Below are 49,971 nucleotides of genomic sequence, written 5' to 3' on the forward strand. Positions count from 1 at the left end.
CGCCGGCGACAGCACACCAGGCTCGATCGTCGAGTTGCGCAAATTCGACGACGCGCAAGGCCGGCGTCGCGTCGCCATTGCGGTGCGTTCCGACCTCGCCATCGAGGACCAGGTGACGGCGAGCGGCGCAACCTGGCTCGATCGCCAGGCAGTCGCGCGCGATCCGGTGGCGCTCGGCCAAGCCGGCTTCGGCGCCGAGGTCCGCGAGGCGATGGATCGCCGGGCGGACCAGCTCATCGAGCAGGGCCTTGCCGACAGACAGGCGCGGGGGATCGTGTTCGCCTCCGGCCTGATCGGAACGCTTCGACGGCGGGAGGTGGAGGCGTTGGGCGAGCGGCTCGCCGCCGAAACCGGCCAGCCGTTCAACGGCGCGGCGACCGGCGAGTATGTCGCCGGGACCTATCGGCAGCGCTTCGCGCTCGCCTCCGGCCGCTTCGCCATGATCGACGACGGCTTGGGCTTCCAGCTCGTGCCCTGGACGCCCTCCCTCGAAAAGCAGCTCGGCCGCCACGTCTCCGGCGTCACCCGCGCCGATGGCGGAATCGACTGGGGCTTCGGCCGCAACCGGGGGCTCGGCCTGTGAACAATCCCTCCAATCATCGACCTCAAGAAAGGACGTCGTCTATGTCAGCGACCAAGATTCTCTGGGGCCAGGTCATCACCGTCTTCGCGATCGTCCTGCTGGCGATCTGGAGCGCGACGGAATGGACGGCCTGGCGCCTCGGCTTCCAGCCCCAGCTCGGCCACCCGTGGTTCGAGTTTCTGCATTTCCCGTTCTACCTTCCGCCGGCCTTCTTCTGGTGGTGGTACGCCTACGACGCCTATGCGCCGTCGATCTTCATCGAGGGCGCCTACATCGCGGCGTCGGGCGGATTGATCGCCGCGGCCGTCGCGATCGGTATGTCCGTCTGGCGGGCCCGCGAAGCGAAGAACGCCGAGACCTACGGCTCTGCCCGCTGGGCGCAACCGAAGGAGATCGAAGCCGCTGGACTCAGCGGACCGGACGGCGTCGTGCTGGGCCGCTACCAGCGCAGCTATTTGCGCCACAACGGGCCGGAGCATGTGTTGTGCTTCGCGCCGACACGATCGGGCAAAGGCGTCGGACTCGTCATCCCCTCGCTGCTCACCTGGCCGGGCTCGGCGATTGTCCACGACATCAAGGGGGAGAACTGGCAGCTCACCGCCGGCTTTCGGGCGCAGCACGGGCGCGTGCTGCTGTTCGATCCAACCAATGCGAAGTCGTCGGCCTACAATCCCTTGCTCGAGGTGCGCCGGGGCGAGTGGGAGGTGCGCGACGTCCAGAACATCGCCGACATCCTGGTCGATCCCGAAGGCAGCCTGGAGAAGCGCAATCACTGGGAGAAGACCAGCCACGCATTGCTGGTCGGCGCGATCCTGCATGTCCTCTATGCGGAGGCGGACAAGACGCTCGCCGGCGTCGCGTCATTCCTCTCCGATCCCAAGCGGCCAATTGAGTCTACGCTCTCGGCGATGATGCGGACGCCGCATCTCGGCGAAGCCGGCGTCCATCCCGTCGTCGCCAGCGCTGCGAGGGAGTTGTTGAACAAGTCGGGCAACGAGCGCTCCGGCGTGCTGAGCACCGCCATGTCGTTCCTCGGCCTCTATCGCGATCCGGTGGTCGCCGAGGTGACGCGGCGTTGCGACTGGCGGATCGGTGACATCGTCGCCGGCGAACATCCGACAACGCTCTACCTCGTGGTCCCGCCCTCGGACATCAACCGCACCAAGCCGCTGATCCGCCTGATCCTCAATCAGATCGGCCGACGGTTGACCGAGGACCTGCAGGCCAAGGCCGGACGCCGCCGCCTTCTCCTGATGCTCGACGAGTTCCCGGCCCTGGGGCGGCTCGACTTCTTCGAGTCGGCGCTCGCCTTCATGGCGGGCTACGGGATCAAGAGCTTCCTGATCGCTCAGTCGCTGAATCAGATCGAGAAGGCCTACGGCCCCAACAATTCGATTTTGGATAACTGCCATGTGCGCGTCAGCTTCGCCACCAACGACGAGCGAACCGCCAAGCGCGTCAGCGATGCGCTGGGCACGGCGACCGAGATGAAGGCGATGAAGAACTATGCCGGCAGCCGCCTCTCGCCGTGGCTCGGGCATTTGATGGTCTCACGATCGGAGACGGCGCGGCCGCTGCTGACGCCGGGCGAAGTCATGCAGCTCCCATCGACCGACGAGATCGTCATGGTCTCCGGCGTCCATCCGATCCGCGCAAAGAAGGCGCGCTATTACGAGGACGCGCGCTTGCAGGAGCGCATCCTGCCGCCGCCTGTGCCAACGCAGCCGAAAGTGAGTCGTTCCGACGACTGGAGTTCACGGCCATTGCCCCCGCGGCCGCCGGCGTCAGCCGCGCGTGACGGCGAGGAGGCCGACGATGAAGACCCGAAGAACTCGGACCACCGTCGCCAGCCTGAACTGAACCAGGAGACGGTCGAAAAGAAGCAGCCGATCGACAACGAATTCGCCCTCGATCCGATCGACGAGCTTGAGGAGGATGCGCCCCGCGTAGGTCGGATGAACGACCTCATGCAGGGCTTGGCGCGCCAAGCCTCCCTCGATCCCGGCGACGACCTCGGACTGTGAGGCAGGCATGCCGGCGCCAAAGAAGAAGGCTCAGGTCTCAGTTTATCTCGATCCGGACGTGATGCGTTCCCTGTCCAACTACGCGGCGCGCCGGGAGCAACCGATGTCGCTGATCGCTGAAGCCGCCATCGCCTCCTTTCTGTCGCCCGATGCGGACGAGCGTCGCGAGGCTGCGATCGCCAAGCGCCTCGACCAGCAGGATCGCCGCCTCGCGCGGCTGGAGCGCGACGTCGGCATCGCCGTCGAAACATTGGCCCTGTTCATCCGCTTCTGGCTCACGACGACACCGGCGCTTCCTGAACCGGCCGCCAAGGCGGCGCGGGCGCAGGCTGGACCGCGCTACGACAACTTCGTCGCGGCGCTTGGCCGGCGCCTCAGCCAGGGGCCAAAGCTTCGGCAAGAGATCCCCGACGATGTCCGGGAAGACCCGACTCGCTCGACGGACACAGACTAGACGCGATCCCGAATAACCCGAGCTTCACCGAAGCCGGCGAAACCAAGTCCGCACCCAGCAAGTCTTTTTTCTCTGCTTTACGCTCAGCCCCTACGCCATCTGAATACTTGTTGATCCGCCCCATTTCCTGCCTCTTCTAATCGTCCCCGTCGCTAATCGCGTGTTGCGATTGGCCAAAGACGGGGACGATCGTGGCGGTCACACCACTTCATTCCGAGGCCTTCTCCCGCGGCGCGCGCATGCTGCGCACCGCGCTTGGTCCAGCGATCGCCGGCTTCCTCGAAGACCCCTCGATCGTCGAGGTGATGCTCAACCCCGATGGCCGGCTTTGGATCGACCGGCTGTCGGGTGGTCTGGAGGATAGCGGCCGCACGATGTCCGCCGCCGATGGCGAGCGGATCGTGCGCCTCGTCGCGCACCATGTCGGCGCGGAGGTCCATGCCGACAAACCGCGTGTCTCGGCCGAGCTGCCCGAGACGGGAGAGCGGTTCGAGGGACTTCTGCCGCCGGTGGTCGCCGCGCCGGCCTTTGCGATCCGGAAGCCCGCCGTCGCGGTGTTCACCCTCGACGATTATGTCGCTGCCGGCATCATGCTGGCCGGCCAGGCCGCAGTGCTCCGCGCCGCCGTTGCAGATCGCAAGAACATCCTCGTCGCCGGCGGCACCTCGACCGGCAAGACCACGCTCACCAACGCACTGTTGGCCGAGATCGCCGGCACCACCGACCGAGTGGTGCTGATCGAGGACACCCGCGAGCTGCAGTGCCGCGCGCCCAACCTCGTGGCCCTGCGCACCAAGGACGGCGTCGCCTCACTCTCCGACCTGGTCCGCTCCTCACTGCGCCTGCGGCCCGACCGCATCCCGATCGGCGAGGTGCGCGGCGCTGAAGCGCTGGACCTGCTGAAGGCGTGGGGCACCGGACATCCTGGCGGCATCGGCACGATCCACGCCGGCACCGCGCTCGGAGCGCTGCGCCGCCTCGAACAGCTCATCCAGGAGGCTGTCGTCACCGTCCCCAAGGCGCTGATCGCCGAGACGATCGATCTCGTCGCGGTGCTGCGCGGCCGCGGCAGCGAACGCCGCCTTTCCGAACTCGCACTCATCGCCGGTCTCGATCCCGCCACCGGCGATTACCGCGTCCAGTCCGCCGGGGCGGGCGGCGACCTCTTGCCCCCCGGAGACCCATCATGATCCGTGTTCTCGCTGTCGCTCATTCTTCGCGCCGCCGCGTGGCCGAGCTCGTCACGCTCGCGACCCTGACGCTCGCCTTCGCCCCGGCGGCTTACGCCTCCGGCTCCTCCATGCCGTGGGAGACCCCGCTCAACTCCATACTGGAGTCGGTGCAAGGGCCCGTCGCGAAGATCATCTCGGTCATCATCATCACCGTGACCGGCCTGACGCTCGCCTTCGGCGACACGAGCGGCGGCTTCCGCCGGCTGATCCAGATTGTTTTCGGCCTGTCGATCGCCTTCGCCGCGTCGAGCTTCTTCCTCTCCTTCTTCTCGTTCTCCGGCGGAGCGCTGATCTGATGGCCGCGATCGTCGATCCCGACGTGCCCGGCTTCTTCGCGCCGGTCCATCGCGCGCTTACCGACCCGATTCTGATGGGCGGCGCGCCGCGGACCGTCGCGATCGCCAACGGCACGCTCGCGGCGGCGATCGCGCTTGGCCTGCGGCTCTGGATCCCCGGCGCGCTGATCTGGGCGGTGGGTCACACCGCCGCCGTCTGGGCGGCGAAGCGCGACCCGCAGTTCGTCGACGTGGTGCGCCGGCACCTTCGTTACCCAGCCCATCTTGGCGTGTGAGGCTCGGATGCTGAATCTCGCCGAATATCGCAATCGTCCCGCCGGTCTCGCCGACTTCCTACCTTGGGCGGCCTTGGTCGAAGAGGGCGTCGTCCTCAACAAGGATGGCTCTTTCCAGCGCACGGCGCGCTTTCGCGGACCGGACCTCGATAGCGCCACGCCAGCCGAGCTAGTGGGCGTGACCGCCCGGCTCAACAACGCGCTGCGCCGTCTCGGTTCCGGCTGGGCGATCTTTGTCGAGGCGCAACGGATCGCCGCTCAGATCTATCCGCACAGCAGCTTCCCCGATCCGGCGTCGGCGCTTGTCGATCTCGAGCGGCAGGACGCCTTCGAGGAGGCTGGCGCGCATTTCGAGAGCCGTTACTTCCTGACCTTCGTCTGGCTCCCGCCGGCCGAGGACGCCTCCCGCATCGAAGGGTGGCTCTATGAGGGCCGCGCGCAGACCGGCGTCAATCCGTGGGAGCTGCTGCGCGGCTTCGTCGACCGGACCAATCGCGTCCTGCAACTCGTCGAGGGCTTCATGCCCGAGGTGGCCTGGCTCGATGACGGCGACACGCTGACCTACTTGCACTCGACCATTTCGACCCGGCAGCAGCGCGTCCGCGTCCCGGAGACGCCGATGCACCTCGATGCGCTGCTTGCGGACGAGCCTCTCGCCGGCGGCCTCGAACCCCGCCTCGGCGCGCATCATTTACGCATCCTCACCGTGGTGGGTTTCCCGACCGCGACGCATCCGGGGATTCTCGACGAGCTCAATCGTCTCGCCTTCCCCTACCGCTGGTCTACGCGCGCGGTCCTGCTCGACAAGACCGAGGCTGTGAGGCTGCTAACCAAGATCAGGCGGCAGTGGTTTGCGAAAAGGAAAAGCATCGCCGCGATCGTCAAGGAGGTAATGACCAACGAGGCGTCCACGCTGGTCGACTCCGATGCCGCCAACAAGGCCATGGATGCCGACCTGGCCCTGCAAGAGCTGGGCACGGACGATGTCGGTCAGACCTACGTCACCGCGACTGTCACCGTCTGGGATCAGGATCCGGGCCTCGCCGCTGAGAAGCTTCGCCTCGTCGAGAAGGTGATCCAGGGTCGCGATTTCACCTGCATGCCGGAAGGGGTGAACGCGCTGGAAGCCTGGCTCGGGTCCATCCCCGGCCACGCCTACGCCAACGTCCGACAGCCGCCGGTCTCGACGCTGAATCTGGCGCACATGATCCCGCTCTCGGCAGTCTGGGCCGGGCCGGCAAGGGACGAGCATTTCCAGGCGCCGCCGCTGCTGTTCGGCAAGACCGAGGGGTCGACTCCGTTCCGGTTGAGCCTGCACGTCGGCGATGTCGGCCACACGCTGATCGTCGGTCCGACCGGCGCCGGCAAATCCGTGCTGCTTTCGCTAATGGCGATGCAGTTCCGACGCTATCGCGACAGCCAGATTTTCGCCTTCGATTTCGGCGGCTCGATCCGCACTGCGGCGATCGCCATGGGCGGCGACTGGCACGATCTCGGCGGCAGCCTGTCCGCCGGCTCGGAGCACTCCGTCTCGCTCCAGCCGCTGGCCCGAATCGACGATCAGGCCGAGCGCGCCTGGGCGGCGGAGTGGGTCGCCGCGATCCTTGCCAAGGAGGGCGTCACCATCGATCCGACCGCGAAGGAGCACGTCTGGTCGGCGCTGACCTCCCTGGCATCATCGCCGGCGCAGGAGCGCACGATCACCGGACTCGCGGTGCTGCTGCAATCGACAGCGTTGAAGCAAGCACTGCAACCGTACTGCATCGGCGGCGCTTCAGGCCGGCTGCTCGACGCCGAGACCGAGCAGCTCGGCTCCGCATCTGTCCAGGCCTTCGAGACCGAGGGCCTGATCGGCGCTGGCGCGGCGCCTGCCGTGCTGACCTACCTGTTCCATCGCATCGAGGGTCGCCTCGATGGCCGGCCGACGCTCCTCATCATCGACGAGGGGTGGCTGGTCCTCGACGATCCGGCCTTCGCCCAGCAGCTCCGCGAGTGGCTGAAGACGCTGCGCAAGAAGAATGCCTCCGTCGTCTTCGCCACGCAGTCGCTGTCGGATATCGACGGCAGCAACATCGCGCCCGCGATCGTCGAGAGCTGTCCGACGCGTATCTTCCTGCCGAACGAGCGCGCGATCGAGCCGCAGATCACCGCGATCTACCGCCGCTTCGGTCTCAACGATCGCCAGATCGAGATCCTCGCGCGCGCTACGCCGAAGCGCGACTACTACTGCCAGTCGCGCCGCGGCAATCGCCTGTTCGAGCTCGGCCTCGGCCCGGTCGCGCTCACCTTCTGTGCCGCTTCCTCCAAGGCCGACCACGCGGCGATCGAACGTGTCGTCGCCGAGTACGGCCGCGATGCTTTCACGCCCGCCTGGCTTGCGGACCACGAGCTCCTGTGGGCCGCCGATCTCATCCCTGACCTGACCAACCTGGAGACGTCATCATGATCAAGCTGCGCCATCTGGCGGCGGCAAGCGCCGCCGTGCTCACCCTGGCCGTCGCCGCACCGCCCGCGTCGGCGCAGTGGATCGTCTACGACCCGACCAACTTCAGCCAGAACGTGCTGACGGCCGCGCGGGAGCTCCAGCAGATCAACAATCAGATTCAGATGTTGACCAACCAAGCGACGAGTCTGGTCAACCAGGCGCGCAATCTCGCCAACCTGCCGATGTCGACGCTGACCCAGCTTCAGTCGTCGATTGCCCAGACTCAGTCGCTGCTCGGTCAGGCGCAGAACATCGCCTTCAACGTCCAGCGCATCGAACAGGCCTATTCGACGAGCTACGGTTCGGCCGCGGGCACGGGTTCGACCACCGCCATGGTCGCCAACGCGCAGGCTCGCTGGCAGAACTCGGTCGGCGCCTTCGAGGACAGTTTGAAGGTGCAGGCGGGCGTGGTCGGCAACATCCCGACCAACTCCAGTGCGATGACCTCGCTGGTCTCGGCGAGCCAGAACGCCACGGGCGCCTTGCAGGCCGCCCAGGCTGGCAACCAGCTTCTGGCGTTGCAATCCCAGCAGCTCTCCGACCTGGTGGCGGTGCTCTCCGCCAAGGGGCGGGCAGATGCGCTGGAGCAGGCGCGCAGCGCCGCCGCCGAAGCGCAGGGCCAGCAGAACTACAAGACCTTCTCGACGCGCACCGGCTACCAGCCCGGCAACGTCACCATGTTCACCGGCAACTGAGGCGCGGCGATGCTGGGACGGTCGGAGATCTTCCGCGCGGCCGCGATTGTCGTCCTGGTCGCGGTCTTCATCGCGACTCTCGTCGCGGTCAACCGGCGTCCCCCGGCGCCCGTCGTCGAGGCGTCTCCGACCATCAATCCAGCATCCGATGACCTCTCGGCCGGGCTGCGCCGTTGCAGCGCGCTCGGCCCCCAGGATGCCGAAGACCCGCATTGCGTCGCGGTCTGGGAGGAGAACCGCCAGCGATTCTTCGGCAGGCCGGCGCGGCCGCTATCGCCACAAACGCCCCCAGGCGCTGCCGCGCCGGCCACCCCTTCTAGGGGAGACGCGCGATGAACAATGTCGGCGTCATCGACACCTTCCTCAACACCTTCACCACCTACATCGATTCCGGTTTCGGCCTGATCAAGGGTGAGGTCGGCTACCTATCGTCCACGCTGATCGTCATCGACATCACACTCGCCGGCCTGTTCTGGGCCTGGGGCGCCGACGAGGACATCCTGCAGCGGCTGGTGAAGAAGACCCTCTACATCGGCTTCTTCGCTTTCATCATCAACAACTTCAACAATCTCTCGGCCATCGTCTTCAACAGCTTCGCCGGCCTCGGTCTGAAGGCGGGTGGCTCTTCGATCTCGACCGCCGACTTCCTGCGGCCGGGCAAGCTCGCGCAGGTTGGCCTTGACGCCGGTCAGCCGCTGCTCGACGCGGCCAGTCAGATGATGGGCTTCACCAGCTTCTTCGCGAACTTCGTGCAGATCGCGGTGCTGATGGTCTCGTGGGTCCTGGTGCTGATCGCCTTCTTCATCCTGGCGGTACAGCTCTTCGTCACCTTGATTGAGTTCAAGCTGACGACGCTCGCCGGCTTCATCCTCATTCCCTTCGCGCTCTTCAACAAGACCGCCTTCCTCGCAGAGAAGGTGCTCGGCAACATCGTCGCGTCCGGCATCAAGGTGATGGTGCTGGCCGTCATCGTCGGCATCGGCACCGGGCTCTTCTCGCAGTTCACGCAGACCTACGCCGGCGGCCAGCCGACGGTCGAGCAAGCGCTGTCCGTCGTGCTGGCCGCGCTCGCCATGCTGGGCCTTGGCATCTTCGGCCCTGGCATCGCCACCGGCCTGGTCTCCGGCGCGCCCCAGCTCGGCGCGGGCGCCGCCGTCGGGACTGGCCTCGCCGTCGCGGGTACGGCGATGGCCGGCGCCGGCGCGCTCGGCCTGGCCGGTAGGGGGGCGATGGCTGCGGCTTCCGGCACTGCCGCCGCCGCGCGCGGTGGAGCGGCAATGGCCGGCGGCGCGTCCTCCGCCTACAGCCTTGCTTCAGCCGGCCGGCCCGGCGCGTCGGGCGTCGCGGCCGGACTCGGCGGGGTCGGGCGAGCGGCCGCTTCAGCCGCCGCGGCTCCTGTGCGGCGCGCCGCCGCTCAAGCCGGCAGTTCGATACGGGAAAGCTTCGCCGCCGGCGCCCGGTCCAGTTTCGCCGCAACCGGCGGCTCGTCGACCGGAGGGACGGTCGGCGGCAATTCACCAAGCACGCCCGCGGCGCCCACGGGCGGATCGGAGGGTTCCGGCCCGCCGGCCTGGGCCCAGCGCATGAAGCGCAACCAGTCGATGGTCCACGGGGCGCAGACCGCCGCACAGGTCCTCAGGTCCGGCGACAGCCATGGCGGCGGCCATTCCATCGATCTCTCAGGAGGAGAATAAGACATGGCGCTGTTCCGCCGCCCCACGGTTCGTTACGGTCGGACGCCCGAGCCTGAAACCCCCTATCAGCGCGCCGCCCAGGTGTGGGACGACCGCATCGGCTCGGCCCGGGTGCAGGCCAAGAACTGGCGGCTGATGGCCTTCGGCTCGCTGGCGCTGTCCATGGGCCTCGCCGGCGGTCTCGTCTGGCAGTCGACCCACGGCAGCATTGTCCCTTGGGTCGTGCAGGTCGACAGGCTCGGCCAGGCGCAGGCTGTCGCGCCCGCCGCCGCCGACTACACGCCAAGCGACCCGCAAATCGCCTGGTATCTCGCCCACTTCATCCAGCTGGTCCGGTCGCTGCCGGCCGATCCGATCATCGTGCGTCAGAACTGGCTGCAGGCCTACGACTTCACCACCACCTCGGGCTCCCAGGCGCTCAATGACTACGCCCGCGCCAACGACCCCTTCGCCAAGCTCGGCAAGCAGCAGATCGCTATCGACGTCTCGAGCGTGATCCGCGCCTCGCCATCGAGCTTCCGGGTCGAATGGATCGAGCATCGCTACCAGGACGGCGCGCTCGCCGACAACACCCGCTGGACCGCGATCCTCACCATCGCGATCCAGACGCCGACCTCCGCCGACGTGCTCCGCAAGAACCCGCTCGGCATCTACGTCACCGCCATCAACTGGTCGAAGGAGCTAGGACAATGACCTCGCCGATTTCCATGGAAGCCAGCGGTCCGGCTTCGTATTTGCCTGTAGTTCAGCAGAGCCGGAAAGGAGGGAATGCGGCTTTCCGTAAAGTCGGCCTCGCGGCTTTGCTGATGTCCGCCACCGCGCTGGGCGGTTGCGCGCATAATTTCATTCCGCCGGACATCAATTACGACAGCGCGGCGCCGGCCAAGCTCACCGTCGATCCACCAGCGCCCATCAAGATTGTGGAGTTGCCCAAGCCTCTTCCGCTACCCGGACAATTGAAGCCGATCGACGCTGGAAAGCCGACACCTGAAGCCGCTGACCCAACCGTGCGCGTCAACCAGGCCAACGCCGCCGCGCGGATCCAGCCGGTGCGCAACGGCTTCATCAACGCGGTCCAGGTCTATCCGTTCTCCGGCGGAGCGCTCTACCAAGTCTATACGGCGCCAGGTCAGATCACGGACATCGCGCTGCAGGACGGCGAACAGCTCGTTGGCTCCGGGCCCGTCGCGGCCGGCGACACCGTGCGCTGGATCATCGGCGATACCGAAAGCGGCGCGGGCGCCACCAAGAAGGTCCACATCCTGGTCAAGCCGACGAGACCGGAGCTGCTCACCAATCTGGTGATCAACACGGATCGTCGAACCTATCTCCTCGAGCTGCGCTCGACCGAGAAGACCTACATGGCCTCCGTCTCCTGGCAGTATCCCGAAGATCAGCTCATCGCACTTCGCCGGCAGAACCAGGAGGCCGACGCCGCGGCGCCGATCGCTTCCGGCGTCGATCTCGCCTCGATCAACTTCCGCTACACGATCCAGGGCGACAATCCGGCCTGGCGGCCGCTGCGCGCCTTCGACGACGGGCACAAGGTCTACATCGAATTCCCGAGCGGCATTGCCCAGGGTGAAATGCCACCGCTGTTCGTCATCGGTCCGGCCGGCGGGTCCGAACTGGTGAACTACCGAGCGAACCGCAACTACTACATCGTCGATCGCCTGTTCGCCGCCGCTGAATTGCGTCTCGGCGACAAGGATAGCGAGCGGCGCGTGCGCATCGTCCGGACCGACGGAAGGCCGCGGTCATGACGGCCGAAGGTCCTGAAGAACAACCGCCGACGCCGACGCCCGTCGTACCGCCCGATCTTCGGCTTCGGGGCGAGCGGCCGCGCGTCACGCGGCTCTCGCGCAAGGTGCTGATCGGCCTCGGCGCCGCATCGGCGCTCGCCGTCGCGGGCGCGCTCGGCTACGCGCTCCAGACTCGCAACCAGGCGCAGACCGGCCAGGAACTGCTCTCCACGCAGAATCGTCCCTCCGCCGAAGGCCTCGCCGGTCTCCCGAAGGACTACACCGGCTTGCCGCGCCAAGCGCCCCCGCTTGGGCCGCCGCTACCCGGCGATCTCGGCAAGCCCATCCTCAATGCGGGGGCTGCGCCGAACACCGTGGCTCCTGGGACGACGCCTGATCCGGAAGCGCAGCGCCGCGCCCAGGAGATCGAGGCGGCGAGGCTCAGCCGTCTCTTCGCCCAGACCAATCAGCAGCCGCGGTCAGTCGGGCTCGCCGCGCCGGCTGCGGCGGGAGCTACCGCAGGCCCAACGCCCGCTCCGCCGGTCGACGCCGGCGCCGCGCAGAACATGCAGGACCGCAAGACGGCCTTCCTCAACGCTTCGACGGACAAGCGCACGGTTAGTCCCGACCGGCTCGACGCCAAGGTCTCGCCCTATGTCGTGCAGGCCGGAACCGTGATTCCCGCCGCGCTCATCACGGGCATTCGTTCCGATCTGCCGGGCCAGATCACCGCCCAAGTGACGGAGGCGGTCTATGACAGTCCGACCGGCAAGTATCTTCTGATCCCGCAGGGCGCGAAGCTGATCGGCCAATACGACAGCTCCGTCGCGTTCGGCCAGAGCCGAGTCCTCTTGGTCTGGACCCGCATCATCATGCCGGACGGCGGCTCGATTGTGCTGGAGCGCCAGCCCGGCGCCGACACGCAGGGCTATGCCGGGCTCGAGGACGAGGTCGACAACCATTGGGGCATGCTGTTCAAGGCCGCCGTCCTCTCGACTCTTCTCAGTGTGGGCGCGGAGGCGGGCACGAGCCAGGATGAGAACAACCTTGTTCAGGCGATCCGCAGCGGCGCTTCCAACAGCATCAGCCAGACTGGCCAGCAGATCGTTCAGCGTCAGCTCAATATCCAGCCGACGCTGACGATCCGGCCGGGTTTCCCAGTGCGCGTCATCGTCACGCGCGACTTGGTATTGGCGCCCTACGGCCAGGGAGGAACGACGCCATGACCAAATTGAAGCTCGGGCCGCTCGCCGACGACAAACCGGTAAAGCTCAGCGTTGAGTTGCCGGCCGCAGTGCATCGCGACTTGGTCGCTTATGCCGAGGTGCTCGCTCAGGCTACGGGTCAGATTGTGTCCGATCCGGCCAAGTTGATCGTGCCGATGATCGAGCGGTTCATGGCGACGGATCGGGCTTTCGCGAGGACGCGCAGGGCGACCGCTCAATCCGGCCCGCGAGCTGCTGGGAGATCCGGGTAGCGCTCCCGGAGCATGTCGAGAAAGGGTTGCAGCGAGGGGTTGCAGTTCGCCTGCCGCCAATAGGCCCGGAAGTTCAGACGCGTTGGCCCCTCTGAATCATGCACCTCGCGAAAGGTAACGCCCGGATAGGCTGCGCCGGTTGCACCTTCTAGCGCCAGCAAAACACCCCAGCCCGCCCCAACAAGGGTGAGGAGCCGGTCGAGACCCACGTCATGGTGGAGAACACGGCAAGGGTCGGGACATCCCACCCTGGCAACGAGAAGCTTCAAAAATTCAGGGCCGGGGCCGCGTTGCGGCAACAGCAGAGGCTCGTGTCTTAGCTCGCTCCAGTGAACAATATCACGGCTGGTGAGCACATGTCCTTCCGGAAGAGCAACGGCGATGCGTTCGCTCCATACCGACAGTGACTTGTCATTCCATCTGGGATTGTCTTCCGCAACGAAAGCCACATCAATAGCGGAGCTTGCGAGATCAGAGATCAAGTGGTCGCTTGATCCATCGACCAGATGCGTCTCAACGTCTGGGAAACGACGTCGGTGATCAACGAGTGTCGCCCGAAGATTGCCTGCGGAAAGTGAGGCGTGGACACCGATAGTCAATCGGCCACTCTCGCCGCGAGAGCGAGTCTTGAGGCGGGCGGTGATCGATTCTGTTTCCTCGATGATGTGCCGAGCAGCGTCGAGGAATTCTTGGCCTACGATCGTCGGCCGAGTGCCACCGTTGGTGCGTTCGAACAGTCTGGCGCCGAGCTTGTCTTCGAGATCGCGCAGGCAGCGACTGAGCGTCGACTGTCGAATATTGAGCACCTCGGCCGCCTGCCGAAGACTGCGATGCTGGGCGGCGACGATCGCCCATCGCAAATCTCGAAGCTCGACAGTCACGACGCAGCTCTTGCCTCACCGTGCAGGGGGGTGGATCAAGTGTCGCCTCGATCGCATGATGATCATCATGTTGCCGGTGATCTTGACGGCATGGGCCGCTGGAGATTTCGCGCCCATGTTGGCTATTTTCGTCTGTATATCTCGTTCCATCATGGTCGCCTCAATTCGGTTCACCGGCGCCACGTTTCTTGTCCTCCCGTGGGAGCAAGACCATTAGTCCGATACTGCCGACGACCGCGAAGGCCGCGCCGTAATAGAATACGGCAGCATGGCCGATCTGATCCCAGAGGAGTCCGGCAACGACGCTGGCCACGAGTTGAAGCAAGCCCACGGTGGTGTTGTACCAACCGATGCCGCTGGCGCGCAGATGCTCCGACACAAAATCCGCAGCAAACGCTTTGCCAACGGCGCGGAATATTCCTTGATATGCTCCGTAAAAAACAAACAGCGCGGTGATCAGAAGGATGTTATGTGCCAGGGCAAAGCCGAGATAGACGATCAGGAAGATGATGAACGAGGCAAGAAGGATATTTTTCCGGCCCCATGTGTCGGAAAACGATCCCGCTGGATAGGAGATCAGCGCGGCGACTAGATTGAACGCTGCATAGATCAGGATTGTCGTTTCCAGAGAGGCGCCGATTTCCTGTGTCCGCAGGATCAGAAACGCGTTGCTGGAATTCCCCAGTCCAAACAGAGCCGTCACCAGCAGATATTGCCAATATCCCTTCGGAAACTGCCGCAGGCTGACATCGATCTTCGATTTGGCAACCACCGCCGCAGGCTGCTCTTTCACCAGCAGGACCATGAAAAAGGCCAGCAGGCCGGGGATGATCGCCAGATAGAAGACGGTCCGGATGTGAACATGCAGCGCGTAGAGGAGGAAGACGGCCAGCAGCGGTCCGAGGAACGCGCCGGCATTGTCGCCAATGCCCTCAAGCCCGAAGGCTCGACCTCTGTCTTTCTCATCGACCGAAGACGCGATGAGCGCATCGCGTGGCGCCGAGCGGGCGCCGGAACCAAGCCGATCCAGCAGCCGCGCGCCGAACACACCTTGCCAGATCGTGGAAAGTCCCATTAGCGGCTTGGAGATCGCCGCCAGAAGATAGCCAGCCAGTGCGATGGATTTTCGCTTTTGCAGCTTGTCCGACAACGTGCCGGAGAAGCCTTGCACGATGTTCTGCGCCGCCTGAGCAAAGCCGTCCACCAAGCCGACGATACTGCCGCTTGCGTTCAATGTTTGGGTCAGAAAGACCGGCAGGACCGGATAAAGCATCTCCGTTGAGATATCGGCAAACAGGCTGGCTAAAGCGAGAAGAAACGTGTTTTTTGAAAGGCCGCTAAAGTAGCGTGGGGTCGCTGGTCTAGCCATGGATAACTTACCTTAACATCAGAGAAGACTGGATGTTCAGTCCCGAGCGGATGCAGGGGCTATCGGGCTGATCCAACTCCTCAGGCATAATTGAAGAGCGCCATAAACCCGAAATCCATGTGCAACTGCTGGTGACAATGGAACAGCGTCGGCCCTGGATTGTCGGCCACGAAGTCAAACTCGAGTTCCTGGAATCCGCCGAGCATCACCACATCTTTCATCACGCCCGCGGTCGCCTTGCCGCCGACGCGTGTTAGTTCGAAGCTGTGCCGGTGCAGATGCAGCGGATGGATATCGTCGCTGGCGTTGCGGAACTTCAGCCGGTAGCGGCGTCCTTCATGTACCGTGTACATCGGCTTCATGGCGTCCATCGAAAAGGCTTCGCCGTTGAGGGTCCATTCATTGAAACCGGCGAGGGCGCCGTTGTGCTTGACGATGGTGAACTCCATGGTTTCGTCTGGTTGCGCGGGTGTGGCGCCGTTCTTGCCGAAGATCGCGTAGTCCCACTTAAATGGCTTGGGCTTGCTCCATTGCGGCTTGCCTTTCGCGTTTGCGTACTCGATGACGATGCCCATGCCGTGACCGCGATCATCGTCACTAAGATCGCCCATCACCCAAACACCCGGATGGTTCATCTCGACGATAGCCGAGACGCGCTCCGCCGTGCCGAGCCATAACACCGGGACGTCTGCCGGCGTAGGCACCGGATTGCCGTCGAGCGCAACAATCTTGAAGACGTGGCCGGGTAACGCGAGGCTGCGGATCTCGCCGGCACTCGCGTTAAGTATGTGGAACAGCACGCGCTCGCCTGGCTTGACGCGGATCGGCTCTCCGTGCCCGAGCATCTTGCCGTTGACGCTGAAGAGATCGTAGCTGACTTCGTAGCCCTTCGGTCCTTTGAACTGCTCGTCGGCCTTCTCGGCGATATCCTGAAGCTCCTTGATCGGCGCACCCGCCAGAACCTCCATCGCCATGTCACCGCCCCGGCTGAAGGAGGGCTCAAACTCTTTCAGCACGAGGAAGACCTCGCGATCGAAATTTCCCGGCTCGTTCTTCGGCTCGATGTAGACGGGACCTACCTGGCCCGTATAGGTGCCGCGGTTGAGATCGGCGCCGGCGACGACGTGCGTGTGATAGAAACGAAAACCGGCGGGCCGCGGAACGAAGGCGATCCTGCGCATCCCATGCGCGGGAATATACGGCGAGCCTTCCTCTGCTGCTCCATCGACGTCGCTCGGAATGATCTGCCCATGCCAGTGAACCAACTCCGGGGTGTCGGTGTCATTGTAAACGTCGACCACGGCCCGTTGGCCTTCCTTGAAACGCAGCAGCGGACCAGGGAATTGCCCATTGTAGGTCGTGGTCGAGACAATATGCTCCGGCGACAGCTCGACCAGGCTTGTGCCAATGCGCAGCGTGTAATCGGGCTTCACTTGATCGGTTTGTGCGCGAGCGGGGATCAAGCCATCAATGCCTAAAGCCAGTCCAGCCGCACCTGCCCCGACGAGGAACTCCCGTCGGCTGGTGTCAGTAAAACAGGGAAATGGCCTTTTCGATTTGGTCTGCTTCATCACTTGACTCCTTTGACGTTCGACAACCAATTCAGCTCCCCCTTTTGCAGTTGGAGTCAGACTACTGGAAGCGCCGCCACGAACTTTTCGATCAAACTCTCTACGCACCCCGAGCCTCACGCCATAGCGGCAATAGCTCCTCCAAGGGCGCTCAGTATGACAACCAACCACGGCGGCACCCCCCAAATGGCCAGCAGTAGAAATGCTGCGATGCCAAGTGCGAAGTCAGCGGTATTGGTTATGCCCGATGTCCAGACAGGATTGTAAAGCGCGGCCAGAAGGAGACCGACAACGGCCGCGTTCACGCCGCGGAGTACAGCCTGTGCCCAAACACGGCGCCGTAGTTCGTGCCAAAAGGGAAGCACGCCCATGACAAGCAAGAACGACGGGAGGAAAATCGCAATCAGACAAATAAGACCGCCAAGCCAGCCGTTTGGCTCAGGGCCCATTGCAGCACCGAGATAAGCTGCGAATGTAAAGAGCGGCCCGGGAACCGCCTGTGCCGCACCATAGCCGGCCAAAAATGCGTCATTGGTCACCCAATCCGGCGGTACCACTGATGCCTGCAAAAGGGGCAGAACGACGTGGCCGCCGCCAAAAACGAGTGAGCCCGCCCGATAGAACGCATCGACAAGCGATACAGTATGGTTCTGTGTTGCAGCTGCAACGAAGGGTAATCCACCAAGCAGGGCAAAAAACAAAATCAACAACGCGGCACCGGTACGGCGACCGAGCAAAATCGAAAACTCGACAACACCAGGCGCTGGAAGCTTCCTGAAAATGGCGAAACCGGCGACCCCGCCGAGCACGATGGCGCCTACTTGGCCAATCGCCGATGGAATTGCCAAAGTTAGCACCGCGGCTGCCACCGCCACCGTCGCCCGCTCTCGGTCAGGCGCGAGCGCACGCGCCATACCCCAAACAGCCTGCGCAACGACCGCCACCGCAGCGATCTTTAGCCCGTGCAACCATCCCGCATCAAGGGGAACACTGAAGACCTCAAGTCCATAGGCGAACAGGACGAGAGCCATCGCAGAGGGCATGGTGAACCCGACCCAAGCCGCTATGGCGCCGGCAACACCAGCGCGCGACAATCCAATACCAATGCCGACTTGGCTGGATGCAGGTCCGGGTAGGAATTGGCAAAGTGCCACCAGATCAGCATAGGAGGCTTCGTCAAGCCAGCGACGCCTCGCAACATATTCTTCCCGGAAATAGCCGAGATGGGCGATGGGCCCGCCAAACGACGTGAGTCCCAGTTTTAGGCTCACACCGAAAACCTCGAGCCACGTTCCCGGATGACTTTTTATCTTCGCTGCTTCGCTTGCCACGCTCATTACCCTCTCCGTCCCGATTGATGTGCCTCTGGCGAGCGCTGCATCGTCACAACTGATTGCTCTTCGGTCTCACGCAGCATCGATTGGAGCCGCGGCTTCACTTCTTTCGCAAAGAGCTCAAGAGTCCTGACCACTTCAGTTTGAGGAAGATGGCCCAGGAATCCCGTGACGAGCTGGAGACTTCCGAAACCCAGATCGTCATGTAGAGCAGCGATGCGCGCGGCCACGGTCTCCGGACTGCCGACAATCGCCACTTCGCGCAGCCATCGTTCGGTTTCAAGATCCTCTTCGGTCGAGATGCGCCGGCGAAGCTGCTCCCCCGAGCGGCGATAACCTTCGGTTAGCTTTTCGGCCGCAGGCCAAGCAGCTTGAAGTGCCACTTGGTCGGTTTCGCCGACGACGACAAAGCGCCCAACAGGCACGTTGCCTGCATCGCCGCCGGCATCCCTGAATGCCCGGTTGCATCGACGGAGGCTGTCGGCTGATTGCTGGCTGCCTTGGAACAAGGAAAGGCCCTGCTCGGCCGCCCAGGCGGCTCCTTCTTCGCGATACGTCGCGAAGTATATCGGCGGATGCGGCCGCTGGATGCATTTCGGCTCGATCGATTCGATGCGGGAGCCAACCTCAATCTTGGGCTCGGTCCAACATCGGATCAGCTTATCGAAGCACGAGGAGAACGCAGCCGAGCGGTCCTCATAGGAAAGCCCCCATGCCTCGAAATAGCGGCTCGTGTTACCGCGAGAGACGCCCAAATCGACGCGCCCTTCCGAGAGCACGTCAAGCGTCGCGATCTCTTCGGCCAGCCGTATCGGTTCAAAAAGCGGCAGCACCAGAACCGAGAAGCCGATGCGGATCGTATGAGTCCGCATCGCCAGGGCGGTTGCGAGCGGGATCGGCGACAGGCAGGTGCGACTTCCCTGCCCAAAGTGCTCTTCGTTGATCCACAGCCCATCGTAGCCGAGCGACTCGGCGCGCGGCCCCAGCTCGAGCAAGCCGGCAGCACTCTCGTCTAGGCCGGCACCGCATCCCGAAAGGTCGAAACGCATCACGAGTACCTCCCCTCAACTTCAACGCGATCAATCTGGTACACCGAAGACCATCTCGACAAGGCGATCCGCTTGGTCAGTCCCTGCATAACAACTCACTGTATCGGTACCGGCATTGGGCCAAGCGGCATTGGCCGCAGCCCGCCTTGTCCTCGGTCGTGCCAATGCATCCACATATTCCAGCATATCATTCGAACACGGTTGTCGCTATCGAAATTCGATATTATAAACTGAGAACCTAGAGTCAAGATTCGATCCTGAGAGGCAGCAATGGGATGCGCGGCCGCGACAGCCCGACTGATCAGAATACTGTTTGGTGTTCTTCCGGCCCTTGCCGCGACGCATGTCTGCGCCCATGCCGCGACCGCTCGATCAGATCAAAATTCACGCTAGTTGGAACGGAGTCGCAGCCATGAATGAAGCATCAGTTGCCGAGCGGAACCGCCGGCGCTTTGTCGCGGCGAATGGGTCTCGGACCCGGGAAAGCGGCATCGCGACGAGCTACATACGCTTGCAAAACGCGCTAGTTGCGTGGTCTGAGGTTTTATCGGCAGGCGCGTTGCTGGAGCAGCGGACGGCCGCCGAGACTGTGGTCGTGCTGCCAGAGGCTGACGCCGTCCTGCGTGCCGACGGGGAGAGCGTCAACGCGCCGGCACGCAGCATCTCTATTCTCCCGGCGGGAGCGAGCTCGATCGAGGCGAAGGCTCCCGGCTACATAATCCGAGTCTTCGCGCCGGTGCCGGAAGCGCTGGCGAATCTCGCCATCAACGCCGAGGATTACCGCCAACCGTGCGCCGGCGTGAATCCGATCGGTGCGCCGCTCACCTATTCGGGCGCGCCCGGCATTCGCGTCTATCCGATCGACCAGTTCAAAGCTGCGGCGGGACGGCGTCCACCGAGCTTCCAGACCGGAACCATGAACGTGATGTGGATCGAGCGCGAAGGACTGACCGACCGCACCAAGCTCGACCCGCATTCCCACGATGACTTCGAGGAAGGCGCGCTCGTCGTCGCTGGCGAGTATGTCGAGCATTTGCGCACGCCCTGGGCGGCCGACGCCTGGGCTTGGCGCGAGGACGAGCACGTAACCTGCAGGCCTGGTACATTGATTATCGTCCCGCCGACGGTGATCCACACGACCGAAACGCTCGGCACGGGCCGGCATCTCATGCTCAACATCTTTGCGCCAGCGCGCAGCGACCACATCAAGAGCGGGATGGTGCTCAACGCGGAAGACTACAGCTCCATATAGCGCGCGCGAGCGTCGCAAGGCGCTCGGCACATGAAAACGAGGAGGTCCGCAATGGATAAGGTCAGCATCCGCTACATCGTTAATGACGTCGATGCCGCGATCAAGTTCTACTCAGAGTTGCTTGGCTTCAAGCTCGAGATGCATCCGTCACCGGGCTTCGCGATGCTCAGCAAAGGAAATCTGCAGCTTCTCCTCAACAAACCCGGCGCCGGCGGCGCTGGCCAGCCGATCGGCGACGGGCGCGCTCCCACTCCGGGCGGATGGAATCGGTTCCAGCTCGTATTCGCTGATCTCGCCACTGCTGTCGATAAGCTGAGATCAGCCGGGTGCCGTTTCCGCAACGAGATCGTCGTTGGCAATGGCGGCAAGCAAATCCTCGCGGAGGACCCTTCCGGCAATTGCATCGAGTTGTTCGAGCCCTTTTGCGCAGAGGCGGAGGGAAGGCGGAAAACACCAGCACAGGGTGGGGCACAAGCTCAATCGGCAGCCCCATCCGCCGCGTCGTCCGACGATGCGCACCGCGCGGCGATGCGGGCCGCCGCCAAACGCATCGACCGCGTCAACGAATGGCTTCATCTCGGCGGGGCGATCCCAGCCGACGAATACTGCCGGCTCAGTGAAAGCGGCATCACACATGTCATTGACCTGCGCGACGATTCCGAGGTCGATGCCGATCTCGCCCGCCTGCAACAGCTGAACATCGCGCGGCTTCAGGTTCCGGTGCCGAATCATGGCGCTCCAACCGCCGAGCAACTGGAGGAGATCGTTACATGGCTCGATGCGCAGCGGAGCGAGCCGGTCGTCTACGTCCATTGCGGGGGCGGCTTCGGCCGAGCTGCGACCATGGCCGTCGGCCTTTTGGTTGAGGACGGTATCGCCGTTGATGCAGCGATCAAGCAGGTGCGCGCGGTCCGTCCCGAGATTCGAATCAATGAGGAACAGTTGAGGTGGTTGAAAGATGTCCAGCGAACCCGCTAACCCGATGTCAAGATTTCGATCCTGCGAGGCAGCAATGCAGCGAGCCGCCGCAACAGCCCGACTGATCAGAATGCTGTTCAGTGTTCTTCCAGCCCTTGCCGCGACGCATGCCCGCGCCCAGGACGCCGCCGCGCCACCGGATCAAATGGAGATTCAAGGCCCGTGGGCTTACAGCAACAATTCCAAGACCCAAGGTGACACTGCGCCCCGTCTTGCCATTACACGGGCCGGCGAAAGCAGCGACGTGTGGTTCGGCTTCACCTGCGCCAAAGATCTCAGAATCTTCGCCTCCGTTCTCGACCAGAGCGGGAGCTTCGCGTCAGTCAACGATGAGATCTCCGTCGATATCGAGTTGCCAAACGTCACGCGCCTGAACTCTTCTGCGAAAAAGGCGTCGGACACTGTCATGGCGTTCAATCCGGAACTCAGCCAGAAGCTTTTCATCTACGCGATTCACGAGAAAGCGCTTCAGATCACGTTCTCGAACCCGAATAGCGGCCCGCACACCTACACGTTTCAACTTCAACCAAACCGTGACGCCTTCCAGGGAATCGTCGACGCTTGCTTGCCGCAGCATCTCGGGCGCGACCTCTAGCGAAGACACTCACCCGACAGCCAGAACCAAAGTGTGCGCACGAGATCAGTCGGAAAACAGGAATGCCGCCGCTGCAACCAGCAACATCAGAATCACGACATAGGCCAGGGTCCATAGGAGGAGTTCGCGCCCCGACCGATCGCGTGATGACATCTCTGTCCGGCGCTCGGAAGGAGAGGCATTCGAGTGAAATGGGTGCCTTGCCAGAGTGTTCGCCGTCCCTTGCTCGTTGGCTGATTCGGACGTCCGGTCACGCTTCATGGAACTGCCTCATACCCGCCAATAAGATCCTAGCCGGGGCCGCGCGGATGTCGGTCATTCCACTCGGTTCGTACAGAAGTCCCGCGTCCGCGCTCAGTCATCGCCTCTGTACCGTCGAGCGTAGGTATGAATGGCCGTCCGGGCACGTACCGGCGGGTAACGCTGCGTGTCTTGCAGGGCATTTGAAACGCTCCGTTACAATATCTCTGCCCGCAGATCCTCCTTATCAAGGGTAGCATCCAGCCTATGGGACGATCTCCACACATCACTATCGTCGAGGATGACCGCGACATCAGCAGGCTCGTTGCGAAATTTCTAACCGAAAACGGTTATCGGGTCTCAACCGCGGCCGATGGACGAGCGATGGACCGCATACTCGCGTCAAATCAAATCGACCTTATCGTGCTGGACATCATGCTGCCGGATGAAGATGGCCTGAGCATCTGCCGGCGCCTCAATGTCACATCCCGCATTCCCATCATTATGCTGACAGCCCGGGGAACAGAGACTGATCGAATCGTCGGGCTCGAAATGGGAGCGGACGATTACCTCCCAAAGCCCTTCAATCCGCGCGAGCTGCTGGCCCGCATCCGATCGGTCCTGCGCCGCTCTAGGGAGTTGCCCGCGACCTTTTCCGAAGACACCCCCTCAGTGCTTACCTTCGACGGGTGGCGGCTCGATTTGGCCCTACGACAACTCTACTCCCCCGATCGCGTACGCATTCGCTTAACCAGCGGCGAATTCGATCTTCTGGTCGCGCTTTGCCAACATCCGCTCCAAACGCTCACACGAGATCAGCTGCTCGACCTAACGCGAGGGCGCACTCCCAACGTCTTCGATCGCAGCGTCGACATCCAAGTCAGTCGATTGCGACGGAAGATCGAAGTGGATCCTAAGGACCCGCAGCTCATACAAACCGTGCGCTCAGGTGGATACATGTTCTCTGCACAGGTCGAACCCGCGTGATCCCGCTCCAGCGATTTCTGCCCAAGAGCATAGGCGGCCAAGTCGTAGCAATCCTTGTGTCGGCGCTCCTGCTTTCTCAAGCCCTCGCTCTGATACTTTACCTACTTCTAGTGCCTGAGCGAGATGCGCTTCAGCGACCGCGAAGCATTGCCGCAACGATCGCTACTTTGGTGAAGATCGTTGAGGCTCTTCCACCCGAGCAGCGGGCACACGCGGCATCCGCCGCAGCAGGAAAAGGGCTATCCTCTACCTATTCGTTGAACCAACCTCAGCTCGTTCCCAGTGGAGAGCTAACACCACCCTCTGATGTCGTGCGGTGGATTGCTAATGAGACTGGCAGGAGTCCAAATGACATTATTGTCGTTCCCTCCAACGGACTGGAACCCACATCCCGGCTCCGAATGGCGATCCCTCTGCGCGGAGGTGGGTGGCTGAACATTGACACCAACCTTGGCCTTTTTGGGCGATTTGGACTCTTACAGCAGATTGCGGCAGTGGCTTTCCTCTTCCTCTCGATTGGGTGCCTTTCGATATGGCTTGCGCGATGGGTCACGCTGCCCTTGTCGCGTTTCGCGTCCGCAGCCGAACGACTTGGCACGGAGGGAACAGCACCGCTGTTGCCCGAACGCGGTCCGATAGAGATCTCCCGCGCGGCGCACACGTTCAATCTCATGCAGCATCGACTGCGTCGCTTTCTGGAAGCGCAAACCAGAATGCTGGCTGCGATCAGTCATGATTTGCGTACACCGCTTACGCGGATCCGTCTCCGCCTCGAAATGGCACCTACGACCGAGAACAACGCCAAAATGCTCCACGACCTGACGAGGATGGAGCAGATGCTTGCGTCGACCCTTTCTTTTCTGCGCGATCAAGAAGACTCCGAGGCTGCTGAAGCGGTCGATCTCGCATCCCTGCTGCAAGCGTTGTGCGACGAGTTCACCGATACTGGTACTGCCACGATCTACAGCGGCCCTTCACACTGTGCATTATGGTCTCGCCCGCAGGCTCTGGAGCGGGCGTTCTCGAATCTGATTGGCAATGCAACAAAATTCGGTACCGGAGTGGATGTGCGCTTGACGCAGTCAGCCACGCAAATCATCATAGACATCGAAGATGACGGCCCGGGAATACCTGAGCCGGAAAAAGAAAAGGTATTCGAACCCTTCTATCGCTGTGATGACGCGCGCAATTGCGAGGAGTCTGGCGTTGGCCTGGGTCTTTCTATCGCTCGGACGATCATCCTGAGCCACGGCGGCGAGGTCCAATTGCTTGATCGCACACCACATGGACTAATTGTCCAGGTTCTCCTGCCAGGCATCAACGCATCGGATCTGAACGCAGGAAGCCATGATCGGCAACGCGCAGCGGCCACAAGCGGCGAGCGCCATTCGAAAGCAAATTCAGCGGTCTGAACAGGATTTTCGACAGCTATTGTCCGGTCGCCGCAGACAACTTCCAGGGTCGGCATTTGCCGCAATAGCAGGGCGATTGAAAGCCTACGGGATGCTCGTTCAAGCCGTCCGTTGCGACAACGTAAAATGCCTCGAACCTTTCGTCGCTTTCGCCCGCCTTCCTCCCAAGTCGGCATGCCCAATTGTCCATCGTATCGGCGCACAGAAGAGCTTCGGCAACGCTGGCGGTATCGTCGCCGTCCGCATGGCGCAATAGGGCCCACAAGCGTACGAGGCCGGAAGCGTAGCGATCGCGTCCGTGCAAAACGAACACCGGTTCACCGGAACCAGCATTTGCATAGTAGTCAAGGTCAACTGGCTTATCGGTCGGTCCCATGTTCGGCTCCTCGGCTTCCCCCTAACCGCTAATCTTGGTTAGGAACGCCGACCACGATAGCGGCTGCTCGCTAGCATTTTGTAACGGGCCACTTCAGGCACCAGGCCTGCAATGTGCTGTTACAAATCCCCAATCCCCGGCACGCCATTACATTGTATCAGATCGCCACCGCCGCATTGGTTTGCGGCAAAGGCTGGCAAACGCCAGTGAGCGCGGCGGGGCTCGGATCGTCTCGCCGCAGGCCCGTGCGGCCGCCACCAAGGAGATGACGAATGCACTGTGCTCGATGGTTTCCGCTGCTTCTGATACTCACTGTCGCCATCGGCGGCTGGTTCATGTTCGACCCCGTCTACAGCAAGGGACGGCACTCACAAGGCGAAGGGCACGGCAATCGGCATCGGCAGGACGCGGCGATCACGGCGAGCCCGCTTTCCGACACCGAAGCCAAGCAGGCAAGTGTCCTCTTTGCGAAGACGTGCGCCGCCTGCCATGGCGAGAAGCTCGAAGGCGGCGTCGGCCCATCGCTCGTAGGCGTTGGTTCACGGTACTCGTTGGACAAGATCGAGAGGATTGCACAGTACGGCAAAGGCCGACAGAAGCCGGTTTCCATGCCTTCAGGGCTGGCCACGGCTGACGAAGCAACGTTGCTCGCGCGGTGGCTGGCCACAAATCCAGCGCAGGCCAGTAGTCCGACGACGCAGCCCAAAGCCGATTAATGGCAACAGAGCATAGCGGCTAACAGAAAATGCAGCAGCCGCCGCCCCCTTTGCGCTTCACATGTGAGGATGCTTCATGATTCGGAATGCGCTGGCGAAGACCATGATCGTGCTCGCTCTGTCGTGCAGAACCGCCGCTGCAAACGCCAGTGCTGAGGAACGTTATTTCACGCTCGTGAGTGGTGCTGAAGTTGGTTTCGACGGAAGCGCCTATTTTACCGCCGGTAACGGGCATCATGGCTTCTTTGGGCGCGGCGGCGACATCGATGGCGAACCTAATCCAACTCTCAGCGTGCACCTGGGAGACAAGGTGACAGTCACTCTGCTCGACCTCGATGAGCGCGGCCAAACTGCGCAACTCGCGGTCCCTGCCTTTCATGCAGAAACGCCAGTGCTGACCCGGAACGGCCAGAGCGCAACGATCACCTTCACCGCCGATCGGGTTGGGTCATTCGATTACAACGGCGTTACTGTGTTCGAAGGTCGAGATCAGCACGTCCATATGGTCGGCCAGATCGTGGTCAACCCATGAAAGCAACTCCGACCCTCTGCCCTTTTGTACACCAGTATGGTTAGGTGGCGATCGCGTCGATACCACTACATCGCCATCGTCGCGTCAGGACTAACGATCGGCGGCATCGGCTACTGGTGGACGCAGGGATCAGCCACCGTCCGTTATGACACCACTGAAGTGGAGCGCGGCGATATCGAGGAAACCGTGTCTGCTTTGGGCGTAATGGTCCCTTCACAGTACGTCGATATTGGCGCTCAGGTCGAAGGCCAGCTCATCAAGTTGTTGGTTGCGCCAGGGAATCAGGTCCAAGAAGGCCAACTTGTTGCCGAACTCGACCCTACTCAGTACGCCGCCCAAGTCGCTGAAGATCAGGCGGAGATTGTCGATCTTCAGGCTCAAGTTAATGCTTGGGAGGCCAAGCTTGCTCTCGCAGCCTGGATAAATTCAGCGAACCAGACGCTGGTGCGCACACAATCGACGTCCCAACAAACAGCTAGACAGAGCGAAGCAGATGCGAAGGTCGCGAAGGCGACGATCGAATCGCTGAAAGCTCAAATTGAAAAGACCCAAAACGTCCTGAAATACGATCAGGCGCAGTTGGACCGCACCAGCATCCACTCTCCGATATCAGGTGTTGTTGCTTCGCCAACGACATCGGCATACGGGACGACCTGGAGCAAGATGGACGTGGCCCACCCGGGCCAAATTCTGAACAACAAGCAGACGGCTCCCATCCTATTTCGTGTCGCTGACATCGATCGAATGATGGTACGCGCCCAGGTCTCGGAGGCAGACGTCGCGAAGTTGACGCCTGGGATGCGAGTTTACTTCACGACGCTCGGACGGCCGGATCATCGCATCGAGGCAAAGCTCGCTTCCATCGAGGTGACGCCAGAACTTATAAACGGTGCGATCTTCTACGATGCGGACTTCGAGGTCTCCAATCCCGATCATCAGCTCCTGCCGCAGATGTCCGTCCAGGTGTCGTTTGTCGTCGCCCAAGCGAAGGACGCACTGGTGGTGCCGTTAGCAGCGCTGCTTTCCACGCAGCGCCAGAACGGTGCAACCGTGCCGCCTTGCCCCAAGCAGGGTCGAGACGGTACGGAGGATAAGAGTTCCGACTGCGTCCTGGTGTTGCAAAACAGCAGGCCTCAAGCGCGTGCCGTAACAGTCGGAGTGAAAAACGACACGAGTGTACAAGTTATAAGTGGTGTCGAGGCAGGCGACGAACTTGTTGTCGCGACCGCCGGCGAAAAGGCGCCTGGCGCCGGGAACGGCGGTGGCAATGGCAGGCACCGCGGCGGTTGAGGAAAAGCCAATGCGGCCATTAATCGATCTCGATAATGTCACAAAACGCTATGCGCACAGCGGGCTTGAGGTCGAGGTTTTGCACGGCGTCTCACTTACTGTCCATGAAGGCGAATTCATCGCCATCATGGGAGCGTCCGGCTCTGGCAAGACGACGCTAATGAATTTGATCGGCTGCATGGATCGCCCGACCACTGGCTGCTATCGCCTCAAAGGACGTGACGTCGCGAATCTCGACACCGACGAACTCGCTACGTTGCGGCGCGAGACGTTTGGCTTCATCTTCCAGCGTTACAATCTCCTCTCCAATGCCAGCGCCCTGGAGAACGTTGAAATGCCGGCCATCTATGCCGGTGTTCCGGCCGGCCGGCGACGTGAGCGAGCCGCAGCGTTGCTCCATCAGCTAGGGCTCGGCGAGCGACTCGGCTACGCGCCCGGCCGGCTGTCCGGCGGACAGCAGCAGCGGGTCTCTATCGCGCGAGCATTGATGAACGGAGGCTCCGTCATTCTCGCCGACGAGCCCACCGGTGCGCTCGACAGTCGAAGCGGCCAGGAAGTGATGGCACTCCTTCACAACCTGCACCGCGAAGGGCACACGATCATACTTATTACGCATGATCAAAAGATCGGGGCGGAAGCGGAGCGGTTGGTAAGAATCGCCGATGGCCGCATATTGGAGGATCTAGGCTCTGGACCGCGAGTTGACAGTTTGATTTCGTCGCCGGGCGCCGACCATAACCCGGGCAGAACGAGTCCCGCGTTGCTGCTTGACGTGATGTCATCAGTCAAAACCGCATTGCGTGCGCTTCAAGTGAGCCCTGTCCGCACTCTGCTCACGCTGCTCGGGGTAATCATCGGCGTTGGCTCGGTCGTCGCCATGCTCGCATTCGGCAATGGTGCTCGGGAGCAAGTGCTCAAGCAGATCCAATCGCTCGGCACCAACCTCCTGCTCGTCAAGCCAGGTGCGCCAGGGGTGCGTGGCGCAGGAGCCCAAGTTACAACGCTTGTACCGGCCGATGCCGAAGCCGTCGCACGCCTCCCCAATGTGCGCTATGCCGTACCGCAAATGGTGAATCCTGTCACGGTGCGCCGCAGCAATGTTGCGTACGGCACCACCCTTGACGGCACGACTCCTGAGTTTGGTGCAGCCAACAACTGGCGACCCGTCCAAGGTGCCTTTTTCACCGCAGGTCAGCAGTCAAGCTACGCGCCGGTAGCTGTCCTAGGCAGCACAGCCGCCCGGGCGCTCTTTGGAGTCGTGAATCCCGTAGGGCAGTTCGTTCTGGTCAACAACACGCCACTCCGGGTTATAGGAGTGCTCGGCGCGAAGGGGGCCGATCAAAACGGCAACGACCGCGATGACGTCATAGTAACGCCCATTACTACTGCGCAAGCGCGCATTTTGGGCCAGACCTACCTCAAATGGATCACCGTCGTGGTCAACGACACCAGTGAGATCGCGGCAACGCAGGCCGGTGTGCAGGCCCTTCTCCGCAAACGCCATGGTGTCGTGGATTCTCAGGTTCAGAGCATGACGGCGCTCTTGGAGAATCAGGCCCAGACCCAGCAGACCTTCACGCTCATGCTCGGCGCTGTCGCCCTCATCTCGCTTCTGGTCGGTGGCATCGGCGTGATGAACATCATGCTCGTCTCCGTCACCGAGAGAACCCGCGAAATTGGCATCCGCATGGCCGTCGGCGCTCGCCAGTTTCATATCCTGCTGCAATTCGTCACCGAAGCGCTCGTTGTCTGCGCGATCGGCGGCATAGTCGGCGTCGCGGCTGGTTTGTTTGCGGCAGCCGCAGCCGCGTTCTTCGGAACACCGGTCGCTTTCAGTGTTCCCCCACTGCTCATTGCTCTGGCCAGCGCGGTGACAACTGGCTTGGTGTTTGGATATCTGCCAGCAAGGCGGGCGGCCAGCCTCGACCCGGTCATTGCGCTCAGCGCAGAGTAGGCGGCAACCATCGCCGCCGCTTCTGGCGCTCGCGCGCCGCAAAGCCACATCGTGGCTTTGACTAGTATCGAAGACGGTGTAGATCGGGTATAGTTATCGATATCCGATATTGAGAGAGGTCAAAATGCGCGCCGTCGAACATAGGGGTCTCAGTTCGGGCGACGCACGCGCACGCATGCTGCACGCCGGTCCCAACGCAATATTCCGCCCTGGGTCTTTGTCGGAATCTATAAAGTTGGCGATGTATGGGCACTGCAAAGTAAAACCAGATATCGGTACCACCGAATAGACGTTCCTCAAATGGCCATCTCCGAGTTCAATGACCGAAAAACCTGAAATCACACTCCTTCTTATTTGTTTCAAGCGGATCAAGGCGACGGCGCAAGGTCTGCTTCGCAAGGTTGTAACGCCGCCACGCGTAGCTTCGCCGCGGTCTTGGACAGAGCGGATGACGCTAATTGGCCTTTTCGCCTGCTTCGGCATCGTCATCATTCATCCTTTTGATGCGGATGTGGTACGGGCGCTTTCGAGGAGTCCTGATCCGCCTATTGTCCTTCTGCGCGCCATCACCGATGTCGGCCTATCGACATGGTATCTGATCACTGCATTTATTGTGATGATGGTAGCAAGCCTCATGAACTGGCGTGCCCTCAAGCCCAATCACCGCGCGCTCCTTGCGCTCTCTTACAGCCAAGCGGCTTTCGCGTTTACCGCTATTGCGGCGACGGGCTTATTGGCCGATCTTGCTAAGATTCTAGTTGGTCGTGCCAGACCGAAATTCCTGGACCTCTATGGACCCGATTATTTTCGGCCCCTCCATGTGGGATATGATTTCGCAAGCTTTCCCTCGGGCCACTCCACCACGTTGGGAGCGATCGCTGCGATTCTCAGTCTCTGGTTTCCCCGCGCACGGTTTGCCATCACTGGCTTAGCGCTCGTATTTGCCCTTTCTCGTTCTGCGGCCGACTCGCACTATCCAAGCGATGTATTCGCCGGCTTTGTTGTCGGTTTCCTCCTGACGATTCTCCTCGCCCGCCTTCTCGCCCGTCGTGGAGCTGGCTTCCGTTTTTCGGGCAACGCCTTGATGCCGGCCCTGCGCTTCAAGCGCACTTCATCGCTTCACCGCTGCCCGGCTCGCAGCCAATTCTCCTCGTGATCCGGGGGCCTTCTCTTTCAGTTGCGTCTTCTTCGTCTTCGCTTTCATCGCTTCGCCGCTCAGCTCCCGTAGACGTATCTTGGCGAGAGCCAGCCCTGCCTTCCCGAAATCAGTGGCCGAGTAGAGCTTGCGTACTGTTCTTCCCTCTCTCAACCGGCGACAAGAAAGATAGCCTCTGCGCTCCATCGCATGCAGCATTGGGTAAAGCGTGCCGGGGCTTAGCTTGTAGCCATGACGCGCCAATTCATCGATCATCCACTGGCCGTAGATCTCATGTTCGGCCGCGTGATGGAGGATGTGGAGCCGTACCAAGCCGGCAAGAAGATCATGATGCTCAAGGGAAGACATATCCTGACCAGTAGCTTCCTAAACAGGGGTTGCGGCTCGAGCCCAAGCCGGAATTAGCATAGCACGGTTCTTCTGGGCCGACATGAGCGACACTAGGCAACAGCCTGCGTCCGCAACAGGCCCTAAGATCGAAAATCCGACCCCCACTTCCAAGCATCCAACAACAACCCAGGCTGCGGCCGCCGGACCGGCTCAAGGAGCCCGTTTGAAACCGCGGTGCAACCATTCATAGATCACGCGATCCAAGGAGAATTTTCCTCCGCCGACACCGATGATATCAAGCAGCAGCGTGACAGCGCCAAGGTACACCGCGCCCCACACCCAATCGCCGTACGCCTCGATACCCGCCACGGTGCTCCCCTCACCCACAAAAGAAGCCGCAAACCCCGCGAGCGCTCGCGCGCCGAAATCGGCAACTGCCAGCCACCCGGCTAAGCGAACGAGTGCACCCACGATCAAACTCCCGCCGAGAACAATTTCGGCGACACCGATGCCAGCGCATAGGATTCTCACCGACTGACCACACGCGGGACCGCAGTCGCAGACCGTCAGGAGCTCCGGAAGACGCTTTCCATAGGGAATAACAAGCATCAAGCCGATCAACATGCGCGAAGGCATGTGCCACCAAGACGCATCGGTTTTCGTAAGCGAAAGAACGGATTCAGCCCATCTCATAATCGGGCAACGATATCGGTATCCGATTATGATATCAAGCATGCATAAGCGATCAGATTCGCCCTGCCGCTCCCACCGTCCTACCGCACTTTGCCACACCGGATCTGTAAGCCCGGGACTCGCGACCCGACGTTCCCGCGAACCGTAGCGAGCCTGCCATTCGGCACGGTCGCTTGGCCTCAAGATGTTCCCCGTCAGCCCCCCTGAGACAAATTGAGGGACTTTCCGAAGGGAGGATTTCTGGTTCATCGTAGCCGTAAGGAGCGAAGATGAGACAGAAATCCGGACCGGGCAAAGCGCCCGCAGAACAAGTGCTGAAGGACATCCGGCGCCAGACGCGTCGGCAGTATTCGGCGGAGGAGAAGATCCGCATCGTGCTGGAAGGACTGCGCGGCGAGGAGAACATCTCCGAGTTGTGCCGCCGGGAAGGCATCGCCGCCTCGATGTATTATGGCTGGTCCAAGGAGTTCCTGGAGGCCGGCAAACGCCGATTGGCCGGTGACACTGCGCGAGCCGCAACGCCTGGCGAGGTGAAGGATCTTCGTCGCGAGGCCATCGCCTTGAAGGAGGTCGTGGCCGATCTCACCCTGGAGAACCGCCTGCTTAAAAAAAGCATGAACGGGGATGGGGAGGACGAGGCATGAGATATCCCGCATCCGAGAAGGCCGAAATCATCGAGCTGGTCGAGCAGTCACATCTGCCAGCCAAGCGCACGCTGGACAAACTCGGCGTTTCCCGCTCGACGTTCTACCGCTGGTATGACCGATATTGCGAAGGCGGGCCTGAAGCGCTGGCGGACCATCGCTCACGTCCCGACCGCGTCTGGAATCGCATCCCGGACGATGTCCGCCGTCAGATCATTGACCTGGCGCTGGAGCTTCCTGAACTCTCGCCGCGGGAGTTGGCCGTTCGCTTCACCGACGAACGAAAGTACTTTGTCTCGGAGGCTTCGGTCTATCGGCTGTTGAAGGCCCATGACCTCATCACCAGCCCGGCTTATGTGGTGATCAAGGCGGCGAACGAGTTCAAGGACAAGACCACCGCGATCAACCAGCTTTGGCAGACGGACTTCACCTACCTCAAGATCACCGGCTGGGGCTGGTACTACCTGTCGACGGTGCTGGACGACTTCTCGCGCTACATCGTGGCGTGGAGGCTCGGTCCTACGATGTGCGCCTCCGACGTCACCGCCACGCTCGATCAGGCGCTGGCGGCATCGGGCCTTGATCACATCACCGTTGCGCACCGGCCGAGGCTGCTCAGCGACAATGGCGCGTCTTATGTTGCAGGCGATCTGGCCGACTGGCTCAAAGACAAGGGCATGCAGCACGTGCGGGGCGCACCGTATCACCCGCAAACCCAGGGCAAGATCGAGCGCTGGCACCAGACCCTGAAGAACCGCATTCTGCTCGAAAACTATTATCTACCAGGCGATCTCGAACGACAGATCGGCGCCTTCGTCGAGCACTACAATCAAGTTCGCTATCATGAGAGCATCGAAAACGTCACACCAGCCGACGTCTACTTCGGCCGAGCGGAGACCATCCTCGCAGAACGCAGACGCATCAAGCTTGCTACCATCGCAACCCGTCGCTTGCAGCATCGGCTGCAGGCAGCTTAAACTCTAACCCCTGATGAGCCAGAGCCTCTCTTCTCGAAACGCCTGATCAGTCTCAAATTATCTGACGACGAACAGGCCTCAAGACAGACCTAAAGGCGCCTCAGCATTGTCGGTGAAAACTCATGAGGCCCGCTTCAGGCTCTCTCGGGACGCGTCCGCGCAATGTGCCGCAAGTCTGAGAAAAGCAAAACGGTGAGCAATCGCTCACACCTCAAGCCAACCTTGAGAGGAGTGGCGCGCCCGACACGATTCGAACGTGTGGCCTCCACCTTCGGAGGGTGGCGCTCTATCCAGCTGAGCTACGGGCGCATCTCACATTGCCTAGTCCGACCGACCTCTACAGGTCAACAGATTCGGCAAATCATTCTCAAAGCCTCAGCCAGCTCGCTGGATTGCTACGCCCGAATCCGCTGTGCTTTTCCGGAAGCTGCTTACGCGGCGCTTACGCGGAAAAATATCGAACTTGAGCGCTCTGCTGAGGCCAACCTAACAATCGGACTTTACGCGTCTTTCCTCATTATACTCGAAACACAGCACCCTTGACATCAGCCTTCGGAGGGCAGCGCTCTATCCAGCTGAGCTACGGGTGCAGTGGAGGGGCGGTTAGCAGAGCACGGCGGGGGTTTCCAGCGGCAATTCATCGCCATCCCCGTTCCAGCGCATATTGTTGCCCCGCCAGATGTTTCCCTGCCCCCCGCCGTCAGGGAATTGGCGTCATTAGGGAATTGGCAAGGCGCGCCGCACTATCTTGGGGCGTCATGGACGTCACTCCGAACAATCTGGACAGCATGAACCTGACCGGCATGGCGGCCGGCGGGCAGGAATGTGCGCCGTGCGAACCGGAATCGGCCGGCACGCTCGGCCTGAAGTGGTCTGCGCTCCATGATGCGGCCGATGTCGTCGCGGCCATTGCCGGTGCGGACACCGGGCCCCGCCCGGCCGGGATTCGCGATTTCCCCGCCGCGATACGCAGTGCCGGGAACAGCCGGCGCGCCATGGCCGAGCAGGGCATCGAGGATCTCTCCGCGCTGATGGAAGCCGGGCTTGCCGCCCTGCTCTCCGCCATCGGGCACGGAACTGAGCCGCACGGGGCGGCGAAGGCGCTGTGGCGCGAGTTCAATGCGGCACGCGACGCGGTGCTGGACCTTGCCCCGGCCGGCCCCGGCGATCCCTGCCAGGTGGCCTGACCGCCGAATCGGCCTTGATCGTTCCTGCTATGTTCCTATGATGGGGCATGGCTGACGCTGATTCTCCCCTTTCCGGCTCTTCCCTTGCCAGCTTCACTGCGCCCGATGTTGCGCGCGGAATCGGGCGGCTCTTTGCCCGCAACGACATCTGGTGCCTTGCGGAAATGCCGCTGCGTTGCGGGCGGCGGGCGGACCTGATGGGGATCGACGCCAAGGGCCACGTCATCATTGTCGAGATCAAGGTGAGCCGGGCGGACCTGCTCGGCGATGGCAAGTGGACCGACTATCTTGATTACTGCGACCGCTTCTACTGGGGCCTGTCCCCGGAACTGGACAGGGCGCCGCTGGAAACGGAAGCCTTCCTTCCGGACCGCTGCGGCGTGATTGTCGCGGACGGCTATGACGCGGAAATCCTGCGCCCCGCGCCGCTGAGCCAGCTTGCCGCGGCCCGCCGCAAGGTCGAGGTCGAACGGCTTGCCCGCGCTTCGCTGCGGCGGCTGGTAAATCTGGGCGACGCACACACGCAGCAATGGGGCGGTCAGGGCTGATACCTTTGCGGCGCGATCGCACGGCGATAGTGCAGGCACTGCCTGCAGGAGCCGCCTAGGTCCGGGCCAGGTTCCGCGCCGTCAGCCGCTCCGCGACCGTCCGGCGCTCCTCCTCGCTCATGTCCCGCCAGCTTGCGATTTCGTCCAGGGTGCGGCGACATCCCAGGCACCAGCCGGTTTGCCGATCGATCCGGCACACGCCAGTACAGGGCGAAGGGGTGCAGGGAGAGGGAACGCCAGCCATCGCGCGCCTCTCAGCAGGGCCGGGCATGGCAGGCAAGCGCAATTTTCTTGCGTTATGGTGCAATGCACACTAGAGGACCTGCCAGCAACCGGCGCGCGAGGCCCAGCTTCGCCGCAATCCGAGAGCAGCGTGGGGTTTCGGCGGATACCGCCAGACCGGCCCGGACGAGCGGTTGTCCTTGAACCCAAGCTTCCTTCTTCACGCAGGGTCGCCCGAAACGACACCTTGCCGTGTGCGCGGACCAGAAGCCCCGCGCGCTCCGCACTTATTGAAAGTGACGTATGTCCTATTTTTCCGAACTTGGCCTTGCCGAGCCCATTCTCCGCGCGCTCGAAGCCAAGGGCTACACCGACCCCTCGCCGATCCAGCGCAAGGCGATCCCTTCGCTGCTGGAAGGCCGCGACCTGCTCGGCATCGCGCAGACCGGCACCGGCAAGACCGCCGCGTTCTCGCTGCCTTCGCTGCACCGGCTCGCCGGTGATCCGCAGCCGCGCAAGAACGCCGGCTGCCGGATGCTGGTGCTTTCGCCCACCCGCGAACTGGCGGCGCAGATCGCCGACAACATGCGCGGCTATGCGAAGTTCCTGAACCTCTCGATCCAGTGCGTGTTCGGCGGCGTCCCCGCCGGCAAGCAGGCGCGTGCGCTGGAGCGCGGCACCGATATCCTCGTCGCCACGCCCGGCCGCCTGCTCGACCTGATCGACAGCCGCGCGCTGACGCTGCGCCATGTCGAGATCTTCGTGCTCGACGAAGCCGACCAGATGATGGACCTCGGCTTCATCGTGCCGCTGAAGCGCATTGCCGCGCTGCTGCCCAAGCAGCGCCAGAGCCTGTTCTTCTCGGCCACCATGCCGCAGGCGATTGCCGAACTGGGCAAGCAGTTCATCAACAACCCGGTCAAGGTCGAAGTCGCGCCGCAGTCGACCACGGCCGAGCGCGTCGAACAGTACGCCACCTTCATCAACCAGGCCGAGAAGCAGGCGCTGCTGACCATCCGCCTGCGCGAGGGCCTTGCCCCCGATGCGGCGGAGAAGGCCGAGCACGGCGCGATCGACCGCGCGCTCGTCTTCACCCGCACCAAGCACGGCGCCGACCGCGTGGTGCGTCATCTGACCGCCGCCGGCATTCCCGCCGCCGCGATCCACGGCAACAAGAGCCAGGCGCAGCGCACCGCCGCGCTCGGCGGCTTCCGCCAGGGCACCGTGCGCATTCTCGTCGCTACCGACATCGCCGCGCGCGGCATCGACGTTTCGGGCGTGAGCCACGTCTACAACTTCGAGATTCCCAACGTGCCCGAGCAGTACGTCCACCGCATCGGCCGCACCGCGCGTGCGGGCGCCGACGGCGTGGCGATCAGCTTCGTCGCGCCGGACGAGAAGCCCTATATCCGTGATATCGAGCGCCTCACCCGCGTGAAGCTCGAAGCGCTGCCGCTGCCCGAGGATTTCCAGAAGCAGGCCGCGCGCCTGCCCGCTCCCTCGCGCAAGGCCCCGGCCCAGCCGCAGGGCGAGCGCCGCCAGGGCGAGCGCAAGCCGGGTTCCGGCAAGCCCAGGGGCCAGCAGGGCCAGGGACGCGGTCAGGGCCATGGCCGGGACCAGGAACACGGCCGCGGCGGCCAGCGTGGAGGCCAGCGTGGCGACGAACGCCGCCATGATCGTCCCGCAGGCGAACGGCCCCAGGGCGAACGCTATCGCCACGAGGCCTCTCACGGCGAACACCGCCCCGAACACCGGGCAGACCACCGGGCAGATCAGGGCAGCGAGGACGGCGGCGATCGCAAGCGCCGTTTCCGTCCGCGCGGCCCCAAGGGCATGGGCGCGCACAAGAACAAGGTGCGCCGCACCGGCTAAGTCTGGCCTCCCGCGTCCTGCCGCGCCATAAGGCGGCCCGATGCCAGCGAGTTTAGGTCCGGGCCTGTGGGCAATCGCCGCTTCCGCCGCCGCCATGACGGCGATCGTGGGCTTGCGCTATCTGCTGACCTCGGGCCTGTTCGCGTGGATCACCGGCAAAGTGCGGCCCGGCCTCTATGAGGGGCTGGACCGCCAGATCCGGCGCGAAATCGGCTGGTCGCTGCTGTCTGCGGCGATCTACGGCGTTCCCGCAGGCCTCGTCGCATGGGGCTGGCGGGAGCACGGCTGGACGCGGATCTACACCGACCCGGCGGCCTATCCGCTGTGGTGGATGCCGGCATCGCTGCTGGCCTGCCTGTTCCTCCACGATACCTGGTTCTACTGGACCCACCGCTGGATGCACTGGCCCCGGCCGTTCCGTATGGCCCATGCCGTCCACCACGCCAGCCGCCCGCCGACGGCCTGGGCGGCCATGAGCTTTCACCCGGTCGAGGCCGTTACCGGCGCCGTGGTGATCCCGGCGCTGGTGTTCCTCGTGCCGGTTCACGTTGCCGTGCTGGGGCTCCTGCTCACGATCATGACGGTGATGGGCATTACCAATCACATGGGCTGGGAACTGTTCCCGCGCCGGCTGGTGCATTCGCGCATCGGCCACTGGCTGATCACCGCCAGCCACCACCACCGGCACCATGAGAGCTACCAGTGCAATTACGGGCTCTACTTCCGGTTCTGGGATCACGTGTGCGGAACGGACCGGGGCCTGTCCGCCCCCTGATCGCACCTGATCGCACCTGATCGCACCTGATCGCAAGGGACGGCGGACAAATGGCAGTTCGAACGCCCAATCCGGTCCGGCCGGGCTTGCCGCCGCTCTCCGCTCCGCTTAGGCGGGCCGGGTGTCACGCGAGGAAGACATCGTAGAGGAGATCGTCGAAACGGCGACAGCGGGGCTGGTTCCACCGCCGCCCGGCAGCACGTTCTCCCCCTTCCGCTATCCGGTCTTCCGCGCGATCTGGATCGCCAACCTGTTCTCCAACATCGGCTCGACCCTGCAATCGGTCGGCGCGGCCTGGCTGATGACCGAGCTGACGCCCTCGCACCAGCTCGTCGCGCTGGTGCAGGCTTCCGCCACCATGCCGATCATGCTGCTGGGCATGTTCGCCGGCGCCATTGCCGACAATTTCGACCGCCGCCGCGTGATGCTGGCCGCGCAAGTGGGGATGCTGACCGTATCCGCCGTGCTCGCGGCGCTGACTTATGCCGGATGGATGACACCCTTCCTGCTGCTGGCCTTCACGCTATCGGTGGGCGCAGGCACTGCGCTCAATTCCCCGGCCTGGCAGGCTTCAGTGCGCCAGCAGGTCGATCCCAGGGAACTGCCGCAGGCGATCGCGCTCAATTCGATCTCGTTCAACATCGCCCGGTCGATCGGTCCGGCCCTGGGCGGGCTGCTGATCTCGATCTGGAACGTCTCGTTCGCCTTCGCGATCAATGCCGTGAGCTATATCGGCCTGATCGCGGTGCTGCTGTGGTGGCGGCCCGAAGCGCGCAAGATCGAGCGTCATCCGATCCTGCCCGCCGTAGCCGTGGGCATTCGCTATTGCGCGGGGAACGGCCCCTTGCGCCGCATCCTGATCCGCGGACTGGCACTCGGCTTCAGCCTGGCTGCCTACCAGTCGCTGCTCCCGGCCGTGGTCAGCACGCAGATGCACGGGTCCGAATTCGATTTCGGGCTGATGCTGGGCCTGTTCGGCATCGGCTCGATCCTGGCCGCGCCGACCATCGGCACGATTCGCAGGAAGCTGGGGCTGGAAGGCATTCTCGCGCTCGGCTCCGCCATGACCGTGTGTTCGCTCTCGCTGGTGGCGGAAATCGACCATGTCCTCTACGCCCTGCCCGCCGCTTTCGCCGCCGGCATGGGCTGGGTCTGGATCCTGACGACGATCAACACGGCGGTGCAGATGCGCTCGCCCGAAGATATCCTCGGGCGGTGCCTGTCGATCTACCAGGCCGTGACATTCGGCGGCATGGCGCTGGGATCCTGGACCTGGGGCGCGCTTGCCGACTGGAAGAGCCTGCCCTTCGCGCTGCACACCGGATCGGTGTTCCTGATTGTCTCGTTCGCGGTGCTGAGAGTGGTCGCCCCGCTGCCGCGCCCCGGCGAAGGCGTTCTCAAACACACCTGAAAATCCCCCCTTCCCCATCGGGACCGCCGCGCAAGCGCAACTTAAACATTAATTCACCATGTTGCGCCAAAATGGGCAGGACAGGTTTTATGGGGAAGCCGCATGGATACGTTGCGTGGTCAGTTTTCCGGTCAGGACGAGACCGATGGGGTCTCTTCGGACCTGGACAACACGGGCGCGGGAACGCCGCCCGCCGCGGTCGGTGCGGACGAGCGCCGCATGCATGTGCGCGCCTACAACTTCTGGGCCAGCCTGCTCGACAACCGCACCTTCCCCGACATCACGGCCCTTCACCCCGAAGAGCTGCATGATTTCGGCCCGCACTCGGTGCTGCTCGATTTCACCAGCGGCATCGACAACCCGGCCATCGGCTATCTGGGATCGAAGCTGGCCGCGGAATGCGGCGCCGAAGGCGACATCGGCCGGCTCAGCGACGTGCCCGCGCGATCGCTGCTCTCGCGCATTACCGACCACTACATGCAGATCCTCGCCAATCAGGCGCCGATCGGATTCGAGGCCGAATTCGTCAACCAGCGCGGCGTGACGATTCTCTATCGCGGGATCCTGCTGCCGTTCTCGCGTGACGACACGGCGATCGACTACATCTACGGCGTCATCAACTGGAAGGAACTGGCCGACCAGTCCGCCACCGACGCGCTGATGAGGCAGGTCGACGAGGCGGTCGATGCGCGCCCGGCCATGCTGCGCGAAGCGGCGATGAGCGAATGGGCCGACGGCCCTGCGGACCTCGGCCTGGGCCAGCCCGATCACGACTACGCGCCGGTGGAATTGCCGGCAGCCGAGTTCGGCATGCACGGCGACTATTTCGACGATGCCCCCCTTCCCGAAATAGCCGGAAGCCTGTCGCTCGGCGACTGGCTCGCGGCCGCGCGCGAAGAGGCGCTTAATGCCCGCAGCAGCGAGGACCGTTCGCGCCGGGCCCTCTACGAAGCGGTCAGCCGGGCCTACGATTTCGCGCTGGCCGCGGCGGAAGCGCCGGAAGATTTCGCCGAGCTGGTGGAAGACGCCGGGCTGAAAGTGCAGGAACGCGCTCCACTGATCCCGCTGGTCAAGCTCGTCTTCGGCGCCGATTACGACAAGACCCGCCTCACCGAATTCTCCACGGTCATCGCCCACGGCCAGCGGCTGGGCATCGAACGCGGCGCGCTGGGCGCGCTGCTGACGGAAACCTCCGGAGGGCTCAAGGGCCTTGTCGCGGAGGAACGCCGCCTGCGCCGCGCCGAAGGGGACAAGCCCACCCGCGCCCGGACCGGCCACGAGGATCTGGTGGAAGGCCTGCGCAAGCTCGAACCGCGTTCGTTCGATTCGGTGGCGCAGGGCAACGAGTTCGCCGTGCTTGTCGCGCGGCGCATGGACGACGGGCGCCTGGTGCTGCTGGGCGAAGTATCGGGCGACGAAGCCCTGCTCGACCGCGCGGCCCGGCACTTGCTCGACTGAGCGCGCCCGGCCCTCACGACAGAAGGTCGCCATCATAGGCCCCGCGTCATAGGCTCTTGCAACGGCGCGCGCCGTCCCTACCCTTGGCGGGCGGCGCGGCGCTTCAGCACCGGTTAAGGCCGTGAGGTCCCAAGAGGCACGATGCCGAAGCTGCGAATTTCCGCCTTCATCCTCATGTTTCTGGCGCTGCTCGGCTGGTCTGCGGCACCGGCGGCGGCGCAGTCGATCCTGCGCGACGCGGAAACCGAAGCGCTGCTGCACGACATGGCAACGCCGCTGATCAAGGCCGCCGGACTCGACCCCGCCAATGTCGATATCGTGCTGGTCAACGATTCGTCGGTCAACGCCTTCGTGGCGGGCGGGCAGGCCGTCTATGTCAACGCCGGCCTCATCAACGAGGCCGATACCGCAGCCGAAGTGCAGGGCGTGATCGCGCACGAACTGGGCCACGTCACCGGCGGCCACGCCGTGCTCAACCAGGGTGCGAAGAGCGCCACCAGCGTTTCGCTGCTCTCCCTGCTGCTCGGCGCAGCAGCGGCGGCGGCTGGCGGCGGCGAGGCGGCAATGGGCGTGATCATGGCCGGGCAGCAGGCGGCGCTGGGCAAGTACCTTGCCTATAGCCGCTCGCAGGAAGCCTCTGCCGACGCGGCCGGGGCCAAGTATCTTTCAGCCGCCGGCATCAGCGGACGCGGCTCGGTCGAATTCTTCGAGAAACTGCAGAACCTGGAATACCGCTATGGCTACAGCCAGCGCGACCAGAACCAGTTCTACAGCACCCACCCGCTCACCAGCGACCGCATCGCCACCCTGCAGGACACTTACGAGCACGATCCCGCATGGAACAAGCCGGACGATGCCAGCCTGCAGAAGCGCTTCGTGCGGATGAAGGCGAAGCTCTACGGCTATCTTGCCGAACCGCGCGACGTGTTCCGCAAATACCCGCTGACGGACAATTCGGTTCCCGCCCACTATGCCCGCGCCTATGCCTATAACCGCGAGTCCAAACTGGACGACGCGCGCGCCGAGACCGAGGCGCTGATCGCGATCGATCCGGACGATCCCTATTTCCTCGAACTGCAAGGCCAGATCCTGCTCGAATCGGGCCAGCCGGGCGAAGCGCTGGTCCCCTTGCGGCGGGCGACGCAGATGACCGGCAACCAGCCGCTGATCGCCACCCTGTTCGGCCATGCGCTGATGGCGACCGAGGACCCTGCCAATTACAAGGAAGCCGAGCGCGTGCTGCGCGCCGCCGTCGTGCGCGACCGTGAAAATCCTTTCGCCTGGTATCAGCTCGGCACGATCTATGCGGCCAATGGCGACATGCCGCGCGCGCGGCTGGCCAGCGCCGAGCAGCAAGTGCTTTCGAGCAATATGAACGAGGCACTGATCAGCGCGCAGGCGGCCGAAGCGGGCCTTGCCACCGGCTCGCCCGACTGGCTGCGCGCGCAGGATATCGAGATGCAGGCGCGCGCCGCACTGGAGCGCGACAAGAAGCGGCGCTAGAGCCGTAAATGGCCCGCGCCGGGCCGCAGGAACAATTGCAGGAAATCGCATGGGTAATGGCACGAAGTTCGCAGTAATCGCCGGATGTCTCGCGCTGGTCGGCGCGGGCGGCTGGTATGGCGGACGCAAGGCGGTCGAACACGTGGTGCATGACTACATCATGGAGCACCCGGAAATCCTGCCGCAGGCGATGGACGAACTGCAGCGGCGGCAGAACGCGCAGCAGCTTGCCGGGGTGCGCTCCACGGTCGAAACACCTTTCCCCGGCGCCGTGCTCGGCAATCCGAACGGCAAAGTCACGCTCGTCGAATTCACCGATTTCGCCTGCGGCTACTGCCGCCAGAGCCTGCCCGACGTGCAGGGCCTGATCGCCCACAATCCGGACTTGCGCATCGTCGTGCGCGAACTGCCGATCATCAGCCCGCAAAGCCCGGACGCCGCCAAGATGGCGCTCGCCGCGGCCGAGCAGGGCAAGTACCCCGCCTTCCACGACGCCATGTTCGCGGCCGGCCAGCTCGACCCGCAGACGATCGAGGCGGTGGCGCAGAAAGTGGGCCTCGACATGGACCGCGCCCGCAAGGTCGCCGCCAGCCCGACGGTCGAGGCGGAAATCAACCGCAACCTCGAATTGGCCAGCCGGCTGGGCTTTTCCGGCACGCCGAGCTGGATCGCCGGCGACCGGCTGATCTCGGGCGCGGTGGGCATGGACCAGCTCTCGAAGGCCGTGCAGGAAGCGCGCGGAGGTTGAAAACCCGGGCCCATGGCACCTGCGGCATTTCAGCTTCGGCGTGATTTCGGCTAAACCATCGCCATGAGCGTCCTGCCGATCCAGCCCATCCCGTTCTTCGCCAACAAGGACCAGGCGTTCTGGCGCCTGCAGACGGCGGGCTGGGCCGGGGCGATGCTGCTGCGCACGATGTCGCTGATCGCCAACAACCAGCCGCTGACGTCGCTGGTGCTGGTGCTGATCGCGACGATCACCGGCTTTTCGATCTCGCTGGTGCTCTCGGTGATCTACCGCGCGCTGATTACCCGGCGCGCGCTCGTGACCTGGGGCCTGACCGCGCTGGTCCTGCCTTTCGCGGTGGCGCTGCACGCCTTTATCGACGCCTGGGTCTGGTCGCTGTGGCGCACCGACAGCGAGGCGAGCTTCACCCAGCTGTTCCTCGGCGTGTTCTATCTCGACGCCACGCTGCTCGGCGCCTGGACCGCGCTCTATTACATGGTGAACTTCTACCTGCAGGTGGAAGAGCAGAACGACCAGCTCATCCAACTGGAAAACCAGGCCACCAGCGCCCAGCTCGCGATGCTGCGCTACCAGCTCAACCCGCACTTCCTGTTCAACACGCTGAACTCGATCTCGACGCTGGTGCTGCTCAAGCAGACCGAGCCGGCCAATGCCATGCTCAGCCGCCTGTCCTCGTTCCTGCGCTACACGCTGGTCAACAAGCCCTCGGCCCGCGTCACCGTCGCGCAGGAAGTGGACACGCTCAAGCTCTACCTCGACATCGAACGGATGCGCTTCGAGGAGCGGCTGCGCACCACCTTCCAGATCGACCCGGCGACCGAGACCTGCCTGCTGCCCTCGCTGCTGCTGCAGCCGCTCGTCGAAAACGCCATCAAATATGCCGTCAGCGCGCAGGAATCGGGCGCGGAGATCACGATCACCACGCAACTCATCGGGTCCATGCTTCGCATCACCGTCTCGGATACCGGGCCGGGCTTGCAAAGTCCGACCACCGACAACAGGTTATCGGGCATGACCTACGATGGAGGCGAGCCGGTATCCACCGGCGTCGGCCTTTCGAACATTCGGGACAGGCTCGTGCAGGCCTATGGCGACAACCATCGCTTCGAGACGATCGAGCCGGTGGAAGGCGGCTTCGCCGTCGTGATCGAGCTGCCGGCCGAACGCCGCGAACCCGTCGAGGACCATCCGGAAATCCTGCGCCAGCCGGCCCTGGCAGCGCGATGAAACTTTAGGGGCCGCCACGCGTTGATGCGGCCCGGAGACCTGAACAGATGACCATTCGCACGATCCTTGTCGATGATGAAAAGCTGGCGATCCAGGGACTTCAGCTGCGGCTGGAGAAATATCCCGACGTCGAGATCATCGATACCTGCTCGAACGGGCGCGAGGCGATCCGCAAGATCAAGACCGAAAAGCCGGACTTGGTCTTCCTCGACATCCAGATGCCCGGCTTCGACGGCTTCTCGGTGGTCAAGGGCGTGATGGAGATCGAGCCGCCGCTGTTCGTCTTCGTCACCGCCTATCAGGAACACGCCGTGCGCGCCTTCGAGGCCAATGCCGTGAACTACCTGATGAAGCCGGTGGAAGAGACCAAGCTCGACGACACGCTGGCCCGCGTGCGCCAGCGCCTGGCCGAAAAGCGCTCGGCCGAGGAAGCCGAAAAGCTCAAGACGGTGCTGGCCGAAGTGGCGCCCGACGCCATCGACCAGATGCCCGAGGAAGCCGATGCCGGCGCCGACCGCTACGAAAAGCTCATCAACATCAAGGACCGCGGCCAGATCTTCCGCATCGACGTGGACAGCATCGAGCATATCGAAGCCGCCGGCGACTACATGTGCATCCGCACCGCCGACAATTCGCTGATCCTGCGCGAGACGATGAAGGACCTCGAACGCCGCCTTGATCCGCGCGTGTTCCAGCGCGTCCACCGCTCGACCATCGTCAACCTCAACCAGGTCCGCCAGGTCAAACCGCACACCAACGGCGAATGCTTCCTGATTCTCGAATCGGGCGCGCAAGTGAAAGTCTCGCGCTCCTACCGCGACGTGATCGCGCGCTTCGTGCACTGAAGGCAGGCTCCTGTCCGGATCAGGGCACGAGCACGCAGCTTCCGGTCGTCCGCCCCGTTTCGAGATCGTCCTGCGCCCGCGCCGCATCCGCCAGATCATACGCCGTACCCGCGCACGGCACGATACCCTTGCGGATGGCATCGATGACCGCGCCCGCGGCCTCGCGATAGGTATCCTGTTCCGCCGCATAGGCCATGACGCTGGGGCGTGAGAGCGACAGCGAGCGGACCGGACCGAGCTCTTCGACCGGGACCGGCGGGATCGGCCCGGCCGCCTGCCCCACCGAGGCCACCCGGCCGAACCGTTTGACGCAGGCAAACGTCTTGCGCAGCGTTTCGCCGCCAATGCCATCGACGGCCCAGTCCGCCCCCGCACCGCCGGTCAGGCGGCCAACCTCACCCGCAAAGTCGGCGTCGCGCCCGACGATGACGTGATCGGCGCCGTTCGCCTGCGCAATCCGCGCCTTGGCCGCCGAACCGACCGTGGCGATCACGGTATGCCCCCTGTGCTTGGCCCAGCGCGTCAGTGCCGTGCCAAGCCCGCCTGCACCGGCATGGACCAGCAACACCGTCCCCTCGCCGGCGGGACAGATACGAGTCAGGAGCATATGCACCGTCAATCCGCGCAGGAACGAGCCCGCCACGTCCCGCGCCACGATGTCGCCGGGCAGCCCGACCGCACGCCAGGCAGGCAGCAACCGGGTGGACGCGTAGGCGCCCGGGACGCCGGCATAGACAATACGATCGCCCGGCATGGTATCCTCCACGCCTGGGCCTACCGCCTCGACCACGCCCGCGCCCTCGACACCCGGCACCGCCGGAAGCGACAAGGGGTAGAGGCCGGTGCGCTGATAGATGTCGATGAAGTTCACGCCGATCGCCTCATGGCGTACACGCACTTCGCCAGGTCCGGGCTGCTGCGGCACACATTCGGCCAGCCTCAGCTTGTCGATGCCGCCCGGCGCGACGAGTTCAATCTTCCTGTCCATGGTAACCTCCGTTTCCGGTGCGGAGATCTGGCACTTGCGGTTTGGGCAATAAATTCCCTATTTCTTCCCCATATCCGGGAAGAAATTATCGAATGAACTGGGACGACCTGCGCTATTTCCGGGCACTGGCCTCGACGGGTTCGCTATCCGCCGCCGCGCGGATGCTGGGAGTCGAACATGCCACCGTCGCACGCCGCATCGTTTCGCTGGAAGAAGACCTGGGGCTGGCACTGGCCGACCGGCGCGGGCGCCGGTGGACGCTGACACGCGAGGGTGAGCGAATCGCCATGCTTGCCGAGCGGGTGGAGAGCGAGACACAGGCGATACGGAGAGCGGCGGACGGGGCGCGTTCGAATCTGGCCGGAACCGTCACTATCAGCGCGCCACCGGCGCTGGCTGCAGCGATGCTCTGCCCTCCGCTGGCAGACCTGCAGCGGCAGCACCCGCATCTGACCGTACAGATCATCGGCGAAGCCCGCGCCGCCGCGCTTGATCGCAGCGAGGCGGACATCGCCATTCGCCTGACCCGCCCTGAAGGCGGCGACCTGACGATTGCGAAACTGGCCCGGATGGATTTCCGGCTCTATGCCAGCCCCGGCTATCTCGCAGCCCATGCCGAACGGGACTGGCACTTCATCGGCTACATGGCGGATGCGCCGCAGCAGGCCGCGCTGACCGCCTTCGCGAAGGAGCGGCCTTTCCGCTTCCACGCCAGCACGCTGGAAATCCAGCAGGCGGCGGCGCGGGCAGGCATGGGGATCGCGGCCCTGCCGGACTTCATGGCCGCGCCGGACAGCAGCCTCGCGCCCGCTACGCCCGGCAGGATTCTGATATCGCGGGACATATGGCTGGTCGTGCATTCCGACCTCAGGCGGAACGCCGCAGTGCAGGCCGTAACGCAACACCTGCGCACGGCCTTCGCCAGGGGCTGACGCCAATTAGAAAAGGCGGCCCTTGCGGACCGCCTCTTCCTCCCTCTCCAAACCTTGCTGGGCCGGCCCCGTCTGTAACCGCGGGATCCTTTGCCTTGGCTTGAAACTTTCTGGATCAGCCGCCCTTGGCTTTTTCCGCCTCGGCCGCGGCCAGACCGGCCGTCGACTGCATGTAGGGCACCGGGTTGACCGCCACGCCATCGACGCGGACTTCATAATGCAGGTGCGGGCCGGTCGAACGGCCGGTGGTGCCGACGAAGCCGATCACGTCGCCCTTGTGAACCATCTGCCCCTCGGCCACGTTGAGGCGCGAAAGGTGACCGTAGCGGGTCTCCATGTCGCCGCCGTGTTCGAGCTCGATGAACAGGCCGTAGCTGCTGAACCACGAAGCGCGGCCGACGACGCCATCGGCCGGCGCATAGACGGCGTACCCACCGGCGCCGCGAGATCGATGCCCTTGTGCGCGCGGCGGCCGCCCAGAACCGGATGCTCGCGCATACCGAAGCTGCTGGTCATCACATCGCGGTCAAGCGGATTGCGCGACGGGATGGAAACCCCGGCGAGGCCACCCGAAACGGCCGGCTTGGCCTTCGAGACGGCGAGGCCGGTTTCCTCGAAGTTCTGCCAGGAGCTGAAGAGTTTGCGGAACTGCTCGTCCTCACCGCCGGAAACCGACTGATTGGCCGACTGGGCGGCACGCAGCGGGGCGGAAATATCGGCGGAAGCAGCAGCGCTGTTGGCCATCGCGGGATGGGCGGCGATGGTAAGGCCCGCGGCGACGAATGCACCGGTCACTGCGCGGAACTTGGCGAAAGACTTCGTTACGACCACTCGCAATACCTTGTTATTCGCCGAAACCCGCGACAGGCACGACGTTTGTTTCCAGGACACGGCCCCCGAAAAGCCGTCCGGTGTTATTGTTGGAGATGGTCGGAACCCCCCGCCGTCTCGCGAGTTATGACTTATGCCGTCATGTTTCGTTCAGGCAACCCCATGGTAAAGATCCCGCGATAAACCGGCTGCAAGACGCGCTGAGTCGTTGAACGGCGGTTTGAGCGTGCCCCGAAAGTGGCGGGAAACCAGTACTTTCCACAGTTCACCGTTTACCGCGCCGAGACGTTTGGCAACGTCGGCGAAATGATTTGCGCCAAAACGGACGTGGCGAATTTCATCGTCAAGGATTCGTTGAAGGATGCGTGCGCCGCGTTCGTCGCCCGCCGCGCGCACCCGTTCGAGCGTGGCGGGGGTGACGTCAAGACCGCGCGCCTCCAGCACCATCGGCACCACCGCCAGCCGCGCCGCGACATCGTGGCGCGTCTCGTGCGCGGCGCTCCACAAGCCGGCATGGGCAGGCAAGGCGCCGTAGTGGCTGCCCAGCCTATGCAGGTGCCGCTCGATCAACGCGAAGTGCATCGCCTCGTCCGCCGCGACGGAGAGGAAATCGCTGACGAAAGCCTCGCCCATCTCCGCCCCGAACCGGCCCGCCATGTCGAGCGCGAGATCGATGGCGACGAATTCGATGTGCCCGATCGCGTGCCACAGGGCGATGCGCCCGCGCTCGGATCCCGCCTTGCGGCGCCGGGGCATCTGGCCCGGCGGCAGCAGTTCGGGCGCCTCGGGCCGCCCCGGCTGCTCGGGCATGGGCGCATCGAACACGAAAGCCAGCCGCCCCAGCCGCCAGTCGCGCGCCACCTTGCGCGCAGCCATCACTTTGGCGCGCGGATCGCTTTCGAGCAGCACCGCGCGAATCGCGGCGGAAACGGAAACGCGATGGGAAGCGGGCATTCAGAGCGCCTTGGCGGCCTCCAGCACGGCGGCGGCGTGGCCTTTCACTTTCACCTTGTCCCAGACTTGCGCGATCTTGCCGTCGGGGCCGATCAGGTAGGTGGTGCGGACCATGCCCATGTAGGTGCGGCCGTAGTTCTGCTTCTCGGTCCAGATGCCGAGCGCGTCGGACAATCCGTTCTCTTCGGCATCGCTCGCGAGCGGGGCCTTGAGATCATGCTTGGCGATGAACTTCTGGTGCATCTTCGCCGGATCCTTGCTGACGCCCAGCAGGGCCACGCCGGCCGCATCGAACTCGCCCTTGAGCGCGGAGAAGTCCATGTTCTCGACCGTGCAGCCGGGGGTATTGTCCTTGGGATAGAAGAACACGACGAGCTTCTGCCCCGCAAAGTCCGATGCCTTCACACTGCCGCCATCGGGCGTTTCCATCGCGATATCGGGGAATGCGTCGCCGGGGGCGGGCTTGCTCATCATGTCGTCTCCAGTGTTTCGCCGAAGGCTTCGTGCCACGCGGCGGCGACTTGCGCGCGCGCGGCCGAGAGCCCGGCTTCAAGGGTGTTCCAGTCCTCATAGCCGCAGGCGCGCACGAGCGCCATGCAGGCCGCGGCGCAAGGCACTTGCGAATCGGGCGCAAGCAGGCGGGCGGCGACAAGGAAACGGGTGAGCACGTCGTGCGCTTCGCCCAGCGGCAGCGCCAGTTCGCGAATCGCATCGGCCAGATCGGGCCGGAACCCCTTGCCCTCGCGCAGCTGGATAAAGTGCACGATGAATTCGAGATCGACGAGACCGCCCCGTGCCAGCTTGACGTCAAGCGGCCCCTTGGGCGCCTTGTGCTGGGCGATGGTGGCGCGCATGTCCAGCACGTCGGCACGCAGCTTGTCCTGATCGCGCGGGGCCTTGAGCACCTCGCCGATCACCGCGCACAGCGCCTTGCGCGCCTCCGGCGAGCCATAGAGCGGGCGGGCGCGGCACAGCGCCATGTGTTCCCAGGTCCAGGCCTGCTCGCGCTGGTAGCGTTCGAAACTGTCGAGGCTCGCGGCGGGCGGCCCCTGCGTGCCCGAGGGGCGCAGCCGGGTATCGACTTCGTAGAGCGCGCCTTCGGCCGTCGCCACCGACAGCGCCGAGATCGCGCGCTGCGACAGGCGGTTGTAATAGTGCGTACCGCCCAGCGGACGGC

The 49,971-nt window shown here is 63.6% G+C and carries 49 protein-coding genes, 1 tRNA gene and 2 pseudogenes (1 of these 52 cut by a window edge); 36 read left to right on the forward strand and 16 right to left on the reverse strand.

The window, feature by feature from the left end:
- The 14 genes from NN5_RS03435 to NN5_RS03500 form a co-directional block, all read left to right on the forward strand.
- Positions 1-583, forward strand: partial view of a relaxase/mobilization nuclease domain-containing protein gene (locus NN5_RS03435; protein WP_067732660.1) — the 3' portion only. It extends 1,157 nt beyond the left edge of the window; only the last 583 of its 1,740 coding nucleotides appear in the window; its start codon lies beyond the left edge, outside the window; the stop codon is at positions 581-583.
- 41 nt (positions 584-624) lie between these two features.
- Positions 625-2,607: a conjugal transfer protein TraG gene (locus tag NN5_RS03440; protein ID WP_067732661.1), complete on the forward strand. Its 1,983-nt coding sequence runs from the start codon at positions 625-627 to the stop codon at positions 2,605-2,607.
- A 7-nt stretch (positions 2,608-2,614) separates the two neighbouring features.
- Positions 2,615-3,061: a CopG family transcriptional regulator gene (locus NN5_RS03445; protein ID WP_067732662.1), complete on the forward strand. Its 447-nt coding sequence runs from the start codon at positions 2,615-2,617 to the stop codon at positions 3,059-3,061.
- A 239-nt stretch (positions 3,062-3,300) separates the two neighbouring features.
- Positions 3,301-4,251: a P-type conjugative transfer ATPase TrbB gene (trbB, locus tag NN5_RS03450; protein WP_169800940.1), complete on the forward strand. Its 951-nt coding sequence runs from the start codon at positions 3,301-3,303 to the stop codon at positions 4,249-4,251.
- Positions 4,248-4,589 carry a TrbC/VirB2 family type IV secretion system protein gene (locus NN5_RS03455; protein ID WP_067732664.1) on the forward strand — a complete coding sequence of 114 codons (342 nt, stop codon included), beginning with the start codon at positions 4,248-4,250 and terminating at the stop codon, positions 4,587-4,589. The genes trbB and NN5_RS03455 overlap by 4 nt, the downstream gene beginning before the upstream one ends.
- A complete protein-coding gene (locus NN5_RS03460; protein WP_067732665.1) occupies positions 4,589-4,864 on the forward strand; it encodes a VirB3 family type IV secretion system protein in 276 nt (91 codons plus the stop codon). The genes NN5_RS03455 and NN5_RS03460 overlap by 1 nt, the downstream gene beginning before the upstream one ends.
- Positions 4,865-4,871: 7 nt before the next feature.
- The gene (trbE, locus tag NN5_RS03465; protein WP_067732666.1) at positions 4,872-7,310 is read left to right on the forward strand and encodes a conjugal transfer protein TrbE; all 2,439 of its coding nucleotides are present in this window, start codon (positions 4,872-4,874) and stop codon (positions 7,308-7,310) included.
- Positions 7,307-8,044, forward strand: a complete 738-nt coding sequence (gene trbJ / locus NN5_RS03470; RefSeq protein ID WP_067732667.1) for a P-type conjugative transfer protein TrbJ — start codon at positions 7,307-7,309, stop codon at positions 8,042-8,044. The genes trbE and trbJ overlap by 4 nt, the downstream gene beginning before the upstream one ends.
- A 9-nt stretch (positions 8,045-8,053) precedes the next feature.
- Positions 8,054-8,380 (forward strand): putative entry exclusion protein TrbK-alt, encoded by a 327-nt coding sequence (gene trbK-alt, locus NN5_RS03475; RefSeq protein ID WP_067732668.1) that lies wholly within the window; start codon positions 8,054-8,056, stop codon positions 8,378-8,380.
- Complete coding sequence (gene trbL, locus NN5_RS03480) at positions 8,377-9,738, forward strand: P-type conjugative transfer protein TrbL (protein WP_067732669.1); 1,362 nt, start codon at positions 8,377-8,379, stop codon at positions 9,736-9,738. Before trbK-alt ends, trbL begins: the two co-directional genes overlap by 4 nt.
- A 9-nt stretch (positions 9,739-9,747) precedes the next feature.
- Positions 9,748-10,431, forward strand: coding sequence for a conjugal transfer protein TrbF (trbF, locus tag NN5_RS03485; RefSeq protein WP_217998582.1), 684 nt, complete (start codon positions 9,748-9,750; stop codon positions 10,429-10,431).
- 113 nt (positions 10,432-10,544) lie between these two features.
- A complete protein-coding gene (gene trbG, locus NN5_RS03490) occupies positions 10,545-11,501 on the forward strand; it encodes a P-type conjugative transfer protein TrbG (protein ID WP_245656206.1) in 957 nt (318 codons plus the stop codon).
- Positions 11,498-12,706 (forward strand): TraB/TrbI/VirB10 family type IV secretion system protein, encoded by a 1,209-nt coding sequence (locus NN5_RS03495; protein ID WP_067732672.1) that lies wholly within the window; start codon positions 11,498-11,500, stop codon positions 12,704-12,706. Before trbG ends, NN5_RS03495 begins: the two co-directional genes overlap by 4 nt.
- Entirely contained in the window at positions 12,703-12,957 is a 255-nt protein-coding gene (locus NN5_RS03500; protein ID WP_067732673.1) for a DUF2274 domain-containing protein, read from the forward strand. Before NN5_RS03495 ends, NN5_RS03500 begins: the two co-directional genes overlap by 4 nt.
- Here NN5_RS03500 and NN5_RS24935 read toward each other — a convergent pair.
- From NN5_RS24935 to NN5_RS03520, 5 genes are all read right to left on the reverse strand, one after another.
- Positions 12,921-13,838 (reverse strand): LysR family transcriptional regulator, encoded by a 918-nt coding sequence (locus tag NN5_RS24935; protein WP_084384712.1) that lies wholly within the window; start codon positions 13,836-13,838, stop codon positions 12,921-12,923. The two genes, NN5_RS03500 and NN5_RS24935, sit on opposite strands and share 37 nt — an antisense overlap.
- A gap of 160 nt (positions 13,839-13,998) precedes the next feature.
- On the reverse strand, positions 13,999-15,207 hold the full coding sequence (locus NN5_RS03505; protein ID WP_067732674.1) for an MFS transporter: 1,209 nt from the start codon (positions 15,205-15,207) through the stop codon (positions 13,999-14,001).
- Between the two features lie 80 nt (positions 15,208-15,287).
- Positions 15,288-16,778 carry a multicopper oxidase family protein gene (locus NN5_RS03510; RefSeq protein WP_084384713.1) on the reverse strand — a complete coding sequence of 497 codons (1,491 nt, stop codon included), beginning with the start codon at positions 16,776-16,778 and terminating at the stop codon, positions 15,288-15,290.
- Positions 16,779-16,894: 116 nt separating this feature from the next.
- Complete coding sequence (gene chrA, locus NN5_RS03515; RefSeq protein WP_067732675.1) at positions 16,895-18,115, reverse strand: chromate efflux transporter; 1,221 nt, start codon at positions 18,113-18,115, stop codon at positions 16,895-16,897.
- Positions 18,115-19,161 (reverse strand): LLM class flavin-dependent oxidoreductase, encoded by a 1,047-nt coding sequence (locus NN5_RS03520; RefSeq protein WP_067732676.1) that lies wholly within the window; start codon positions 19,159-19,161, stop codon positions 18,115-18,117. Before NN5_RS03520 ends, chrA begins: the two co-directional genes overlap by 1 nt.
- A 412-nt stretch (positions 19,162-19,573) precedes the next feature.
- Between NN5_RS03520 and NN5_RS03525 the strand changes: the two genes are divergently transcribed.
- The 3 genes from NN5_RS03525 to NN5_RS03535 all read left to right on the forward strand — a co-directional run bounded on the left by NN5_RS03525 (position 19,574) and on the right by NN5_RS03535 (position 21,986).
- Positions 19,574-20,413 carry a cupin domain-containing protein gene (locus NN5_RS03525; protein WP_157080990.1) on the forward strand — a complete coding sequence of 280 codons (840 nt, stop codon included), beginning with the start codon at positions 19,574-19,576 and terminating at the stop codon, positions 20,411-20,413.
- A 51-nt stretch (positions 20,414-20,464) separates the two neighbouring features.
- Positions 20,465-21,391: a phosphatase domain-containing protein gene (locus tag NN5_RS24940; RefSeq protein ID WP_084384714.1), complete on the forward strand. Its 927-nt coding sequence runs from the start codon at positions 20,465-20,467 to the stop codon at positions 21,389-21,391.
- Between the two features lie 70 nt (positions 21,392-21,461).
- Positions 21,462-21,986 (forward strand): hypothetical protein, encoded by a 525-nt coding sequence (locus NN5_RS03535; protein ID WP_067732678.1) that lies wholly within the window; start codon positions 21,462-21,464, stop codon positions 21,984-21,986.
- Positions 21,987-22,031: 45 nt separating this feature from the next.
- Here the strand turns inward: NN5_RS03535 and NN5_RS26565 are convergent, their stop codons facing one another.
- Positions 22,032-22,247, reverse strand: a complete 216-nt coding sequence (locus NN5_RS26565) for a hypothetical protein (RefSeq protein WP_157080991.1) — start codon at positions 22,245-22,247, stop codon at positions 22,032-22,034.
- A gap of 246 nt (positions 22,248-22,493) precedes the next feature.
- Between NN5_RS26565 and NN5_RS03540 the strand changes: the two genes are divergently transcribed.
- Together NN5_RS03540 and NN5_RS03545 are read left to right on the forward strand one after the other, a co-directional pair.
- Positions 22,494-23,213 (forward strand): response regulator, encoded by a 720-nt coding sequence (locus tag NN5_RS03540; RefSeq protein ID WP_067732679.1) that lies wholly within the window; start codon positions 22,494-22,496, stop codon positions 23,211-23,213.
- A gap of 401 nt (positions 23,214-23,614) precedes the next feature.
- Positions 23,615-24,625, forward strand: a complete 1,011-nt coding sequence (locus NN5_RS03545) for an ATP-binding protein (RefSeq protein ID WP_067732680.1) — start codon at positions 23,615-23,617, stop codon at positions 24,623-24,625.
- A 16-nt stretch (positions 24,626-24,641) separates the two neighbouring features.
- On the opposite strand, the gene NN5_RS25620 is transcribed toward NN5_RS03545, so the two are convergent.
- Positions 24,642-25,001, reverse strand: coding sequence for a hypothetical protein (locus NN5_RS25620; protein WP_157080992.1), 360 nt, complete (start codon positions 24,999-25,001; stop codon positions 24,642-24,644).
- Between the two features lie 272 nt (positions 25,002-25,273).
- Here NN5_RS25620 and NN5_RS03550 point away from each other — a divergent pair, with 272 nt between their 5' ends.
- From NN5_RS03550 to NN5_RS03570, 5 genes are all read left to right on the forward strand, one after another.
- A complete protein-coding gene (locus NN5_RS03550; RefSeq protein ID WP_067732681.1) occupies positions 25,274-25,717 on the forward strand; it encodes a c-type cytochrome in 444 nt (147 codons plus the stop codon).
- A gap of 76 nt (positions 25,718-25,793) precedes the next feature.
- Positions 25,794-26,249 (forward strand): cupredoxin domain-containing protein, encoded by a 456-nt coding sequence (locus NN5_RS03555; RefSeq protein ID WP_067732682.1) that lies wholly within the window; start codon positions 25,794-25,796, stop codon positions 26,247-26,249.
- A gap of 36 nt (positions 26,250-26,285) precedes the next feature.
- Positions 26,286-27,539: an efflux RND transporter periplasmic adaptor subunit gene (locus NN5_RS03560; protein ID WP_067732683.1), complete on the forward strand. Its 1,254-nt coding sequence runs from the start codon at positions 26,286-26,288 to the stop codon at positions 27,537-27,539.
- Positions 27,517-29,493: a MacB family efflux pump subunit gene (locus NN5_RS03565; RefSeq protein WP_067732684.1), complete on the forward strand. Its 1,977-nt coding sequence runs from the start codon at positions 27,517-27,519 to the stop codon at positions 29,491-29,493. Before NN5_RS03560 ends, NN5_RS03565 begins: the two co-directional genes overlap by 23 nt.
- Positions 29,494-29,812: 319 nt before the next feature.
- Entirely contained in the window at positions 29,813-30,649 is an 837-nt protein-coding gene (locus NN5_RS03570; RefSeq protein WP_084384715.1) for a phosphatase PAP2 family protein, read from the forward strand.
- On the opposite strand, the gene NN5_RS24945 is transcribed toward NN5_RS03570, so the two are convergent.
- Together NN5_RS24945 and NN5_RS03575 are read right to left on the reverse strand one after the other, a co-directional pair.
- Positions 30,605-30,997: a PadR family transcriptional regulator gene (locus NN5_RS24945; RefSeq protein WP_084384716.1), complete on the reverse strand. Its 393-nt coding sequence runs from the start codon at positions 30,995-30,997 to the stop codon at positions 30,605-30,607. The two genes, NN5_RS03570 and NN5_RS24945, sit on opposite strands and share 45 nt — an antisense overlap.
- Before the next feature lie 192 nt (positions 30,998-31,189).
- The gene (locus tag NN5_RS03575) at positions 31,190-31,615 is read right to left on the reverse strand and encodes a hypothetical protein (protein WP_157080993.1); all 426 of its coding nucleotides are present in this window, start codon (positions 31,613-31,615) and stop codon (positions 31,190-31,192) included.
- A gap of 326 nt (positions 31,616-31,941) precedes the next feature.
- On the opposite strand from NN5_RS03575, the gene NN5_RS03585 reads away from it, so the two are divergent.
- Positions 31,942-33,293 (forward strand): IS3 family transposase gene (locus NN5_RS03585; RefSeq protein ID WP_157080994.1). Its coding sequence is split into 2 segments (ribosomal slippage): positions 31,942-32,278 and positions 32,278-33,293, totalling 1,353 coding nucleotides; the frame shifts between segments, so codons are not numbered across the junction.
- A 232-nt stretch (positions 33,294-33,525) separates the two neighbouring features.
- Here NN5_RS03585 and NN5_RS03590 read toward each other — a convergent pair.
- Positions 33,526-33,602 (reverse strand) — tRNA-Arg (locus NN5_RS03590).
- A 449-nt stretch (positions 33,603-34,051) separates the two neighbouring features.
- Here NN5_RS03590 and NN5_RS03595 point away from each other — a divergent pair.
- Together NN5_RS03595 and NN5_RS03600 are read left to right on the forward strand one after the other, a co-directional pair.
- A complete protein-coding gene (locus NN5_RS03595) occupies positions 34,052-34,480 on the forward strand; it encodes a hypothetical protein (RefSeq protein ID WP_245656204.1) in 429 nt (142 codons plus the stop codon).
- 47 nt (positions 34,481-34,527) lie between these two features.
- The gene (locus NN5_RS03600) at positions 34,528-35,028 is read left to right on the forward strand and encodes an MmcB family DNA repair protein (RefSeq protein WP_067732689.1); all 501 of its coding nucleotides are present in this window, start codon (positions 34,528-34,530) and stop codon (positions 35,026-35,028) included.
- A gap of 55 nt (positions 35,029-35,083) precedes the next feature.
- Here the strand turns inward: NN5_RS03600 and NN5_RS24950 are convergent, their stop codons facing one another.
- Entirely contained in the window at positions 35,084-35,272 is a 189-nt protein-coding gene (locus NN5_RS24950; protein WP_217998576.1) for a DUF1289 domain-containing protein, read from the reverse strand.
- A gap of 281 nt (positions 35,273-35,553) precedes the next feature.
- Here NN5_RS24950 and NN5_RS03605 point away from each other — a divergent pair, with 281 nt between their 5' ends.
- The 8 genes from NN5_RS03605 to NN5_RS03640 all read left to right on the forward strand — a co-directional run bounded on the left by NN5_RS03605 (position 35,554) and on the right by NN5_RS03640 (position 45,089).
- Positions 35,554-37,122: a DEAD/DEAH box helicase gene (locus tag NN5_RS03605; protein ID WP_067732690.1), complete on the forward strand. Its 1,569-nt coding sequence runs from the start codon at positions 35,554-35,556 to the stop codon at positions 37,120-37,122.
- A 40-nt stretch (positions 37,123-37,162) separates the two neighbouring features.
- A complete protein-coding gene (locus NN5_RS03610; RefSeq protein WP_067732691.1) occupies positions 37,163-37,897 on the forward strand; it encodes a sterol desaturase family protein in 735 nt (244 codons plus the stop codon).
- Between the two features lie 121 nt (positions 37,898-38,018).
- Entirely contained in the window at positions 38,019-39,308 is a 1,290-nt protein-coding gene (locus NN5_RS03615; protein WP_084384718.1) for an MFS transporter, read from the forward strand.
- 102 nt (positions 39,309-39,410) lie between these two features.
- Positions 39,411-40,766, forward strand: coding sequence for a PAS domain-containing protein (locus NN5_RS03620; protein ID WP_067732692.1), 1,356 nt, complete (start codon positions 39,411-39,413; stop codon positions 40,764-40,766).
- A gap of 141 nt (positions 40,767-40,907) precedes the next feature.
- Positions 40,908-42,269: a M48 family metalloprotease gene (locus tag NN5_RS03625; RefSeq protein WP_067732693.1), complete on the forward strand. Its 1,362-nt coding sequence runs from the start codon at positions 40,908-40,910 to the stop codon at positions 42,267-42,269.
- A 49-nt stretch (positions 42,270-42,318) separates the two neighbouring features.
- Positions 42,319-43,017 (forward strand): DsbA family protein, encoded by a 699-nt coding sequence (locus tag NN5_RS03630; RefSeq protein WP_067732694.1) that lies wholly within the window; start codon positions 42,319-42,321, stop codon positions 43,015-43,017.
- A gap of 63 nt (positions 43,018-43,080) precedes the next feature.
- On the forward strand, positions 43,081-44,244 hold the full coding sequence (locus NN5_RS03635; RefSeq protein WP_067732695.1) for a sensor histidine kinase: 1,164 nt from the start codon (positions 43,081-43,083) through the stop codon (positions 44,242-44,244).
- Between the two features lie 47 nt (positions 44,245-44,291).
- Positions 44,292-45,089 carry a LytR/AlgR family response regulator transcription factor gene (locus NN5_RS03640; RefSeq protein WP_067732696.1) on the forward strand — a complete coding sequence of 266 codons (798 nt, stop codon included), beginning with the start codon at positions 44,292-44,294 and terminating at the stop codon, positions 45,087-45,089.
- Positions 45,090-45,108: 19 nt separating this feature from the next.
- Here the strand turns inward: NN5_RS03640 and NN5_RS03645 are convergent, their stop codons facing one another.
- Positions 45,109-46,077, reverse strand: coding sequence for a quinone oxidoreductase family protein (locus tag NN5_RS03645; protein WP_067732697.1), 969 nt, complete (start codon positions 46,075-46,077; stop codon positions 45,109-45,111).
- 92 nt (positions 46,078-46,169) lie between these two features.
- On the opposite strand from NN5_RS03645, the gene NN5_RS03650 reads away from it, so the two are divergent.
- On the forward strand, positions 46,170-47,009 hold the full coding sequence (locus NN5_RS03650; RefSeq protein ID WP_067732698.1) for a LysR family transcriptional regulator: 840 nt from the start codon (positions 46,170-46,172) through the stop codon (positions 47,007-47,009).
- Positions 47,010-47,124: 115 nt separating this feature from the next.
- Here the strand turns inward: NN5_RS03650 and NN5_RS03655 are convergent.
- The 4 genes and pseudogenes from NN5_RS03655 to NN5_RS03670 form a co-directional block, all read right to left on the reverse strand.
- A pseudogene (locus tag NN5_RS03655) lies at positions 47,125-47,840 on the reverse strand (M23 family metallopeptidase).
- 150 nt (positions 47,841-47,990) lie between these two features.
- Positions 47,991-48,794, reverse strand: a complete 804-nt coding sequence (locus tag NN5_RS03660) for a ferritin-like domain-containing protein (RefSeq protein ID WP_067732699.1) — start codon at positions 48,792-48,794, stop codon at positions 47,991-47,993.
- Positions 48,795-49,265: a peroxiredoxin gene (locus NN5_RS03665; protein ID WP_373280321.1), complete on the reverse strand. Its 471-nt coding sequence runs from the start codon at positions 49,263-49,265 to the stop codon at positions 48,795-48,797.
- A pseudogene (locus tag NN5_RS03670) lies at positions 49,265-49,971 on the reverse strand (glutamine-synthetase adenylyltransferase); the annotation flags it as partial. The gene NN5_RS03665 and the pseudogene NN5_RS03670, both read right to left, overlap by 1 nt.

Origin of the sequence: Novosphingobium naphthalenivorans NBRC 102051 (assembly GCF_001590985.1) — a bacterium.
In the GTDB taxonomy this organism is placed as follows: Bacteria; Pseudomonadota; Alphaproteobacteria; order Sphingomonadales; family Sphingomonadaceae; genus Novosphingobium; species Novosphingobium naphthalenivorans.

What these genes read in the sequence shown, in the direction of transcription:
- NN5_RS03440 (WP_067732661.1), top strand. Translation starts at nt 625, where the DNA reads ATGTCAGCGACCAAGATTCTCTGGGGCCAGGTCATCACCGTCTTCGCG.
- NN5_RS03445 (WP_067732662.1), top strand. Translation starts at nt 2,615, where the DNA reads ATGCCGGCGCCAAAGAAGAAGGCTCAGGTCTCAGTTTATCTCGATCCG.
- trbB (WP_169800940.1), top strand. Translation starts at nt 3,301, where the DNA reads ATGCTGCGCACCGCGCTTGGTCCAGCGATCGCCGGCTTCCTCGAAGAC.
- NN5_RS03455 (WP_067732664.1), top strand. Translation starts at nt 4,248, where the DNA reads ATGATCCGTGTTCTCGCTGTCGCTCATTCTTCGCGCCGCCGCGTGGCC.
- NN5_RS03460 (WP_067732665.1), top strand. Translation starts at nt 4,589, where the DNA reads ATGGCCGCGATCGTCGATCCCGACGTGCCCGGCTTCTTCGCGCCGGTC.
- trbE (WP_067732666.1), top strand. Translation starts at nt 4,872, where the DNA reads ATGCTGAATCTCGCCGAATATCGCAATCGTCCCGCCGGTCTCGCCGAC.
- trbJ (WP_067732667.1), top strand. Translation starts at nt 7,307, where the DNA reads ATGATCAAGCTGCGCCATCTGGCGGCGGCAAGCGCCGCCGTGCTCACC.
- trbK-alt (WP_067732668.1), top strand. Translation starts at nt 8,054, where the DNA reads ATGCTGGGACGGTCGGAGATCTTCCGCGCGGCCGCGATTGTCGTCCTG.
- trbL (WP_067732669.1), top strand. Translation starts at nt 8,377, where the DNA reads ATGAACAATGTCGGCGTCATCGACACCTTCCTCAACACCTTCACCACC.
- trbG (WP_245656206.1), top strand. Translation starts at nt 10,545, where the DNA reads ATGTCCGCCACCGCGCTGGGCGGTTGCGCGCATAATTTCATTCCGCCG.
- NN5_RS03495 (WP_067732672.1), top strand. Translation starts at nt 11,498, where the DNA reads ATGACGGCCGAAGGTCCTGAAGAACAACCGCCGACGCCGACGCCCGTC.
- NN5_RS03500 (WP_067732673.1), top strand. Translation starts at nt 12,703, where the DNA reads ATGACCAAATTGAAGCTCGGGCCGCTCGCCGACGACAAACCGGTAAAG.
- NN5_RS03505 (WP_067732674.1), bottom strand. Translation starts at nt 15,207, where the DNA reads ATGGCTAGACCAGCGACCCCACGCTACTTTAGCGGCCTTTCAAAAAAC.
- NN5_RS03510 (WP_084384713.1), bottom strand. Translation starts at nt 16,778, where the DNA reads ATGAAGCAGACCAAATCGAAAAGGCCATTTCCCTGTTTTACTGACACC.
- chrA (WP_067732675.1), bottom strand. Translation starts at nt 18,115, where the DNA reads ATGAGCGTGGCAAGCGAAGCAGCGAAGATAAAAAGTCATCCGGGAACG.
- NN5_RS03520 (WP_067732676.1), bottom strand. Translation starts at nt 19,161, where the DNA reads ATGCGTTTCGACCTTTCGGGATGCGGTGCCGGCCTAGACGAGAGTGCT.
- NN5_RS03525 (WP_157080990.1), top strand. Translation starts at nt 19,574, where the DNA reads ATGAATGAAGCATCAGTTGCCGAGCGGAACCGCCGGCGCTTTGTCGCG.
- NN5_RS24940 (WP_084384714.1), top strand. Translation starts at nt 20,465, where the DNA reads ATGGATAAGGTCAGCATCCGCTACATCGTTAATGACGTCGATGCCGCG.
- NN5_RS03535 (WP_067732678.1), top strand. Translation starts at nt 21,462, where the DNA reads ATGCTGTTCAGTGTTCTTCCAGCCCTTGCCGCGACGCATGCCCGCGCC.
- NN5_RS26565 (WP_157080991.1), bottom strand. Translation starts at nt 22,247, where the DNA reads ATGAAGCGTGACCGGACGTCCGAATCAGCCAACGAGCAAGGGACGGCG.
- NN5_RS03540 (WP_067732679.1), top strand. Translation starts at nt 22,494, where the DNA reads ATGGGACGATCTCCACACATCACTATCGTCGAGGATGACCGCGACATC.
- NN5_RS03545 (WP_067732680.1), top strand. Translation starts at nt 23,615, where the DNA reads ATGGCGATCCCTCTGCGCGGAGGTGGGTGGCTGAACATTGACACCAAC.
- NN5_RS25620 (WP_157080992.1), bottom strand. Translation starts at nt 25,001, where the DNA reads ATGGGACCGACCGATAAGCCAGTTGACCTTGACTACTATGCAAATGCT.
- NN5_RS03550 (WP_067732681.1), top strand. Translation starts at nt 25,274, where the DNA reads ATGCACTGTGCTCGATGGTTTCCGCTGCTTCTGATACTCACTGTCGCC.
- NN5_RS03555 (WP_067732682.1), top strand. Translation starts at nt 25,794, where the DNA reads ATGATTCGGAATGCGCTGGCGAAGACCATGATCGTGCTCGCTCTGTCG.
- NN5_RS03560 (WP_067732683.1), top strand. Translation starts at nt 26,286, where the DNA reads ATGGTTAGGTGGCGATCGCGTCGATACCACTACATCGCCATCGTCGCG.
- NN5_RS03565 (WP_067732684.1), top strand. Translation starts at nt 27,517, where the DNA reads ATGGCAGGCACCGCGGCGGTTGAGGAAAAGCCAATGCGGCCATTAATC.
- NN5_RS03570 (WP_084384715.1), top strand. Translation starts at nt 29,813, where the DNA reads ATGACCGAAAAACCTGAAATCACACTCCTTCTTATTTGTTTCAAGCGG.
- NN5_RS24945 (WP_084384716.1), bottom strand. Translation starts at nt 30,997, where the DNA reads ATGTCTTCCCTTGAGCATCATGATCTTCTTGCCGGCTTGGTACGGCTC.
- NN5_RS03575 (WP_157080993.1), bottom strand. Translation starts at nt 31,615, where the DNA reads ATGCCTTCGCGCATGTTGATCGGCTTGATGCTTGTTATTCCCTATGGA.
- NN5_RS03595 (WP_245656204.1), top strand. Translation starts at nt 34,052, where the DNA reads ATGGACGTCACTCCGAACAATCTGGACAGCATGAACCTGACCGGCATG.
- NN5_RS03600 (WP_067732689.1), top strand. Translation starts at nt 34,528, where the DNA reads ATGGCTGACGCTGATTCTCCCCTTTCCGGCTCTTCCCTTGCCAGCTTC.
- NN5_RS24950 (WP_217998576.1), bottom strand. Translation starts at nt 35,272, where the DNA reads ATGGCTGGCGTTCCCTCTCCCTGCACCCCTTCGCCCTGTACTGGCGTG.
- NN5_RS03605 (WP_067732690.1), top strand. Translation starts at nt 35,554, where the DNA reads ATGTCCTATTTTTCCGAACTTGGCCTTGCCGAGCCCATTCTCCGCGCG.
- NN5_RS03610 (WP_067732691.1), top strand. Translation starts at nt 37,163, where the DNA reads ATGCCAGCGAGTTTAGGTCCGGGCCTGTGGGCAATCGCCGCTTCCGCC.
- NN5_RS03620 (WP_067732692.1), top strand. Translation starts at nt 39,411, where the DNA reads ATGGATACGTTGCGTGGTCAGTTTTCCGGTCAGGACGAGACCGATGGG.
- NN5_RS03625 (WP_067732693.1), top strand. Translation starts at nt 40,908, where the DNA reads ATGCCGAAGCTGCGAATTTCCGCCTTCATCCTCATGTTTCTGGCGCTG.
- NN5_RS03630 (WP_067732694.1), top strand. Translation starts at nt 42,319, where the DNA reads ATGGGTAATGGCACGAAGTTCGCAGTAATCGCCGGATGTCTCGCGCTG.
- NN5_RS03635 (WP_067732695.1), top strand. Translation starts at nt 43,081, where the DNA reads ATGAGCGTCCTGCCGATCCAGCCCATCCCGTTCTTCGCCAACAAGGAC.
- NN5_RS03640 (WP_067732696.1), top strand. Translation starts at nt 44,292, where the DNA reads ATGACCATTCGCACGATCCTTGTCGATGATGAAAAGCTGGCGATCCAG.
- NN5_RS03645 (WP_067732697.1), bottom strand. Translation starts at nt 46,077, where the DNA reads ATGGACAGGAAGATTGAACTCGTCGCGCCGGGCGGCATCGACAAGCTG.
- NN5_RS03650 (WP_067732698.1), top strand. Translation starts at nt 46,170, where the DNA reads ATGAACTGGGACGACCTGCGCTATTTCCGGGCACTGGCCTCGACGGGT.
- NN5_RS03660 (WP_067732699.1), bottom strand. Translation starts at nt 48,794, where the DNA reads ATGCCCGCTTCCCATCGCGTTTCCGTTTCCGCCGCGATTCGCGCGGTG.
- NN5_RS03665 (WP_373280321.1), bottom strand. Translation starts at nt 49,265, where the DNA reads ATGAGCAAGCCCGCCCCCGGCGACGCATTCCCCGATATCGCGATGGAA.